The organism is Alteromonas sp. 07-89-2 (genome assembly GCF_013113925.1).
Taxonomy (GTDB): Bacteria; Pseudomonadota; Gammaproteobacteria; order Enterobacterales; family Alteromonadaceae; genus Alteromonas; species Alteromonas macleodii.
Window position 1 is genome coordinate 57,672 of record NZ_VTYM01000006.1, and the last position, 57,671, is coordinate 115,342.

General features: G+C 46.8%; 60 protein-coding genes and 1 pseudogene (2 of these 61 cut by a window edge). 23 read left to right on the forward strand and 38 right to left on the reverse strand.

All coding sequences use genetic code 11. The features are described from left to right. Together F0261_RS06125 and F0261_RS06130 are read left to right on the forward strand one after the other, a co-directional pair. Nucleotides 1-786 carry the 3' end of an MFS transporter gene (locus tag F0261_RS06125; protein ID WP_171337471.1) on the forward strand. The gene continues 822 nt to the left of window position 1, outside the view, so only the last 786 of its 1,608 coding nucleotides appear in the window; the start codon falls outside the window, past its left edge; it ends in the stop codon at nt 784-786. Between the two features lie 45 nt (nt 787-831). Next, nucleotides 832-1,833, forward strand: a complete 1,002-nt coding sequence (locus tag F0261_RS06130; protein WP_171337472.1) for a LacI family DNA-binding transcriptional regulator — start codon at nt 832-834, stop codon at nt 1,831-1,833. A 139-nt stretch (nt 1,834-1,972) separates the two neighbouring features. Here the strand turns inward: F0261_RS06130 and F0261_RS06135 are convergent, their stop codons facing one another. After that, a complete protein-coding gene (locus tag F0261_RS06135; RefSeq protein WP_171337473.1) occupies nt 1,973-3,142 on the reverse strand; it encodes a DUF1624 domain-containing protein in 1,170 nt (389 codons plus the stop codon). A gap of 201 nt (nt 3,143-3,343) precedes the next feature. Between F0261_RS06135 and F0261_RS06140 the strand changes: the two genes are divergently transcribed. Further along, the gene (locus F0261_RS06140) at nt 3,344-3,811 is read left to right on the forward strand and encodes a nuclear transport factor 2 family protein (RefSeq protein ID WP_014951441.1); all 468 of its coding nucleotides are present in this window, start codon (nt 3,344-3,346) and stop codon (nt 3,809-3,811) included. Nucleotides 3,812-3,863: 52 nt separating this feature from the next. Here the strand turns inward: F0261_RS06140 and F0261_RS06145 are convergent, their stop codons facing one another. The 3 genes from F0261_RS06145 to F0261_RS06155 form a co-directional block, all read right to left on the reverse strand. Next, nucleotides 3,864-4,505: an OmpA family protein gene (locus F0261_RS06145; protein WP_171337474.1), complete on the reverse strand. Its 642-nt coding sequence runs from the start codon at nt 4,503-4,505 to the stop codon at nt 3,864-3,866. A 350-nt stretch (nt 4,506-4,855) separates the two neighbouring features. Continuing rightward, nucleotides 4,856-6,055, reverse strand: a complete 1,200-nt coding sequence (locus tag F0261_RS06150) for an HD-GYP domain-containing protein (RefSeq protein ID WP_171337475.1) — start codon at nt 6,053-6,055, stop codon at nt 4,856-4,858. A gap of 67 nt (nt 6,056-6,122) precedes the next feature. Continuing rightward, a complete protein-coding gene (locus tag F0261_RS06155) occupies nt 6,123-6,461 on the reverse strand; it encodes an MGMT family protein (RefSeq protein ID WP_171337476.1) in 339 nt (112 codons plus the stop codon). Between the two features lie 79 nt (nt 6,462-6,540). Between F0261_RS06155 and F0261_RS06160 the strand changes: the two genes are divergently transcribed. Next, nucleotides 6,541-7,122, forward strand: a complete 582-nt coding sequence (locus tag F0261_RS06160) for a tRNA-uridine aminocarboxypropyltransferase (protein ID WP_171337477.1) — start codon at nt 6,541-6,543, stop codon at nt 7,120-7,122. Between the two features lie 23 nt (nt 7,123-7,145). Here F0261_RS06160 and F0261_RS06165 read toward each other — a convergent pair whose 3' ends face one another. From F0261_RS06165 to mioC, 18 genes are all read right to left on the reverse strand, one after another. Next, nucleotides 7,146-7,745 carry a glutathione S-transferase family protein gene (locus tag F0261_RS06165; protein WP_039228873.1) on the reverse strand — a complete coding sequence of 200 codons (600 nt, stop codon included), beginning with the start codon at nt 7,743-7,745 and terminating at the stop codon, nt 7,146-7,148. A gap of 163 nt (nt 7,746-7,908) precedes the next feature. Further along, nucleotides 7,909-8,895 (reverse strand): hypothetical protein, encoded by a 987-nt coding sequence (locus F0261_RS06170; RefSeq protein WP_171337478.1) that lies wholly within the window; start codon nt 8,893-8,895, stop codon nt 7,909-7,911. Between the two features lie 199 nt (nt 8,896-9,094). After that, complete coding sequence (locus F0261_RS06175) at nt 9,095-9,508, reverse strand: F0F1 ATP synthase subunit epsilon (RefSeq protein WP_171337479.1); 414 nt, start codon at nt 9,506-9,508, stop codon at nt 9,095-9,097. Between the two features lie 60 nt (nt 9,509-9,568). Then, nucleotides 9,569-10,954 (reverse strand): F0F1 ATP synthase subunit beta, encoded by a 1,386-nt coding sequence (atpD, locus tag F0261_RS06180; RefSeq protein WP_014951449.1) that lies wholly within the window; start codon nt 10,952-10,954, stop codon nt 9,569-9,571. Between the two features lie 33 nt (nt 10,955-10,987). Continuing rightward, complete coding sequence (atpG, locus tag F0261_RS06185) at nt 10,988-11,848, reverse strand: F0F1 ATP synthase subunit gamma (protein WP_171337480.1); 861 nt, start codon at nt 11,846-11,848, stop codon at nt 10,988-10,990. A gap of 58 nt (nt 11,849-11,906) precedes the next feature. Further along, complete coding sequence (gene atpA / locus F0261_RS06190) at nt 11,907-13,448, reverse strand: F0F1 ATP synthase subunit alpha (RefSeq protein ID WP_014951450.1); 1,542 nt, start codon at nt 13,446-13,448, stop codon at nt 11,907-11,909. 13 nt (nt 13,449-13,461) lie between these two features. Then, nucleotides 13,462-13,995 carry a F0F1 ATP synthase subunit delta gene (atpH, locus tag F0261_RS06195; RefSeq protein ID WP_015000145.1) on the reverse strand — a complete coding sequence of 178 codons (534 nt, stop codon included), beginning with the start codon at nt 13,993-13,995 and terminating at the stop codon, nt 13,462-13,464. 14 nt (nt 13,996-14,009) lie between these two features. Continuing rightward, nucleotides 14,010-14,480, reverse strand: a complete 471-nt coding sequence (gene atpF / locus F0261_RS06200; protein WP_075177147.1) for a F0F1 ATP synthase subunit B — start codon at nt 14,478-14,480, stop codon at nt 14,010-14,012. A 37-nt stretch (nt 14,481-14,517) separates the two neighbouring features. Continuing rightward, entirely contained in the window at nt 14,518-14,748 is a 231-nt protein-coding gene (gene atpE, locus F0261_RS06205) for a F0F1 ATP synthase subunit C (protein WP_075177146.1), read from the reverse strand. A 99-nt stretch (nt 14,749-14,847) separates the two neighbouring features. Continuing rightward, nucleotides 14,848-15,681, reverse strand: a complete 834-nt coding sequence (gene atpB, locus F0261_RS06210; protein WP_075177145.1) for a F0F1 ATP synthase subunit A — start codon at nt 15,679-15,681, stop codon at nt 14,848-14,850. 101 nt (nt 15,682-15,782) lie between these two features. Then, nucleotides 15,783-16,169, reverse strand: a complete 387-nt coding sequence (locus F0261_RS06215) for an ATP synthase subunit I (RefSeq protein WP_075177315.1) — start codon at nt 16,167-16,169, stop codon at nt 15,783-15,785. A 206-nt stretch (nt 16,170-16,375) separates the two neighbouring features. After that, nucleotides 16,376-17,254, reverse strand: coding sequence for a ParB/RepB/Spo0J family partition protein (locus tag F0261_RS06220; RefSeq protein WP_015000147.1), 879 nt, complete (start codon nt 17,252-17,254; stop codon nt 16,376-16,378). 45 nt (nt 17,255-17,299) lie between these two features. Further along, on the reverse strand, nt 17,300-18,094 hold the full coding sequence (locus tag F0261_RS06225) for a ParA family protein (protein ID WP_014951455.1): 795 nt from the start codon (nt 18,092-18,094) through the stop codon (nt 17,300-17,302). Between the two features lie 35 nt (nt 18,095-18,129). Further along, on the reverse strand, nt 18,130-18,765 hold the full coding sequence (gene rsmG, locus F0261_RS06230; protein ID WP_171337481.1) for a 16S rRNA (guanine(527)-N(7))-methyltransferase RsmG: 636 nt from the start codon (nt 18,763-18,765) through the stop codon (nt 18,130-18,132). 318 nt (nt 18,766-19,083) lie between these two features. Then, the gene (gene mnmG / locus F0261_RS06235; protein ID WP_039228881.1) at nt 19,084-20,985 is read right to left on the reverse strand and encodes a tRNA uridine-5-carboxymethylaminomethyl(34) synthesis enzyme MnmG; all 1,902 of its coding nucleotides are present in this window, start codon (nt 20,983-20,985) and stop codon (nt 19,084-19,086) included. A gap of 895 nt (nt 20,986-21,880) precedes the next feature. Continuing rightward, the gene (locus F0261_RS06240) at nt 21,881-22,708 is read right to left on the reverse strand and encodes an ATP-binding protein (RefSeq protein WP_171337482.1); all 828 of its coding nucleotides are present in this window, start codon (nt 22,706-22,708) and stop codon (nt 21,881-21,883) included. A 6-nt stretch (nt 22,709-22,714) separates the two neighbouring features. Next, the gene (locus tag F0261_RS06245; RefSeq protein WP_039234413.1) at nt 22,715-23,383 is read right to left on the reverse strand and encodes a DnaT-like ssDNA-binding domain-containing protein; all 669 of its coding nucleotides are present in this window, start codon (nt 23,381-23,383) and stop codon (nt 22,715-22,717) included. Between the two features lie 27 nt (nt 23,384-23,410). Next, entirely contained in the window at nt 23,411-23,848 is a 438-nt protein-coding gene (mioC, locus tag F0261_RS06250; protein WP_171337483.1) for an FMN-binding protein MioC, read from the reverse strand. 471 nt (nt 23,849-24,319) lie between these two features. On the opposite strand from mioC, the pseudogene F0261_RS20195 reads away from it, so the two are divergent. The 5 genes and pseudogenes from F0261_RS20195 to F0261_RS06270 all read left to right on the forward strand — a co-directional run. After that, nucleotides 24,320-24,874 (forward strand): annotated as a pseudogene (locus F0261_RS20195) (N-6 DNA methylase); the annotation flags it as partial. A 63-nt stretch (nt 24,875-24,937) separates the two neighbouring features. Beyond that, nucleotides 24,938-25,906, forward strand: coding sequence for a hypothetical protein (locus tag F0261_RS19885; RefSeq protein WP_253819212.1), 969 nt, complete (start codon nt 24,938-24,940; stop codon nt 25,904-25,906). Next, nucleotides 25,903-26,826 (forward strand): XamI family restriction endonuclease, encoded by a 924-nt coding sequence (locus tag F0261_RS06260; RefSeq protein WP_171337485.1) that lies wholly within the window; start codon nt 25,903-25,905, stop codon nt 26,824-26,826. Before F0261_RS19885 ends, F0261_RS06260 begins: the two co-directional genes overlap by 4 nt. A 170-nt stretch (nt 26,827-26,996) precedes the next feature. After that, nucleotides 26,997-28,160: a hypothetical protein gene (locus F0261_RS06265; RefSeq protein ID WP_253819214.1), complete on the forward strand. Its 1,164-nt coding sequence runs from the start codon at nt 26,997-26,999 to the stop codon at nt 28,158-28,160. A gap of 10 nt (nt 28,161-28,170) precedes the next feature. Then, on the forward strand, nt 28,171-28,557 hold the full coding sequence (locus F0261_RS06270; protein WP_018982183.1) for a hypothetical protein: 387 nt from the start codon (nt 28,171-28,173) through the stop codon (nt 28,555-28,557). A gap of 50 nt (nt 28,558-28,607) precedes the next feature. Here F0261_RS06270 and F0261_RS06275 read toward each other — a convergent pair whose 3' ends face one another. From F0261_RS06275 to F0261_RS06305, 7 genes are all read right to left on the reverse strand, one after another. Beyond that, nucleotides 28,608-29,441, reverse strand: a complete 834-nt coding sequence (locus F0261_RS06275; RefSeq protein WP_171337487.1) for a hypothetical protein — start codon at nt 29,439-29,441, stop codon at nt 28,608-28,610. Nucleotides 29,442-29,454: 13 nt separating this feature from the next. After that, nucleotides 29,455-29,679 carry a hypothetical protein gene (locus F0261_RS06280; RefSeq protein ID WP_171337488.1) on the reverse strand — a complete coding sequence of 75 codons (225 nt, stop codon included), beginning with the start codon at nt 29,677-29,679 and terminating at the stop codon, nt 29,455-29,457. 139 nt (nt 29,680-29,818) lie between these two features. Then, nucleotides 29,819-31,246, reverse strand: coding sequence for a hypothetical protein (locus tag F0261_RS06285; RefSeq protein WP_171337489.1), 1,428 nt, complete (start codon nt 31,244-31,246; stop codon nt 29,819-29,821). A 200-nt stretch (nt 31,247-31,446) separates the two neighbouring features. Then, nucleotides 31,447-34,551, reverse strand: coding sequence for a MobF family relaxase (gene mobF / locus F0261_RS06290; protein ID WP_171337490.1), 3,105 nt, complete (start codon nt 34,549-34,551; stop codon nt 31,447-31,449). Next, entirely contained in the window at nt 34,548-36,557 is a 2,010-nt protein-coding gene (locus F0261_RS06295) for a type IV secretion system DNA-binding domain-containing protein (protein WP_253819216.1), read from the reverse strand. The genes mobF and F0261_RS06295 overlap by 4 nt, the downstream gene beginning before the upstream one ends. Then, nucleotides 36,499-36,855 (reverse strand): hypothetical protein, encoded by a 357-nt coding sequence (locus F0261_RS06300; RefSeq protein WP_171337491.1) that lies wholly within the window; start codon nt 36,853-36,855, stop codon nt 36,499-36,501. Before F0261_RS06300 ends, F0261_RS06295 begins: the two co-directional genes overlap by 59 nt. 430 nt (nt 36,856-37,285) lie before the next feature. Then, entirely contained in the window at nt 37,286-37,798 is a 513-nt protein-coding gene (locus F0261_RS06305; RefSeq protein ID WP_171337492.1) for a hypothetical protein, read from the reverse strand. Between the two features lie 199 nt (nt 37,799-37,997). Between F0261_RS06305 and F0261_RS06310 the strand changes: the two genes are divergently transcribed. The 6 genes from F0261_RS06310 (at nt 37,998) to F0261_RS19890 (ending at nt 41,471) form a co-directional block, all read left to right on the forward strand. Then, nucleotides 37,998-38,318 (forward strand): hypothetical protein, encoded by a 321-nt coding sequence (locus F0261_RS06310; RefSeq protein ID WP_171337493.1) that lies wholly within the window; start codon nt 37,998-38,000, stop codon nt 38,316-38,318. A 158-nt stretch (nt 38,319-38,476) separates the two neighbouring features. Beyond that, nucleotides 38,477-38,827 carry a hypothetical protein gene (locus F0261_RS06315; RefSeq protein WP_171337494.1) on the forward strand — a complete coding sequence of 117 codons (351 nt, stop codon included), beginning with the start codon at nt 38,477-38,479 and terminating at the stop codon, nt 38,825-38,827. 320 nt (nt 38,828-39,147) lie between these two features. Beyond that, nucleotides 39,148-39,282 carry a hypothetical protein gene (locus F0261_RS20080; RefSeq protein WP_018982171.1) on the forward strand — a complete coding sequence of 45 codons (135 nt, stop codon included), beginning with the start codon at nt 39,148-39,150 and terminating at the stop codon, nt 39,280-39,282. Between the two features lie 317 nt (nt 39,283-39,599). Beyond that, complete coding sequence (locus F0261_RS06320; protein ID WP_171337495.1) at nt 39,600-39,857, forward strand: hypothetical protein; 258 nt, start codon at nt 39,600-39,602, stop codon at nt 39,855-39,857. Then, the gene (locus F0261_RS06325; RefSeq protein ID WP_171337496.1) at nt 39,854-40,720 is read left to right on the forward strand and encodes a helicase RepA family protein; all 867 of its coding nucleotides are present in this window, start codon (nt 39,854-39,856) and stop codon (nt 40,718-40,720) included. Before F0261_RS06320 ends, F0261_RS06325 begins: the two co-directional genes overlap by 4 nt. A gap of 541 nt (nt 40,721-41,261) precedes the next feature. After that, nucleotides 41,262-41,471, forward strand: coding sequence for a hypothetical protein (locus tag F0261_RS19890; RefSeq protein ID WP_253819218.1), 210 nt, complete (start codon nt 41,262-41,264; stop codon nt 41,469-41,471). A 314-nt stretch (nt 41,472-41,785) separates the two neighbouring features. On the opposite strand, the gene F0261_RS06335 is transcribed toward F0261_RS19890, so the two are convergent. Further along, nucleotides 41,786-42,190: a hypothetical protein gene (locus tag F0261_RS06335; protein WP_171337498.1), complete on the reverse strand. Its 405-nt coding sequence runs from the start codon at nt 42,188-42,190 to the stop codon at nt 41,786-41,788. A 475-nt stretch (nt 42,191-42,665) separates the two neighbouring features. Here F0261_RS06335 and F0261_RS06340 point away from each other — a divergent pair, with 475 nt between their 5' ends. The 4 genes from F0261_RS06340 (at nt 42,666) to F0261_RS20200 (ending at nt 46,886) form a co-directional block, all read left to right on the forward strand. Then, complete coding sequence (locus tag F0261_RS06340; RefSeq protein ID WP_171337499.1) at nt 42,666-43,112, forward strand: hypothetical protein; 447 nt, start codon at nt 42,666-42,668, stop codon at nt 43,110-43,112. A gap of 276 nt (nt 43,113-43,388) precedes the next feature. After that, on the forward strand, nt 43,389-44,000 hold the full coding sequence (locus tag F0261_RS06345) for a hypothetical protein (protein ID WP_171337500.1): 612 nt from the start codon (nt 43,389-43,391) through the stop codon (nt 43,998-44,000). A gap of 406 nt (nt 44,001-44,406) precedes the next feature. Beyond that, nucleotides 44,407-46,533, forward strand: a complete 2,127-nt coding sequence (locus tag F0261_RS06350) for a hypothetical protein (RefSeq protein WP_367613856.1) — start codon at nt 44,407-44,409, stop codon at nt 46,531-46,533. A gap of 125 nt (nt 46,534-46,658) precedes the next feature. Beyond that, complete coding sequence (locus F0261_RS20200) at nt 46,659-46,886, forward strand: YgiT-type zinc finger protein (RefSeq protein WP_171337501.1); 228 nt, start codon at nt 46,659-46,661, stop codon at nt 46,884-46,886. A gap of 385 nt (nt 46,887-47,271) precedes the next feature. Here the strand turns inward: F0261_RS20200 and F0261_RS20085 are convergent, their stop codons facing one another. Next, on the reverse strand, nt 47,272-47,406 hold the full coding sequence (locus tag F0261_RS20085) for a hypothetical protein (protein WP_301338797.1): 135 nt from the start codon (nt 47,404-47,406) through the stop codon (nt 47,272-47,274). 155 nt (nt 47,407-47,561) lie between these two features. Here F0261_RS20085 and F0261_RS06360 point away from each other — a divergent pair, with 155 nt between their 5' ends. Next, entirely contained in the window at nt 47,562-47,933 is a 372-nt protein-coding gene (locus F0261_RS06360) for a helix-turn-helix domain-containing protein (RefSeq protein WP_253819221.1), read from the forward strand. Here the strand turns inward: F0261_RS06360 and F0261_RS06365 are convergent. The 7 genes from F0261_RS06365 to rpmH form a co-directional block, all read right to left on the reverse strand. Next, nucleotides 47,923-49,143, reverse strand: coding sequence for a site-specific integrase (locus F0261_RS06365; RefSeq protein ID WP_171337502.1), 1,221 nt, complete (start codon nt 49,141-49,143; stop codon nt 47,923-47,925). The two genes, F0261_RS06360 and F0261_RS06365, sit on opposite strands and share 11 nt — an antisense overlap. 204 nt (nt 49,144-49,347) lie before the next feature. Then, nucleotides 49,348-50,736: a tRNA uridine-5-carboxymethylaminomethyl(34) synthesis GTPase MnmE gene (gene mnmE / locus F0261_RS06370; RefSeq protein WP_071816526.1), complete on the reverse strand. Its 1,389-nt coding sequence runs from the start codon at nt 50,734-50,736 to the stop codon at nt 49,348-49,350. A gap of 2 nt (nt 50,737-50,738) precedes the next feature. Beyond that, nucleotides 50,739-51,221, reverse strand: a complete 483-nt coding sequence (locus F0261_RS06375; RefSeq protein ID WP_014977844.1) for a YajQ family cyclic di-GMP-binding protein — start codon at nt 51,219-51,221, stop codon at nt 50,739-50,741. A gap of 64 nt (nt 51,222-51,285) precedes the next feature. Continuing rightward, nucleotides 51,286-52,944 carry a membrane protein insertase YidC gene (gene yidC, locus F0261_RS06380; RefSeq protein ID WP_171337503.1) on the reverse strand — a complete coding sequence of 553 codons (1,659 nt, stop codon included), beginning with the start codon at nt 52,942-52,944 and terminating at the stop codon, nt 51,286-51,288. A gap of 10 nt (nt 52,945-52,954) precedes the next feature. Beyond that, nucleotides 52,955-53,203: a membrane protein insertion efficiency factor YidD gene (yidD, locus tag F0261_RS06385; protein ID WP_081765860.1), complete on the reverse strand. Its 249-nt coding sequence runs from the start codon at nt 53,201-53,203 to the stop codon at nt 52,955-52,957. Beyond that, nucleotides 53,188-53,547, reverse strand: coding sequence for a ribonuclease P protein component (gene rnpA / locus F0261_RS06390; RefSeq protein WP_015000154.1), 360 nt, complete (start codon nt 53,545-53,547; stop codon nt 53,188-53,190). Before rnpA ends, yidD begins: the two co-directional genes overlap by 16 nt. Nucleotides 53,548-53,562: 15 nt before the next feature. Further along, complete coding sequence (gene rpmH, locus F0261_RS06395; RefSeq protein WP_014290886.1) at nt 53,563-53,697, reverse strand: 50S ribosomal protein L34; 135 nt, start codon at nt 53,695-53,697, stop codon at nt 53,563-53,565. A gap of 626 nt (nt 53,698-54,323) precedes the next feature. Between rpmH and dnaA the strand changes: the two genes are divergently transcribed. From dnaA to recF, 3 genes are all read left to right on the forward strand, one after another. Then, the gene (gene dnaA / locus F0261_RS06400) at nt 54,324-55,979 is read left to right on the forward strand and encodes a chromosomal replication initiator protein DnaA (RefSeq protein ID WP_171337504.1); all 1,656 of its coding nucleotides are present in this window, start codon (nt 54,324-54,326) and stop codon (nt 55,977-55,979) included. 32 nt (nt 55,980-56,011) lie between these two features. After that, the gene (dnaN, locus tag F0261_RS06405) at nt 56,012-57,112 is read left to right on the forward strand and encodes a DNA polymerase III subunit beta (RefSeq protein ID WP_012516526.1); all 1,101 of its coding nucleotides are present in this window, start codon (nt 56,012-56,014) and stop codon (nt 57,110-57,112) included. Nucleotides 57,113-57,237: 125 nt separating this feature from the next. After that, nucleotides 57,238-57,671 carry the beginning of a DNA replication/repair protein RecF gene (gene recF / locus F0261_RS06410; RefSeq protein ID WP_171337505.1) on the forward strand. Its footprint extends 655 nt past the window's final position, so the window shows 434 of its 1,089 coding nt (coding positions 1-434); its start codon is at nt 57,238-57,240; its stop codon lies beyond the right edge, outside the window.

The following is a 57,671-nucleotide window of genomic DNA, read 5'->3' on the forward strand; positions in this document are numbered from 1 at the left end:
ATTACTGTTATAGCGCTTACTACTATTGCAATTAAACGGTTAACTCGCCGACCGGAAGCCGAGAACACCCGTTCTCAGCAGGATATTATCGACCTGCTTTCCAATAAACCCTGGCTAATTCTGTTAGGAATGGGTTTTCTAACCATGATGTTTAATGGCATCAAATATGGCGTTATTGCCTACTATTTCAAATATTACATGGGCAATGAGCTACTCACAGGCTACTTTTTCATTTCACTGCTGATGGTGTCGATTTTCGGCGCATTAGCAACGTCCAAGTTAGCCGCCATGTTTGGTCGCAAGAAGCTCTTTATTATCGCGCTGTTAGCAAGTAGCGTATTGACCTCTGGCATTTATTTTGTTCCTCAGAAAAGCGTGAGCGCCATATTCATTCTAGGTTGCAGTGCAGAGTTTTTTGCAGCCATATTGCCTACCTTATTTTTCTCTATGCTAGGAGACTCGGCAGACTACAGCGAATATAAGACAGGTCGAAGAGCCACCGGACTTGTCTACTCTGCAGGCTCTTTTGTTCAAAAAACAGGGGGAGGCTTCGCAGGGGCGCTCGTCTTGTTGGTATTAGGAAGCTATGGCTATAACGGTCTTGATATCAATACAATTAATCAAACGCTTCCAGGTATGAAGTCTTTAATGAGTTGGATACCGGCGCTATTTGGCTTTGCTGGCGCGGCGTTAATCTGTCTGTACCCATTAAATGACGAAAAACAAAAAGAAGTTACACAAGCTTTACTCTCTCGACGTAGCGAACAACCGCCGATATCGGCATAATACAGTCAGTTAGAGTGATTGTTTTAGAGAACGAGGTCTTATCACGTGCCCACCATTTATCAAGTTGCCGAGCGTGCAGGTGTTTCTTTATCTACGGTATCCCGCGTATTAAATGGTAAGGCTTCGGTAAACAAAGTACTGAAAGAACGCGTAGAGAAAGCGGTTAAAGAGCTAAATTACCGTCCAAACTCTGTCGCTCGTTCATTGGCAAATAACCGCACTGACAGCGTCGGGGTACTTGTACCTGAACTCAACGCCCCGTTTTTTGGCGATCTGATGCAGGCAGTAGAGTCAACGCTGCGCGCTGCAGATAAACATGTCATTATTTCGGTAGGACGAAATTGCCTAGAAACAGAGAAAGATGCGGTAGAGTTTCTTATTAGCCGTAACTGCGATGCACTCATCATGCATGCAGAAGCATTATCCGATGAGTATTTATTGGAGTTAAACCAGTCGAAACTTCCCGTTGCTTTGGTTAACAGACAGGTGGAAGGGCTACCTGAGGCATGCACTAGCCTCGATAATGAAAAGGGTGGATATCTGGCTACCCGCCACTTACTCGAGCTAGGCCATAAAGACATTGCATATATTTCTGGACCGACTGACAAGTGTGACGCGAGCTTGCGCTTGGAAGGACATAAGCGCGCCTTATCTGAAGCAGGGTTGCCCATAAAACCACAGTTGATATTTAACGGCGACTATTCTGAAGAAGACGGGAAGATTGGCTTGTTAGAACTGATGGCGCGCGATGTGCCTTTCACGGCTTTAGTGTGCGCCAACGATTGGATGGCATCGGGTGCGATAAGCTGCGCGAGAGATTTAGGCATGAGCCTTCCCCACGACTTGTCTGTGGTCGGTTTCGATGACGTGGTATTTGCTCACCATGTTTTTCCTCGTCTTACCACGGTCAGTAACCCAATTGCGGAAATGGCTGAAATGTCAGCCAAGTACATACTTAATAAAGTATATGGTCAGACTAATAACGTTCAGCTGTATTTCGAACCTTCCTTAGTTGTTCGGGAGTCTACGGTAAAACATGAAGGATGAAGCCAAGTTCGTAAGTCGTAAACCGACTTTCATCTAAACTCTTAATTAAAACTTTCAATTAAGTGCCTTTCGCTCCAATAGTGCACTTTGCTATCCACCTTAATGATGGTACACCCCATAATAGACGCGAAGGCCTGTCTTATAAGTATTTAAGCCAAGGGGCGTGGTGCTTCGATTTATAGGCGCTAAACCATTTAACAGGGAAATAAAGCACTAAACCAAGGCCAGCAGCTATTAACCATATTTGATAAATATGGTCTACACCCACGTATTTTCCTTTATTCGCCCCCCAAATAAAGAATGCAATACCGTACATCACCAGCAATACGTACAAATGCAGGATGTAGAAAAACATCGGGACCGAGCCAAAGGTATCAAGAAACGCAAACTGCGTACCCTTAACGCGCTCGAAAGCAAACAACAATAGAAACATGCCGGCCAGCGTAAAGAGCAAAAATGCTAAAGACGGGGGGTATTTGGTTAAATTAAGTAATGACATCAACGTAGCGATGGCACTTTGTTGTAGCTCCCAAGGCAAGGTCTCACCGTAAATATTTAAACCGCGAAGTAGGAAAAATAGGCTGAGCGACACAGTAAATAAACCAAGTAACCACCGACCGCGTCGCGCTTTATCAAGCTGTTGACTGTAAAGGGGCCCACATGCATAACCGAGCAGTATTACCCCTATCCAAGGAAGCACGGGATAACTCACTTTAATGTTTAGGGCGGCTGACTGAAGTATATATCCTCTATCGTGCAGCATTGTCCAAAGCGTATAGCCTGTTTCATGTGGAACATAGCTAATTGACGTTAGTGCATTATGTCCAAAGACAATTAGGAGGCCTAAAATGAGCAACAGAGTTCTTGGAAGATAACTTAATATTGCCAGAGCAATCATACTGATACCTATGGCCCACATCACCTGAAGATAAAGCGTTTGGAAACTCGCCCCCCAGCTAAACGTAATAAAGGTGACCTCCAAGAACAAAATAAACAATCCACGCTTAATTAAGAACTCTCTGACATTGCGTGTCGGCTTGGCTTTATTCGCTGAGTCCATTGGATTGGCATAGAGCCATGCAGACAGCCCCGTCAAAAACACGAATGTGGGTGCACAGTAATGGGCGGCTAACCGTGTGAAAAATAGAGAAGGTGACGTGGTATCGATATCCATAGGATCAGATACCTGCAAATGCAGAAAAAAGCGCTCTCGCACGTGATCGATAAGCATAATCAGCATGACCAAGCCACGCATCATATCGATGCTTCGAATACGGTTTCGTTGAATACTAGAAGACATTTTAGCCATTACATCAAGGAGGAAATATTTGCTATCAACACAACTTCGTTCAGAATTTAGCGGTAGTTTTAGCCACTTACAGCATCGATAGTTAAACGATTAACCCAATGCTATAACATTGCAGTAAACAGTGGCAATTATTTGCTTCGAATATACTAATGATGCGTTCAACAGCATAATAAGAAATACTAGAAGAAAAACGGAGTCACTATGAAATATCTATTGTTGGGTCTGGTCATGCTTGCTGTTGCGACGACGGCCGTTGCGAACAACGACCGCGACGCAGTGAATCAGACACTTAATGCTCTACATCACAATGCGTCTATTGCAGACTTTGAGCAGTATTTTGGTTTGTATCACGACAGCGCGATCTTTATTGGCACCGACGCATCTGAGGTATGGACCAAAGAAGCGTTTAAGGCGTATGCCAAACCTCACTTTGACAAGGGCAGAGGATGGACATACCACCCGCGAGACAGGCATATCTATTTTTCCCCTAATCACGATGTAGCTTGGTTCGATGAGCTGCTCGATAATGAAAGCCTGGGAGAAACACGAGGCACGGGTGTCTTAATAAAAGAGGGAGCGAAGTGGAAAGTAACCCAATACCATTTAACGATCCCTATCCCCAACGCGCTTGCAGATAGCGTTGCTAATCAAATTAAAACCATGCGATAAAAAAAGCCCCGACGTAACGGGGCCTTTGTTTCTCTTTAGGTCTTAACTACCTTTAGGTATTAGACTGTGTGAGTGGTTGAATTTCCATCTCTACTCGACGGTTCATCGAGCGGTTTGCTGCACTATTGTTAGGTACTTTAGGTGCGTATTCGCCCATACCTACCGTCGTGATACGCGTCGGGTTAACAGAATAGTTAATTAGTAAATTCTTAACCGCTCCTGCACGACGCTCAGATAAAGACTGGTTGTACTGCTCAGAGCCAGTGTCATCCGTATGACCTTTGATCATAAGAACGGTTTTTTCGTAGTTGTTTACGACTTTGGCAACATCTTGAAGAACCGGATTGAAGTTAGGGCTAATGCTAGAACTGTCAGTAGCAAAGGTAATGTCGCCCGGCATGATCAATCGCAGATTATCGCCTTCGCGCACAACTTGAACGCCAGTATCAGAAAGCTCATTTCGAAGATCTTCTTCCTGTTTGTCCATGTAGTTACCTATCGCACCACCTGCGATTGCACCTACCGCAGCGCCCCACGCATAACGACTTTTATCGTTATCACCTGTCGCTTTACCCAGCAATGCGCCTACTACCGCACCAATAGCGGCACCTTTTTGCGTATTATTCGGATCGGTTGCGCAACCTGCTACCGTTAGTGACGCGGCAATCAAACTTACAGCAAGAGTCTTTTTCATAACTTCCTCTTATTTCAATTAAGAGCTTAATATTGATGAGTTTCATTTATCCATTGCCACTCTCAATAAGCTCAGTGTTAGTTTTGCATTAAACAACTACATTGATAGCAATTAGCGTTCCACTGGCAAATATTCTGTATGTAAGCAATAACAAGTATCTGAGCGCCACGAGTTCGCTTCCTGCTTAACTTTTCCTAAAGATCAGCACTTAAAGGCACTACAGCACTTCATGTTTAGAGGATTGTAGGACATCAAACCTGAACGTTAGCTAAATGAACGTTGGAATAAAGAAGAAAAAATGCGTTGGTACACAGTGTAAATACTACACTGTGTTGCTAAAAAGTAACATTTTAGCCTATTGAAACTGAACGCTCAAAAAATGCGTTCACATCAATCTTATAGTCAGACGCTATGACGGCCTTGTTGATACTGATTGTTTTATCCGATGATAGGTCAACATCTTTCGGCGTTAGATAGTGGTTACTGCGAACCGAATAAAAAACCTTTACGAGTGGCGTAAGCGGGGAGTCTCTCTGTTCAAGCACCATCGCTAATTTATCATTTGATAATAGAACTAGGCTCCCTACGGGATAAACGCCCAGACACTTTATAAACTGTTGAACAAGCGACTGGTCAAGACGCGTTGGCGCATCACTCATCAAAATAGAGAATGCCTTTTGGCTAGACATACCGGCCTTATACACCCGGTCCGCGGTGAGTGCATCGTACATATCGGCAATGGCAAGCATTCGGCCCGCTTGGCTAATATCCTCACCTTTGGTCCCAGCAGGGTAGCCTAAGCCATCCAATCGCTCATGATGCTCACTAATCGCTTGAATCAGTGGCTGCGCAATTTCCGTACTTTTTAAATAGTCGACCCCGTGCTTTACATGACCTTTCATGATCTCCATTTCGCTGTCTGTAAGGCGGCCTGGCTTATGAAGAATTTCATCTGGAATTTTGATTTTGCCCAAGTCGTGTAGAAAGCCAGCATAGGAGAGGTCTTGCACCTCTTCTTCAGACATCCCTAAATACTTGCCAAAATTGGCGAGTAAAATAGCGACGTTCAGAGAATGCTCTAGTAAATAGTCGTCTTTTTCTCGAATTTTAGTTAGACAAAGCAACGCATCGGGGTTTCTATCTACCGACTCGACTAACTTATTTGAAAATGCTTTGGGAATACTCGCATCAAAAGGCGTCTCTTTTTGTACATTGGCAAGTAACAGCTTTTGAATTGCCTTTCCTTGCTCGTGAAGCTTTGCGGCTTTTACCAGCTCATTTTCGAGTGATACTTTTTTTGATTTTACCGGCTGATCAGAAGGCGAGTTTTGGTGCTTTTCCACAGTGGCCGATGAGCTAGGTCGCTCAACGTCAAACGCCTTATCTGTATCAATGGCGAGGGTTTTCACACCTCGCTTTTTAAGTGTTTCAACCACATCACCAGACGTAACGCGTCCTTGGCTCGTAACCGTCAACGCACCTTTTTGCTCTAAAATTTGATGAACAAACATGCCTGGCACTAACTGATCAATAGTAATCTTTTTTATCATCTTATATGCACTGCACTATATTAATCGCCATATATTTGCTAACTGCTCTCATATAAAAAGTGAAAGCTCAGTACTCTAACTCTACTAGTATAGTGTGTAAATCTGGCTTCCAACCAAACTTCGTCATATTCACTCGGTAGTTTTTAACGACCACACCTTCCTCTGCTAATCGCTCTCGCTGCTCATCCGCTTTATCAGAGCCAACAGGAAAAGCGATTTTACCGTCAGCGCGTAGTACGCGATGCCAGTGGCAGTCAGCATTTATCTCTCTTAAACACTTTCCCATCATTCTAGCTCTGCCGGGTAAGCCACACAGGTCGGCGAGCAAGGCGTAACTTATTACTTGTCCCTCAGGCACTAAAGAAAGCGTTTTCTCTACTCGAGATTGTACTGCTTCATTCGGCATGTTGTATATTATCCTATCTATTAAGTTACTTAGTTAATAAGTGCGATAAACGTTCAAAAGAGAATAAAGAAATTCAGTTATGCGCCTTTATTGTGAACACTGTGGATATCCTCAAAAAACCTGTATTTGCTCTCACATTAACACAGTAGATACATCGTTAGAGATTGTGATAATTCAACACGAAAAAGAAGCACTTCACGCCAAGAATACGGCGCGCTTAGTTTCATTGTGTATTCCTTCGACGCGAATCATACTTGCTAATGATGTCGTCGCTATGCAATCCCTATCCGAACACTGCTCACGTCGACATTCAGTGCTTGTTTACCCAAGTGAATGCAGTACACCGATAGAAAATGTCGATGCCGTTGCACGTTCTGAGATCACAACGCTAATTCTAATAGATGGAAGTTGGAAACAAGCATTTGGTCTAGTTAAACAGAACCCATGGTTAACAAAGTTACCAGCGTTTCACTTCATTTCTGCACCCACTTCTAACTATGCTATTCGTCATACAACATTAAGCAATGCACTTTCTACGCTAGAAGCAACAGCTTATGCACTACAGTGCTTAGATCAAATCGACGTTTCTGGGCTTTACAGAGCACAGAGAGCCTTACAAGATAAGTGGCAAGGCCCTATGTCACATAGAAGGCATTTGTAGCGTAGAACTTAGTTTAGCGCACGTTACGCGTTCATGGGAATGAAGCCCTTTTGATCTTTGACTAAACTTATCCAATTTCGAATGGCAGGATAGGCGGAAAGGTCAAACCCGCCCTCGTGGGCAACGTGGGTATAGGCAAACAATGAAATATCCGCAAGAGTTAACGTGTCACCTAGCAAAAACGGCGTAGTTTTAAGTTGATGCTCCATGACAGCTAGTGCGCGATATCCACCCGCTTGTTTAGATTCGTACTCCGCTTTCCTGTCCTCGGGTAGCCCTAAATAAACATTGATGTAACGAGCAACGGCGATATAAGGCTCGTGACTATATTGTTCGAAAAACTGCCACTGTAAAAGTTGCGAAAAACTATAGGGAGAAGAGGGGATTAAAGGAGTGTTAGATGCTAGATAGTGCATGATGGCATTGGATTCTGACAACACCCTGCCGTCGTCTAGTTCAAGCAACGGAATTTTCCCATTAGGGGTCTTTTCTAGGAAAGAAGGAGCGCGTGTTTCTCCTTTCATAATGTCCACATCAATCCATTCGCAGGTTTTACCTAACAAAGAAAGAAGCAGTTGGAGCTTGTAACAGTTTCCTGAACGCGTGTCGCCGTATATTCGCACAATGATATCTCTATGACCTAAGAAGATTTACCATAACAACGCAATGTGAATACGACAATTATTAATAGCTGTTAGAGTGCGAGAAGGGATTAAGCGAGCCTTGTCTAGATACCACATAGACCGCTGCGAAAAGATAAGGCTAAGAACAACAGACCCGAATAGACTAATGATAGCGAGGGAGTTGAATTAACCACTCAACAATGAACAACAGAACCCAAGAAATCGGTATTAACGCAATACACGCAGCCACTCTAGCCTTATCTCTTGGGGCAAAAACCCGCGCCCCCATTTTTAAGACTCGTTCTTTTTCGCTTTCTAGTTGCTCAATTGACGCAGCTGTAGAGAATTCTTCGTGCTTTGCACATCGTTTAATACCGTCTTCTATGTTTTCCTCTAGGTGCAGAACAGCAGCTTTCTGCTCTTTCTCAAGCATACTTCTAAGCTTTATTACCGGCCAAAATAGATAAACGCTCACTATCCCCGTGAAGAACGTCACTACTAGTACATCAATGGAAGGAATGTCTTTTTTCAACCAAAAGATAGGAAAGATGGCCAGTGCCCCCATCGCAAATATGCTGTTAGTTGTTCCTAATTTTAAAATCGTCATGATGGACTTAAGTCGGTCAATATTTCCACCGGCTTGGGGCAAAACTTTAGAAGTTAGGTACTTAATGTTGGAGGAGATCTGAAACAAAAATAAAATGGCCAAGAACCAAAAGGGGACGGCTGTGGCCGTTAAGAATAAAACGTGTATTTCTTGTTTTACCGTGATCAATCCTTCGAATATGCAGTACACAATCGTGATCATAATAGAAATGATGATTGCATTGAAAATATGGTGTCTAAATTCAATGGCGAGTTCTCGCCTATGCGCCGAAAACTGACTAAGCTGATTGGTTTTTACAAGCAAAGAAATAAGGGTGCTAGCCACGTTTTGATGCATTAAACGAAGCGCAAACCAAAAGTATCCTGTAATAAGCGACATACCAATAGCAGAGTTGAAGTCGCGCTGTGCACGTACATTTCCCACTTCAGGCCAATCTAACGCACCCGTAAAATAATGCACTGAAAGTAAAATCAGTGTTGTTAGCAGAGGAAAAAATCCAATAGAGGCACCTTTGTGCATGTTGGAATACGGGTTAAGCTTCATTTCTATAATTCGTTACAGGCAAAGGTGGCACTAGAATTAGCGCCTATTACGTTTTAATTTAAATCGGTTAAAACGCTCTAACGATAAGCTTTGTGTAGTGCGATAGCAATAAAAATAAACGTAAGAGAATGTGAACGACCACTTTTCGTTCGGCAATAAAAAACCCGCCATTTGGCGGGTTTTTTCAAAGCTGTGCTTTTTACTTGCGTAACTTCTGAATAAGACGAAGTTGAGCAATAGCTTCTGCAAGCTCGTGAGCTGCTTCAGCGTAGTTAAAGTCAGCGCCTGGGTTGGCGATGTGCTCTTCTGCACGTCGTTTGGCTTCTTCTGCTGCCTGCTCGTCAAGATCTTCAGCTCGAACCGCGGTATCAGCCAGTACGGTAACATTGCCAGGTTGTACTTCTAGTACACCACCAGCAACATAGATTACTTCTTCTTCACCGTGCTGTTTAACCAAACGCACCATACCAGGTTTAATAGCAGAGATAAGTGGCGCGTGCCTTGGGTGAATACCCAGCTCACCTTCGCTACCTGTCACCTGAATCGCTTCAACGCGACCTGAGAAAATCGCTTTCTCCGCGCTTACTACGTCCAAATGTACTGTCATTGCCATGTGAACCTCCTGATTAGGTACGTTAGCATGATGCTAGGCTAGCAACTGCTAGCCCTGTCATTATGCTTTCTTGGCTTTCTCTAGCGCTTCTTCGATAGAACCAACCATGTAGAAGGCCTGCTCTGGAAGGTGATCGTACTCACCGTCTAGAATGCCTTTGAAGCCACTGATTGTGTCTTTTAGCGATACATATTTACCAGGTGCACCAGTAAATACTTCTGCTACGAAGAACGGCTGAGATAGGAAACGCTGAATCTTACGAGCACGTGATACCACTTGCTTGTCTTCTTCAGATAGTTCGTCCATACCTAGGATCGCGATGATGTCTTTCAGCTCTTTATAGCGCTGAAGAACAGTCTGTACGCCACGTGCTACGTCATAGTGCTCTTGACCAATTACTAGAGGGTCTAGCTGACGAGACGTTGAATCTAGTGGGTCTACCGCAGGGTAGATACCAAGAGACGCGATATCACGAGAAAGTACTACCGTTGCATCCAAGTGAGCAAAGGTTGTCGCTGGAGATGGGTCAGTCAAGTCATCCGCAGGTACGTATACCGCTTGGATTGAAGTGATTGAACCTGTCTTCGTTGACGTAATACGTTCCTGAAGTACACCCATCTCTTCTGCTAGAGTAGGCTGGTAACCTACCGCGGATGGCATACGACCTAGAAGTGCTGATACTTCAGTACCTGCTAGGGTATAACGATAGATGTTATCTACGAAGAATAGAACGTCACGGCCTTCGTCACGGAACTTCTCAGCCATAGTTAGACCGGTTAGTGCAACACGTAGACGGTTACCCGGTGGCTCGTTCATCTGACCGTATACAAGCGATACCTTATCAAGTACGTTTGATTCGTTCATTTCGTGATAGAAGTCGTTACCCTCACGCGTACGCTCACCAACACCAGCGAATACTGAGAAACCGCTGTGCTCGATTGCGATGTTACGGATAAGTTCCATCATGTTTACGGTTTTACCTACACCCGCACCACCGAATAGACCAACTTTACCACCCTTAGCGAATGGACAAACCAAGTCGATTACTTTGATACCAGTTTCTAGTAGTTCTACCGAGCTAGACTGATCTTCGTAGCTAGGTGCTTCACGGTGAATAGACATACGCTCTTCTTCACCAATTGGGCCTGCTTCGTCGATTGGGTTACCCAATACGTCCATGATACGACCAAGTGTCTTCGTACCAACTGGAACCATGATTGGGTTACCGGTATTTTCTACTGCAAGACCACGTTTTAGTCCGTCAGTAGTACCTAGTGCGATGCCACGAACAACACCACCACCTAATTGCTGTTGCACTTCCAGGGTTAGACCTGACAAGTCACCTTCGGTAACTCGTAGTGCGTCATAAACTCTTGGTACCGCATCTTGTGGAAATTCAATATCCACAACGGCGCCAATGATTTGGACGACCTTACCTTGACTCATAATTTGTCCTCGTTATCTCTTTTAAACCTTTGCCTACACCGCTGCGGCACCGCTCACAATCTCACTGATTTCTTGTGTGATTGCAGCCTGACGCGCTTTGTTATATACCAGTTGTAACTCATCAATGAGGTTACCGGCGTTGTCGGTTGCTGCCTTCATGGCAACCATTCGCGCAGCTTGTTCTGACGCCGCGTTTTCTACAACACCCTGATACACCTGAGACTCAATGTAACGAACCATTAGTGCTTCCAAAATTTCTTTTGGATCTGGCTCGTAGATGTAGTCCCAACGATGTTGATATTCTTCGTCTTCTGACTTTGGCAAAGGCAATAACTGATTGATCACAGGTTTCTGTGTCATGGTGTTAACGAAGTCATTGAATACCAAGAATACTCGGTCAATTTTTCCTTCGTCGTACGCTTTAAGCATAACGCGTACAACACCCACTACATCGCTCACAGACGGTTTGTCACCTAAACCAGATTCAGCAGCAAGCAACTTGCCACCAAAGCGGTTGAAGAAACTGCACGCCTTAGAACCTAATGCAGCGAAATCCACTTCTACACCCTGTTCACGCCATTTTTTGACGTCTTGAGTGACGAGCTTAAATTCATTGGTGTTCAAGCCACCACATAAGCCTCGGTCAGTGGAAATCACAATGTAACCGACGCGCTTGACTTCACGCTCTTCCAAATAAGGATGGCGATATTCAAGGTTACCGTTTGCAATGTGACCAATCACTTTAAGCATATTTTGTGCATATGGACGGCCAGAAGCCATGCGTTCCTGCGCCTTTTTCATTTTAGACGCAGCAACCATTTCCATCGCACTGGTAATCTTCTGAGTATTTTTGATACTCCCAATCTTACCTTTTATTTCTTTACCGCTGGCCATGACTATCTCTCCGATTACTCAACGAATTGCGCTGGTGGTTAAACACCAGCACCATTGATTACCAAGTTTGTGTCGCTTTAAAGTTTGTTAAAGCGTCGTTCAACTTAGAGGCAATCTCGTCGTTGTAGTTACCTGATTCGTTGATAGTCTTCATAAGGTCAGCGTGTTCGCTGTTCATGTAAGAGTGAAGAGCGGCTTCAAAATCTAGGATTTTGTTAAGCTCGATACCCTTAAGGAAACCTTTTTCTACCGCGAACAGAGATACACCCATATCAGCAATTGAAAGTGGTGCGTACTGCTTCTGCTTCATTAGCTCAGTTACGCGCTCACCGTGCTCAAGTTGCTCACGAGTTGCGTCATCAAGGTCAGAAGCAAACTGCGAGAACGCCGCAAGTTCACGATACTGAGCTAGGGCTAGACGGATACCGCCACCCAACTTCTTGATGATTTTAGTCTGTGCAGCACCACCAACACGAGATACCGAGATACCAGCGTTAACCGCTGGACGGATACCTGCGTTAAACAAGTCAGTTTCTAGGAAGATCTGACCGTCGGTAATTGAGATTACGTTAGTTGGTACGAATGCAGATACGTCACCAGCTTGCGTTTCGATAATTGGAAGCGCAGTTAGTGAACCTGTCTTACCTTTCACTTCGCCGTTTGTGTAACGCTCAACGTATTGTTCGTTTACACGTGCAGCACGTTCTAGTAGACGTGAGTGAAGGTAGAATACGTCACCTGGGTAAGCTTCACGGCCTGGTGGACGCTTAAGTAGTAATGAGATTTGACGGTAAGCAACAGCTTGCTTAGACAAATCATCATATACGATTAGCGCGTCTTCACCGCGGTCACGGAAGAATTCACCCATAGTACAACCAGAGTAAGGCGCTAGGTATTGAAGCGCAGCAGACTCAGATGCAGATGCTGCAACCACGATAGTGTGGTCAAGTGCACCGTGCTCTTCTAGTTTACGTACTACGTTAGCGATAGTAGATGCTTTCTGACCAACCGCTACGTACACACATTTAATGCCTGTACCTTTTTGGTTGATGATAGCGTCAACAGCCATTGCTGTTTTACCACACTGACGGTCACCGATGATAAGCTCACGCTGACCACGACCTACTGGGATCATGGCATCAACTGACTTATAACCAGTTTGTACTGGCTGGTCTACCGATTGACGCTCGATTACGCCAGGTGCAATTTTTTCAACTGGTTCGAAACCAGCTGCATCGATTGCGCCTTTACCATCGATAGGCTCACCTAGTGTGTTTACAACACGACCTAGTAGTGCGTTACCTACTGGTACTTCAAGAATACGACCAGTAGATTGTACTTTATCGCCTTCTTTAAGGTCCGCATAAGGACCCATAACAACTGCACCTACAGAGTCTCGCTCAAGGTTTAGTGCAATTGCGTAACGGCTTCCAGGAAGCTCGATCATTTCACCTTGCATTACATCGGCAAGGCCATGAATGCGGATAATACCGTCTGTTACTGCGACGATAGTACCTTCATTACGTGCTTCACTGCTTACATTGAACTGTTCAATTCTTTTCTTGATCAGTTCAGCAATTTCAGTGGAATTAAGTTGCATGCTCTTATCCCCGTTATGCTTGCAACGCGTCTGCTAGACGGTTCAATTTCGACTTTACGGAACCATCAATAACTGTATCGCCGGCATTAATAACCATTCCAGCGATCAGGGCAGGGTCCACGTTACAATTAAGCTTCACTTTACGTGCCAAACGTTTTTCCAAAGATGCAACCAACTCATTTTGTTGTGCATCGGTCAGCGTAGTTGCTGAGGTTACGTCCACTTCTATTTCTTTGTCGTAATCTGCTTTAAATGCATCAAACAAAGTAGAAATTTCAGGCAACGCGGCTAAACGTTTATTTTCAGCCAAAACCTTTACTAGGTTTTGGCCGTGTTCGTCGAGTTGCTCACCACAAACATTGTTAAAAATGTCGGCAAGCGTGTCAGCGGCAACCGCACCAGACAAAAGCTGGTGCATGTCATCGTTCGCTGCTACAGCGCCTGCAAAGGCTAGCATTTCTTGCCATTTTGCAACGGCGTCTTTCTCGACAGCAAAATCGAAAGCAGCTTTAGCATAAGGACGAGCAACGGTTGTCAATTCAGACATGGCTCATCTCCCTATTAAAGCTCAGCGACAAGTTTTTCAACAATGTCGTTTTGCGCGTTTGCATCGATTTCACGTTGTAAGATTTGCTGTGCGCCAGCTACTGCAAGTGCAGAAACCTGCTTACGCAAATCTTCTTTGGCACGATTGCGTTCAGCTTCAATTTCGGCATAACCAGAAGCGATAATCTTCTCGCGTTCCGCATGGCCTTTTTGCGTTTCTTCGTCAACCAATTGGTTGGCGCGCTTTTTGGCCTGCTCGATAATTTCAGCTGCTTGCGCTTTCGCATCTTTAAGCTGCTCTGTTGCTTTCGCTTGAGCTAGCTCTAGGTCTTTCTCTGCACGTTCAGAAGCTTCAAGCCCATCGGCAATTTTCTTCTGACGTTCTTCAATCGCTGCCATTAGTGGAGGCCATACATATTTCATGCAGAACACCACGAACACAGCGAAAGCGATTAATTGACCAATAAAAGTGGCGTTAATATTCACTATCGCCTCTCCTCATAAAAGTTCGCTAGAGTATGAATTAAAGTAGGTACTGAGGTGGAGCGAACAATAGGAATAGTGCGATACCAACACCGATCATCGCGATGGCGTCGATAAGACCCGCTACGATGAACATTTTAACTTGTAGTTGTGGTGCAAGTTCTGGTTGACGAGCAGCAGACTCTAGGAATTTACCACCTAGAAGACCGAAGCCGATAGCGGTACCAAGAGCACCCATACCAATTAGGATAGCAACTGCGATTGCAAGCATGTTTAAATCTCCGATTTAAAGTTTAGTTAAGGTTAATGTTTAAAATAAAACTCGGTTAAAAACGGTACCGGCAAACCTATTCCCGGTACCCGTTAATTCTTAGTGGTCTTCTGCCGCTAGGCTTAAGTACACGATGGTTAGCATCATGAAAATAAACGCCTGAAGCGGAAGTACCAGAATATGGAACACAGCCCACATGAAGTGCAGTGGAAGCTGGAAATAACCAATTGTAGCAATCAAAATGAAGATTAGCTCACTGGCATACAAGTTACCGAACAAACGCAGCGCTAGTGAAAGCGGACGCGCAAGCAAAGTAACGGTTTCAAGAATAAAGTTCACCGGAATGAAAAGCGGGTGACCAAAAGGCTGCATAGTAAGCTCTTTAGTAAAGCCACCAATGCCTTTCATCTTGATTGAATAGTAAAGAATTAGGATGAATACACCCGCCGCTAGTGCAAACGTAAGGTTAAGGTCAGTAGTTGGAACTGCCTTCATGTATACGTCGTGTGGATCCATACCAAACGCTGAAGAACCAATTAGGCCTGCGATAGTAGGCAGCACGTCAACAGGGATAAGGTCCATAAGGTTCATTAGCAATACCCATACAAAGATAGTCAGTGCTAATGGCGCAATAAGTGCGCTCTTACCGTGGAAAGTGCTCTTCACGTTATCATCGACAAACTCAACGATTAGCTCAACGAATGCCTGCATTTTGCCAGGTACGCCGGTTGTCGCTTTTGAAGCAACGCTTCTAAAGATGATTAGGAAAAGAAGACCAAGACCGATAGACCATGCCAGTGTATCAACATGCCATGCCCAAAAACCAGCGTCAGAACACGCTTTATTAAAAGCTATTCCGTTGTCAGTTGAGCACATGGTGGCATTGGTCAAGTGGTGCTTGATGTATTCTGAGGTAGTGTATTCAGATGCCATTGTTTAACCCAAGTTGTAAAGTGTAAAAATTTGGTGACTGGTTCTTTTGTCTCAATCGGTCGATTACGTTGTTTTCGTTATCGCAACGCCATGCGTTGTCTTTATTCTTTCGTACCGTAGTGAAACATGGCTAGCGCATGGCTAGCGGTTGTAATCACGAACGCTGCAAAAATCTCAAGCGGCGTAGCATTTAAGCCTTTAAACGCAATTACAAATAAAATGATTGTCAGTGCCAGCTTCATTTTTGAGCCTTGGCTAAAACTTCGTGCAACAAGGTCGTTTTTACTGGCGCCTGCATAGCGAAATGCAAAGCCAGCAAACACTATTGTAGGCAGTATACTTATTAAGGCACCTGCCGCTGCCGACATGGCGGAATGACTTCCTCCTGCGGCGCCTGCGAAAGCGGTAACGACTAGGGCTGTAATAGCCTGAAAAAGTAGCCCTTTCTTGGCGAGGTCTAACCCGCGTTTTGCTAACTTGTTCGTCACTTTTACTCGCAGCTTGTTCACGTCTTACAAAAAGCGTCAGAAGTATACTGTTTTACCGACAATTTTCAACAGTACAACGCTTTTTGAAAGTTATTCTGAAAATTTTCTATTGCTATAACCGGAAAGGAGAGTGTCCGGTGTTTACACCGAACAGCGTATCAATTGCGGGTTGGCAAAGGGAGTTTCTCTACTAATTTTATTTTAAACTATTGAATTTTAGAGATAATTCCATCTAATTGTTCAAGGTCGCTAAAGCTAATCGTCAGCTTGCCTTTGCCTTTCGCATTGTGGTCAATACTCACAGGAGTGCCTAAATTTTCTGAAAGTCGTGTCATAAGGTTTTGCACATCGGGATCAACTTTCTTCTCAGGCTTAGGTTTAGCTGGCTCCAAAAGCTTTTTAACAAGCTTTTCTGTATCGCGCACGGTAAGACCTTTGCCCGATACTACTTGCGCCGTTTCCGACTGGGTTTCACCTTCTAGCGCTAACAGCGCTCTAGCGTGACCCATTTCAATATCGCCATGCTCGACTAACAGTTTCACGTCGTCGTTCAAATTATTCAGGCGAAGTAAGTTTGTCACTGTGGTGCGTGATTTGCCCACCGCTTCGGCCACTTCTTGATGGGTAAGCGCGAACTCATTCATTAAACGGTCGAGGGCTTGCGCCTCTTCCATGGCATTTAAATCTTCACGCTGGATATTTTCGATAAGCGCAATGGCCACTGCCGCTTCGTCAGGCACGTTCTTAACCAAACAAGGCACTTCGTCTAGCTGTGCCAGTTGTGAAGCTCGCCAGCGACGTTCACCAGCAATGATTTCATAGCGGTGCTCGTCGACTTTTCTCACTACGATAGGCTGAATGATACCTTGCGCGCGAATGGACGATGCCAATTCTTCTAATGCCTCAGGTGACATGTCTTTTCGAGGCTGATACTTGCCCGGCACTAAGTATTCAATAGGGAGCTTGCTTAACTCACCGTTGGTTGAATTTACCTCGGCGGCATCTTGTTCTTTTTGAGCAGATGATTGGCTGGTTGCGAGTAGCGCATCTAAACCGCGGCCAAGGCCTCTTTTACGTGCTGACATAGTGTCCTCTATGGCATGTGCTGATAGTGTTCAGCTTATTGTCGTTTAACTTGCTTTTGCCTGTGCAGGCGTTGTTTTGTCCCTACGACGCAGTATTTCACCCGCCAGTGCCAGGTAGGCTTTAGCGCCTGTCGATGACTTATCATAGTACATCGCTGGCGTACCGAAGCTTGGTGCTTCAGCTAGACGAACATTGCGCGGAATAACCGTGCGATAAACCTGTTCACCAAAATGGCGCTTCAACTGTTCTGAAACGTCGTTAGCAAGGCGATTGCGCGGGTCGTACATAGTACGCAATACGCCTTCAATCTTCAATTCTGGATTCACCACGGACGCCAACTTTTGAATGGTATCCATCAGGGCAGTAAGGCCTTCTAGCGCATAATATTCGCACTGCATAGGCACCATTACCGAATCGGCAGCCGCCAGGGCGTTCACCGTTAACTGGTTTAGCGAAGGCGGGCAGTCGATAAAGACAAAATCGTAGTAATCCATAACGGGCTTCAGCGCGTTGCGAAGCCTTACTTCACGGGCAAACATTTCCATCAGCTTAATTTCTGCCGCGGTTACGTCACCGTTCGCCGCGATGAGGTCATACTTGCCGCTTGTCGCTTTAACGATAACATCGTTAATTGGCTTTTCTTCAATCAACAATTCAAATGCCGTAGATTCAACGTCGTATTTATCAACGCCGCTCCCCATGGTCGCATTACCTTGTGGATCGAGATCAATCAGCAACACCTTACGTTTGGTTGCTGCCATTGACGCTGCCACGTTAACTGCAGTGGTTGTCTTTCCAACACCACCTTTTTGATTCGCGATCGCGATTACCTTAGCCACGTTTGATCCTGTTCTCGTCTATTTCTATTTTTCGGCTATTTCTTTTTTAGCCAAACCAGATGTCGTTCGCCTACCAAATTTGGCACAGTGAGGTTTTCCGTTTTGCTCACATGGAAGTGATCACTCACTTCGTCTATCTCATCTTGTGGAAACTGACCTTTAAGCGCCAAAAATTGACCTTCTGAATCTACCAGATGCTGACACCAGTGCAACATATCTTTTAGCGAAGCGAAAGCTCGGCTTAGCACAATATCGTAAGGCGAATCGCCATTGTGCTCTTCAACACGGCTTTGCACAGGAGTAACGTTTGTTAATCCAAGCGTGTGCACACATTGGGTCATAAACCGTACACGCTTGCCTAATGAGTCAAGCAATGTGAATGATTTATCTGGAAACACGATTGCCAACGGCATACCTGGAAGGCCAGGGCCCGTTCCGACATCAATGATATTGTTACCATCAAGAAAGGGCACAATCGCCAGCGAATCTAGAATGTGTTTCACCATCATTTGCTTGGGATCGCGCACAGAAGTCAGGTTGTACGCCTTATTCCATTTGTCCATAAGCAGCACATAGTCAACTAACTGCTGCTGTTGCTTATCACTTAAATCTAGTGAAAGGGCATCGAGTCCAGACACCAAAATGGTGTGCAATTCTTGCTGTATCGTCATCGAAAAATCTGTCTGTTCGCGTTAATGTTTTTTGCTCTACACAGTCCATACCATAAACACGCGTGGCGAATCGTTATTTGCCGCTCATTTACAGCCGTTTGTTATTGCAGCTCTTCATGCTCGATACAAGTGCGCTTGAAAAAGGCACGTGGGTTAATCAAAGCCGCACAACGAATGTAAATTGGTGCAATGGGACAGTGTGAAAAGCGCCGAGTTTTTCTAGTTTTCGCATAGTTTAGGCAATTATGATTATCATAATACGCGAATAAATAGGAAAAACTAAGCGCTGCGCGTAATGTGTTGAGTTAAGCGCGTGTTTTACGCACTGATTTTCTCTTGCTTGCGCAACATGCCGTGTTTTTTAAGGTAAACCAGCAGTAAAGAGATGGCCGCTGGGGTAATGCCCGAAATACGCGATGCTTTACCGATAGTTTCCGGTCTGGCTTCGGTTAACTTGGCTACAACCTCGTTCGACAAGCCGGAAATCTTGCTGAAGTCCATATCAACCGGCAACAGGGTGTTTTCGTGTCGCTGCGTTTTCGCGATTTCATCCATTTGACGGGCAATGTAGCCGGCGTACTTAATTTGAATTTCAACTTGCTCTGCTGCAATCGGATCTTCAAGACCTGGGCCAACACTTTCAATTTCCATTAACTGACCGTAAGTCATTTCAGGTCGACGGATCAGCTCTTCAAGAGAATGCTCACGACTCACAGGATTTTTCAGCATGGTATTGAGTTCCGGCGTTGCCGCGTGATCAGGGTGGATCCACTGACCGCGTAGACGCTGCAGCTCACTTTCTACCGCTTCCATCTTGTCGTTAAATTTCGCCCAGCGCGCATCATCAACAAGACCAATCTCTCGGCCCATCGCGGTTAAACGGCTATCGGCATTGTCTTCACGAAGCAGTAGTCTGTATTCAGCACGGCTAGTGAACATGCGGTACGGCTCTTTCGTACCCATGGTGGCTAAGTCGTCGATAAGTACGCCCATGTATGCTTGATCGCGGCGTAAAATCATCGGGTCTTTTTCTTGAACTTGTAGCGCTGCGTTTGCGCCTGCTACTAACCCTTGCGCACCCGCTTCTTCATAGCCAGTGGTACCGTTAATTTGGCCAGCAAAGAACAAACCTCGAATAAACTTCGTTTCCAGTGTTTGTTTCAGATCGCGTGGATCAAAGAAATCGTATTCAATCGCATAACCCGGGCGAACAATGTGCGCATTTTCAAAACCTTTGATCGAGCGGACAAGGTTCATCTGTACGTCAAATGGCAAACTGGTTGAAATACCATTTGGATAAACTTCAATGCTGTTTAAACCTTCTGGCTCAACAAAAATTTGATGCGATGTCTTGTCTGCAAAACGGGTGATCTTATCTTCGATACTTGGGCAATAGCGCGGTCCGATACCTTCGATAACCCCTGTAAACATGGGTGAGCGATCTAATCCCCCGCGAATGATATCGTGGGTTTTTTCGTTAGTGTGGGTGATATAGCACGGGATCTGGGTAGGGTGCATGGTTCTATCACCCATGAACGAAAATACCGGCGTAGGATTGTCACCAGGTTGAGGCTGCATTACAGAAAAATCTAACGAGCGAGCATCAAGTCTTGCTGGTGTTCCAGTTTTTAAACGGTCAACACGAAACGGAAGGGCACGTAGTCTATCTGCAAGTGCGATAGACGGTGGATCGCCGGCACGACCGCCGCGATAGTTTTCAAGGCCAATGTGAATGGTTCCGCCAAGGAAAGTACCCACTGTCAGTACCACTGACTTGGCTTTAAACTTCAGGCCCATTTGCGTAACAACACCGCATACCTGATCGTTTTCAACAATCAGATCGTCAACGCTCTGTTGGAACAAGGTTAGGTTTTCTTGATTTTCAACAATGTCGCGAATAGCGTTTTTGTAAAGCGTACGGTCCGCTTGCGCACGCGTTGCACGAACAGCTGGGCCTTTAGAAGAATTCAATGTTCTAAACTGAATACCACCTTTGTCGATAGCCAGTGCCATTGCACCACCTAACGCATCGATCTCTTTTACAAGATGGCCTTTACCGATCCCACCAATTGCAGGGTTACACGACATCTGGCCTATCGTCTCAATATTATGAGTGAGCAACAGCGTATTTGCACCCATGCGAGCAGCTGCAAGTGCCGCTTCTGTACCTGCATGTCCACCACCTACGACGATGACATCAAATGCTTCAGCATAAAACATGGTTAAACCTCACTATTAACTTACGATAAGCCGATTAAAAACTAATTTTTTTCACGCAGAGACTGCTGAAAAAAGGGCGCGTATTTTATCTGACTTATTGGATAAAGAAAATGATTAAATTTTCCTCAAAACCTGTTTTTGAAAAGGTGTGATCGAATTATAAGATCTTAAGATCTCTTTTAGATCTGTTTATTTTTACTTTTATTAGGATCATCAAGATCTGTGGGTAACCGATCAAAGCACATAAAGATCATCAAGTTACGCGATCAATAACATTGGGAAACCCCGATCCATAACCCTACCTCAAACTTGTGTATAAATGGCCTTTTTATCCACACCCCGAATCGTTTAAAAAGTTATTCTTTTTTCGATCAAAGCTTATGCACAGTGGTTTGTAGGATCCTATCCACAGGGGTGATCAAGATGTGATCCAATTGGGGATAAAATGTTTGCTATTTATGTATCGCGATCAAAAGATCGTGTAGATACGTGTGTTATAGCGTGATCACATTGTGGAGGAGATCTTTTCCAAAAGCTGTGATTAGATCGCGTGATCGCATTTTTCAACACCTTCAAAAAAAGTGCACGTTTTTAAGAACGACAAGATTATTTTTTCAAAACAGCCCATTTTTCAGGAGAAAAACATAGGAGATGACCAAAATTCAGTCACTTTTACAAGGAAGAAGTCGGTCTGTAAGAATGGTTATTTGTTTAAATGAAGGAGATCGTTGAGTGTATCTATGAATTAAAACCGTATTGTTTTGGTAAAAGCGTGATCAATAGGCTAAGTGATTCGCTATTACCTGGCACAACAGGAATATGCAATAAGGTTTAATGAAGGAAAAGACCTAGCAGAGTAAGGGCTAGGTTTCGAGAGAGAGGAAACCAGGTGCTATTAGCGCACCTGGTTGGGTTGATAGCGTGGCTGTGAAACAGAGCCTTCCATGTCTTCTTGTTCAATGGTTAAGCCTTCTCGGCGGCTTGGGCCTTGGAACCTAACCTTATAAGTATCGTATTCTTTAATCGACTCAAAACAATAGGGGCCAAGGGCATTTTCAAGTTCGGCTAAATTGTGATTGGTGATCAAAATACAGTTTTTCTTGTTTACTAAGCGCTGTCTTAGCAGGTTACCAAACCAGCTCTGCGCATTTTTCTTTAACACGCTTTCGTTTACACACACCTCATCAAGAATAAGCAGATCAACATCTAGCAGTTCCTGATTGATCTCCCTGAAGCGCTGTCCCGCGTTGTCTGAAGCCCCAAAATCAAACGAGAAATTGCGCATTTCAAGCAGTGTAGACAGTTGACGATAAAGCACTGAAATTTCGTACTGCTCTATAAGTTGATGGGCAATAGCACCGGCAATATGTGATTTACCACGACCGTAATCGCCGTAAAACAGCATCATATGCGAGCCGCTTTGACGCCATGCAGGGTCGTCATGGGCTGCAATAAAAGACTGAGCTATCGATACGGCTTCAATCACATCGTCACTGTCTTCAACTAAGTTGGCGAAGGTCCATTTGGGATTCAGATCAGAACGGCCATGAATAGCCTCTACACGCGCTTTTTTACTACGCTGCTGTAGTTGTGATACTTCTTCGTTCGCTTTCGCCTCGTACTGCTTACGCAGCGTTTTATAGTCGATGTATTCACGATTGGGATCGACGTCTTTGTTGAGCGCTCTCGCTAAATTAGCAATTTTGTCGGTTATACGATCCATAACGAATTAACTCTTCTTAGTTGCGGCATACTTTTCCACCAGCTTTCTAGCATTATCATCTGCTTCTATGCCGGCTGCAACTTTCACTTGTTGCGTTCCCACCACCTTTGTTGGGGCGTAGCCTGAAGCGAGACGCTTGCGCTTGATATTGTTGGCAAACTTTTGTGTCCATTGGAATTCGCTAAACACTGAACTTGGTCTTCCTAACCAATAGGCAATGAATTCACCCACCTCGTTGTCATCAAATGTTTTATCGATAATACCAAGTAGCGAGGCCATTTCTTCAAACAACGCTTTATTGGGCGTCCAATTAGGGGTCATGGCGCTATGACGGGCATGTAGTTGGTCGAAGTCCGATTGTGGCTCGCTTAGAAGCGGAAGAAGTAGGGTTTTCCCGTTGATTGTGTGCTCAAGATCAAGTTCAAGGGGCAGGGCAACCAAACCCACTTGTTCAAGCTGCTTAACCAAGCTATTGATTTGACGACCGCGTTGATAAGGTTCGTCTTTGCTGTCGCCGTTTAGCAAATTTAATAATTGCTTATAATCAATAGGGGCGGACGATGTCGTTGCCGCATTTGCACCTGTTCGAAGGCCAAGTAAATACAGTACCCGGCAATCGTTAGAAAGGGGAGATTGCAACGCCGCCAGTTCAGCTTGGGTAAGGTTGCTGTTCATCGCATTGGTTCCACGTAAAAACGCTTGTTAAGCATTGGCCAGCTTTTCGTCAAACCATTCTACGGCGGCCTCTTCAGGGATAGGGTGTTCCAGCACATCGATGTATAGCGCGTCGGTAATTAACGTGCCACCTGCGTTTTTAATATACTTTTCCATTTCTTTTGCGCCGAAACAAAAGGTGTCGTAACTGGTGTCACCTAGCCCAATAACGTAGGCATTTACTGCGCTTAAATCCGCGCCCTCTAGCTGTTTTGCGAACGGCTGGATGTTGTCAGGTAATTCGCCAGCACCGTGTGTTGATGTACACACGATCCACGTTGATTCTGTTTTAATCTCATCTAAATTTGGTTCAGCGTGAATAGTGTGGGTGTGCCCGCTCGCATCAAGTTTTTCCGCAATGGCATCTGCCACGTATTCTGCGGCGCCTAACATGGTGCCAACGATGATTTCAAAATGCTTGCTCATTATTAGGTTGCTTCTCTATTTACGATTGTCGTCTCAACGTAAGTACGGCTTATCCGTTACGTTATTCACCATCTTACTTGTAACTTTATTGGTTGCGCTACTTACCAATACAGAATGTGAAGTTTCTAGTATTTTCAATATGTTACGGTTTATAGGGAGTAAATATGGATCAAGAATGACCAAGGAACCTCGTAACCTACTGATTTAGCGTTTCCTTAACTTTACCTTGATCCCACGACTCACCCAACAGAAATATTTACTTGACATTTTTTGTCGACTAGTCGACTCTTATGTTATGGATACTACAAATAAATCAAAAAGTAAGCGCCCTGGGCGTCGGATCATCGGTATTAGCCTTTCACCTGAGATGGCGTGTGAGGTTAAAGCCGAAGCCGGTCGCCGGGGAATTTCTCTGCGAAAACTCTTCGAGGAGCTGTGGGAGTTGTATAAGCAGCAACCCCGAAAGGAACCATGAGAAACATTACTAATGAGCGTGAGCTGATTGGCCTAGCTTTGGCTCTTATAGGTTCGACAACCAAGTTGTCGTCCGAAGAGAGGGAAACACGAAAGGGCATCAGGCCAACAAAAAGCGAGCGCCTTATTGAGGCTACTCGAACAGCTATCCAAGCGGGCGACGATCCGCTGGGCCAAGCTTTTGCGGAAATAAGGCCGTCTGAAATCCGCCGGGAGAAAGGCGCGACGTATACCCCTGCCCCTATTATTTCCTCAATGACAACATGGGCCGCTGCTGAAGGAGCCCCTGCTAGGGTAGTGGATGCCGGGGCTGGTTCGGGGCGCTTTCTCATCGCAGCGGCGCGACTCTTTCCAAAAGCCAAGCTTATCGGGATTGAGTTTGATCCTCTGGCTGCAATGTTGCTTCGAGCAAACCTAACTGTATTGGGCCTTGCGAAGCGGGCAACAATTATAGTTGGTGACTATCGTCAGGCCGAACTTCCACGGATCAAAGGAAAAACGCTGTTTATCGGGAACCCACCCTATGTCCGCCATCATCTGATAAATGAAGCTGACAAAAAGTGGTTCGCTGATGCAGCAGCTTCTTTTGGGGTTCGAGCAAGCAAGTTGGCTGGTTTGCACATACATTTCTTTGTTCGCACTATGCAACTTGCTCGCCCAGGAGATTTTGGAGTCTTCATCACGTCGGCAGAGTGGCTTGACGTCAATTACGGTGCCACCTTACGTCAACTTCTAGCGGATGGGCTAGGTGGAGTCGCACTGCATGTGCTTGAACCGTCAGTTATGCCTTTCGCTGATGCCACTACCACCGGAGCTATAACCTGTTTCCGGGTAGGAGAAAGGCCAGACAATCTCTGTGTTCGGTCAGTTGAATCTCTTGACCGACTGAATGGTCTTTCGACTGGAACAATGGTCTCGTGGGATACCGTTTCAAACGCTAAGCGTTGGTCCACTATTGTAAAACCTGGCCCAGCAGTGCCTCCTGGATACATTGAGCTAGGTGAAATCTGCCGTGTGCACCGTGGACAGGTAACTGGTAGCAATAGTGTGTGGATAGCTGGAGAACATACAAAGGGCTTACCGGAGGGGGTTCTAACTCCAACTGTCACAAAAGCCCGCGATTTGCTTTCTGCTGGAGAGAGATTGTCCGATCACCAGCAACTGCGTCGAGTGGTTGATTTGCCTACCGATCTTGAACAGTTAGATGATGCTGCCTTATCGGAAGTAAAGAAGTTTCTTAGGTGGGCAAAACAGCAGGGGGCTGACCAATCATATATCGCGAGGCATCGACGCGCTTGGTGGTCAGTAGGACTCAAAGACCCAGCTCCTCTACTTTGTACTTATATGGCAAGAAGACCTCCTGCCTTTGTAAGGAATCTATGCGACGCACGCCATATTAATATAGCACATGGCCTATATCCTCGTGAGACGATGGATGATATAACACTTGACGCCTTGGCCGCTTGGCTCCGCGACAATGTTGGAGTGGAGAGTGGACGCACATACGCAGGCGGCCTTACTAAATTTGAACCTAAAGAAATAGAAAGAATTTGGGTCCCACGCCCAGATCAACTAGTTGTATGAAAAAACCACCGTATTGGACTACAGAACAATTAACTGATTGTGCAACTGCTGCTCGTTCAGCTTTTCGCGATGAAAGACTAAGCGAGCCGTTGGAGCGCTGGAAAAAGACTTTCGACGAGTATAGAGCACAATTTCACAGGCTGTTTGACGAGTTTGACATTGCGAGCCCAGAGAACCTATCCCCCGAAGATGTTGCTGGGATCTTCCAGGAGCAACTTGGTGATGCTCTTCGATATCTTGCTGGGCCGCCAATTTCTGCCGACGATCTCAAAGTATTGGCGGACGCATCACTAGGCCCAAGTGTTTTAGCGAACAATCCTGATCAGGCGCAGCGTCTTCTCGACACCATTTTGATTGCTATTGATCCAAGAAGATTTCCTTGGGTAGCTCAGGAACGCGCTCCAACCGAAGAGGAAAAGTCCGCCGCAATCCTCGCCTCGGCGGCACTCATCACTGCCCAAAGAGTTTCAACTGATCGTCGAAATGAAGGAAAAGACCAACAGGAAAATGCTGTAAAGGATTACTTGGTGAGCCTCGGTTTTGAGGAAGTTCCTGTTCGTCATATTCATACACTCACTGACGCTCCAGATATAGGCCAGTTTTGTAGTGAAGCTATGGTTGGCAGTAGAAAGGCCGACGTCCCAGTAAGACTATATGATGGCCGCTTGATGCCAATTGAATGCAAGGTTTCAAACAGCTCTACTAACAGTGTAAAGCGTATCAATAACGATGCGGCGGTAAAAGCTGGTATTTGGCATAGAGAATTTGGAACTAACCAAGTCGTACCTACGGCTGTACTCACTGGGGTGTTTAAAGTCCATAACCTAGAGCAGGCGCAATCTGGTGGTTTAACGCTTTTCTGGGCTCATGAGCTAGGAGAATTGGGTAAATTTATTAATAGCACCAGATCAAAAAAATAAGCTTCTTCGCTGTAAATTAACCTACCTATCTTCCCTTCGACTCATGTGGTTTTACTCGAACCACGTGAGTGATTTTTCCCTTTGCGCCCAAAACGGGCAAGAACACATCCGCCGATCTGATTCGTTCCGCGAGAAAATATCGAGGAACTGTTCAGCTATTGGAGGTGTGTATGAATGTAAGAACTCGGTCCATTGGGGTGCTCATTGGCATAGTTGCCCTGGTGGTCGGCAATCAAGCCGTCGCTCAGCAAAGCGCAAGCGTGAGCGAGAAATCCGCCCGGGAAAACCGCTCTCAGCTCGAAAAATCCATCAACGAAGAAAACTCTAAAGAGATCCAGCGACAGAACGGCCAAGAAGAGCGTACCGGTCAGGAATCTCGAACGACAGAAACGGATTCCCAAAGAGATGCCACGGAACTATCTAACCGCAAGCAGGCGCAAGATACCGACCGGTTGTCGGTAAAGACAGCGCCACTCGCACTTATGAATGAGCTATTTGCCTATGTTGAGCAGGGCCGCTCAACGTATGGACCTACCGCGTCTGCCATTAAGAGCTGTTCTCTTGTTACAAAGCCCCGCGCGCCTCAGTTTCCCCGTAGGGAGCCGAAACCGGTTTTAACCAGTGCTCAAGCTTGTATGGCCTGGAACAAAGAAAAAACGCTTGGTCAGTGTCAGCTTGAGGTAGAACAAGCTGCCTACAACTGGGCAACTACCGGCATGCCCTCGACGATGCGTATCCCAGCACAGTACCTCCTCGATGATGGGGCTTGCTGGGCATTATATGGCTTGGTCGCTGAGGCAACTATGGATGAGCTCGCCTCGGGGCAGTCCATTCCTATAGGACAGAGCGTGAAAGTTGGACTTGCGCAGGCTATGAGCCATCAACTAGGTCGCGAAGACCTCCCTGAAGCAGCTCGAAAGATAGCCAAGAGGCAGTTTGGAGAGAATTGTGTTGTCCCTACCAGCAGGGGCTATCGCTACGAGGGAAAGTATGACTGGAGCTGTGGAGCGTTCAGTGTGGACCCTAAGAGCTTAACCGCGTCGGTTGGCGAATTAACGGTTTACGGTCGGGGCAATTCTATTTTCGGTCAAACATGGGATCTAGAAACATCACGGTCACAAGATGTGCTCTATTCACGATCCCGCTCAATTACTGATAGCTCTGAGCAGTCCGCATCCGACGCACAGTACGCAAGCCTAGATAACCGCCAGAGTCAGTCTAAAAACCTTTCCATGCGCATTTCTGAACGCCTTCAAACAGAACGTGCGGCCAACGTAACGAACTCGGCTGAAACCGGCTTCTCTGTTTCTCAACCAGGTATTAAAAATAACTAAGGATACAACTATGAAATCTATACTCTACGGCATCGCTATTTCTATGCCACTTACAGCAATAATTGTGTATTTTGCTTTATCTGGACGGCAAGAGGTCGTGGTTCAACAGAAAGCCCACGAGGTGCAACAGCAGATCCAGTCTGAAGAATTCAGACGCGATTTCGCGCAAGCGTGGCATGATTTCGACAATCCGCCAACCGCTGAAGAGCAAGCAGCGCAAGAGAAGACCTTTGCTGCTCGGCAAGCTGAAAGAGAAGCTCGAATTTCGCGCTTGGAACAGCAGCGAGAAGCACTTTCTGGTGATATGGATTTGATGTTTGAGCAGCTCGATAGCGACATGGAGGACATGCGAGCCGCCTTGCGTGAGGCTGAAGTCAATCCTCCTAAATCCAACTAATCATAAAAAAGCCCCGGATGTACCGGGGCTCTGTGATACCAGCCTGACTGCTACAAGCTCAACCCTTTGTCCCGGTCACGTTCTTTCTGGTGACCAATAGTCGCATCTTGGGCTTTTTCTGCGAGTTTTGCTCGCTCCTTCTCCCGACCCTCTGCCTGAGATACTACCTTCCGATGCTCTGGGCTTGGTTCGTAGTGCATGAACTGCTTTCGGGCGCTTTGAGTTAGCTTGTTATGGGTCTGCACAATGAGCTTGTCTGCCTTTTGCTCCTGCCCGCTTTTCCAAAGTTCACGAGCCTGAGATATGGCATGTGACATTACCTGGTTCCGCTCCGCTGTAGCATCCTTAATATGACTATGAGCAAGCTGCTTTTCTGCGGCTTTGCTAATTTTCGCGAGCTCACCTTTGATTTCGGAGACTAGCTCGCTCTTCAGGTCAGTTTTTTGCTCCTTGTCAGGGCTTATAAAAGCTTTCTCGACTAGCTTTGCGGCCATCCAAACGAGACCTACAGCAGCCTCTGTGAAAATGTCATTCTGTAGGTATCCTCGTTGATGGTTGTTCAGCATTTCGCTGACCCAATTTTCCTTCTCTGGTCGCTGAAATCCAGCAGATTCGAGCCGATGAACCAATTCCGCAGTTTTCTCAATGGCCTCTATTTGCTCTCTCGGTAGAGCGGACTCCTCCCTGAGCTTGCTAATATCGAGAGACGATTGCTTCAGCGTTGGTTCGGTCTGACTATTCGTAAATTGCTTTATATTGGCTTGATCCAGAGAAGACTCTGCTGCCTTGTTTATCTCAGACAAAAACTTATGTGGGTCGGAATGATCTGACTTAGATAACGAGTCCAAAATACTCGCTACTCTCGCTTTATCTTTAGTATCCATAGTTTATTCCTTATCAATGTCGGTGGGTTACTGTCAGGATGCCGTTCTCTAACTTGGCACTGACATAGTTATCCGGATGAAGGATATGTTCGAGATGCGCTAGCGTTTCCCGCATTTTTTTTTCATGCTGATCAATAGTTTTCCGAGCGGACGCTAGCTGTTTTTGTAGCATCCGGTCGGCGCTTTCCGCATCGGTATTATTAGAGTGGCGAGGAAGTAAATGTTTTAAGATTCCCATGGTGAAACTCCTTGCTTAGTTTCTTTTGTACACAATCATGCAAGAGACATTATTTCGCGTTTTCTACTTGAAGCAGCGGTCGCTAATTGCCCGTTTGGGGCGCAAAGTTAAAAAAGGGGCCAACAGGCCCCGAGGTGAACTAAAAGGAAGTAACTTTATGTATTCCTCTCTCCATAGAAGAACGAGGAAACACCGAAGGACATTTTGATACATCTGGTGCGTACGAGCTGGCAGTGAGGTCACGGGAGCATGTGAAAGCGTCCGCTCGGCCTGCGGCGCGCATCAACTCAGCCCTGTTGCCGAAGGCATTTGACAGGTCTTCGAGGGTACTGCAAGCAGGGTATAACCAAGTCACTAGGTTGGAATTCTTCGCCGCATAGGTTGTACAAGTCTCACGTTCGTGAACAGTTGACCGTGAACTCATGCCGCTGTCCCGCTTAAGATCCCGACGACGCGTATAAAATTTCTGGTCTTTATGATTCGGTCCAGGGTAAGCCCAGCTCGGAACGGCGTATCCGTTCGAGACTGGAGAGTATTCTTCCATGTACTGTCGAAGCAGCTTGGATTCACTCGCAACTAATTCAGCTACCTTTTCCCAGTTGTAGTCGGACCACGTGAGGCAATGCCAACCTCCGTCTGTCGGGCGAGGCTCAAAGCCCAGGGCTACCGCGATTTCATCCACTGGCACGGGTTCATTGTTCCGAGATCCGGAGCCGAAAGGTGAGCACATGCCGCCCAAGTGCCACGGAAGGATTCCCTCAGAACGTCCGACGAAGGCCGGCAAAGGCGCAGTGGGAGTGCGCCATTCACCGTCATCTGATAGTGTCCAAAGCGCTTTGGTGACCTCATTAATCGAGCCAACCTGCTGTTGCATGGCTTTGGTGGTCATTTCCAACGCTCTATGTGCACCTGCACGATCAATAGCCGCCGCGAATAAGGAGCCCTTTACATCGGCAAAGTGTACGTTTAGAACATAGTGAGCATGGTCTGTTGGTGTCCCGATGGTGCATTTACTACCATATTCTCGAAGTGCTCTCTGACGATGCTGTTCGAGAACTTCGTCATTTTCTCGCGCAATTTGCCACTCCACAAAGTCATCGAGGTCCATCTTTTTGCCCGCTTCCAGTTCGGCTCTCTGCCATTCCCCTTTCTGTAGATCCGGGGTACTGGCATAGGTAACTCGCCGCTTAACCTCTTCATCAGCATACTGGGAGTAGGTCAGAATATTGTCTGCCTCTCCAAAGCATTCAGGGTTACGGATTTTTCCTTCAAGTTCAGCCCGACGATCGAACATCTCTTCTGTCCAGGCGTCAAATGCCTGCCACTCTGCGCCAAAGGCAGACAGCATGACTGCGGCAGAACGCATCGCTGCCGGTGAGCCAAAATCACTTTCCACAAAGCCGACTGAGTGCAGAGTCGTTAGCGCTCCTCCAGTGTCTATTGCAGCAACTTGTGTTTCAGGTTGAGTGGCATCACCGGTTAGGCCAGTGACAGGGTTGGACAGAGACGCGCAACCGCCTAGAAGGGCGACGCACACAGCCGTCGTAAATGGTTTGAGTATTTTCATGGGTTATCCTCCGTTTTGATATAACAGAGGTATTGTCCCGTAGACAGAGCAGAAACCTCGCCTGCGCTTTTGCCCGTTTGGGGCGCGTAGGGGAATTGACGGTGAAAACTTTCACATGTGAAAGAAATGGTATTTCCGATTACCGTAATTATGATAATTACAGTTATGATTTATACCGCCGTCCGTGGCAGTTATCGTTGTCAGCGAGACAGTTCTATCCCTTCACGGTCGCGCCCTTGATCGTGCTGGGGAGATTCCTGCCGCTTTTGCTGTTCCCTCTGAGTCATAACAGGATCCCAGAGTTTATCCATCAGATGATCTAGCGGGGCAAGGTCCCTGAACCGGCTTTCTTTGGCCGCCTGCTTCTGGCCTGTGCGTTGCTCTACGGCCTTGATAAGACCCTCTCGGGAATCCGTATAGAGGTAAACTCCATTCTTTGCCCGTGAAATCTGGACATAGAACTGTTCGGTATTCAGCAGTGCCTTTCTGTCGGTCTCCGCGTGCACAAAGACGTTCTGAGCTGTTTTACCCTGGGCGGCATGTACGGTCATGGCATACCCATGATCCCAGTGGGAGTTTCCCAGCTTCGACATGTCGAACTCGGCAGTTTTTCCATTGGCAAGACGGAAGGTAGCGGTCGTCCCCTCAATTTTCTCTACAGTAGCCCAGTCGTTGTTCAGCCTGCCAGAAGGCTTATCATTGTCGCGCCAGACAATCTTTTCACCAACTGCCAGGCCGCTTTCGGCCAGGCTGAAGATCTGGACATTCTTGGCAGAATAACGCTCTGGAGAGAAACGTATTAAATCTGCCTGCTCAACCGAACCGTGCAGTTTTAGCAGGACATCCTGACCCTCACGCCCAACAACCTCGTAGTATGCTCCCTGCTTGATGCCTTCTCTCTTGAAGCTGCGGGCAAATCGGACGATCCGGCCATCTTGATATGTCCTAGTCAGTCGCCGCTCGGCTTCAGTTGAATCGACGGAAGACAACCGCTGAACCCGAATTTCGTCGCTAAGGGTGCCTTCTTCCTTCAAAGCACTGCGAATAAGATCATTGGTACGGCTCCTACCTTCCCGGCTGGGCTCTAGAATGATGCTTTTGGCTCGCTCGTCTGGCGCGAGAGCCATGTAGTCCTTCACAAGCTCTTCCCTACGCAATTCACCGCTTTTTTCATGGTCGATTTTTCCATTCCCTTTCTGGGCGACCATCTCCTTGATCACACTACCGCTTTCTTGGATTCGGTCGAGTGCCTGTTTCGCCTTCTTCATCAAAGAGAGATAAACCGCATCCCTAGTTCCTCGGTTAGTCTGCCTAACGATTTCTTCTAGATGGTAGGTTTCCATCCCGTGATTCTGAAGCTGTCTGAAGCCAGCTCCAGCCTCTACAGAAGCTAACTGGCGAACATCACCAGTCAGCACAACACGAGCCCCCGATTGGCCCGCACGTTGCAGGAGGTCTCGCATTAGTTTGGTGCCGACCATGCTGGACTCATCCACAACCCAAAGTTGAGGCATTTTCTCCAACATTTTTCCAAGCTCTTTACGTTCTGCCTGTAGCTCCGCTTTTTCATATCGGAATTCATCGAGCCGTTTCTGGTAGAGGGGGGAGTTATCAGGAATCCGAACTCCCGTTTTTTCGTCCGTGCCTGGATTGGCGAGAGCTTTTTCGAGTTGGTCCAGTCGCTTGTCGATTTTGTCGATCTGGGAACGGGTTTTTCGTTCTTGAACCCACTCGTTCCGGCTCTGTGCTAGAAAGGATTGAATGGTTCCAGACTGAATTCCAGCACCATCAGTCAGGCTCTGCCCAGCAGAGTTCGTGGGAGTAAGCCCCCTCACCTCATATCCCATCTCCCTTGCTGTCTCAGCTACCGTTCGTAGGACCGAGGTGGTTTTAGCAGTACCGGCGAAGCCCTGAACACCAATAATCCGGTTTTTTGAGGTGAGAATTCCCTCGGTAGCACGCTTCTGGTCAGAGTTCCACTCGTAACCGGCGGCATTGGCCTTCTCCTCTGCCTTGGCGATGGCCCCTGTCGCTCTGTCCTTACTGCAAAGAGACCCGGCGCGATTTCTGCCGATGTACTCCTCCTTCAGCATTTCGTCTTCGATTACGATGGCCGCTTTCGAGGTGTAACCTCGGACATCTATCTCCTGCTGACTCACCTTGTCGTAGATGCGGACGGACTTTTCTTGAAGCAATCCATCATTCGCCGCTGCTTCGATGGCGTTCTGGACATCAGTAAGAACAACCCGAGATCCAGCGTAACGGCTGGCTTCTTTAAGAAGCTCGTGACGAGACCAAGAGGTGTCACGTTCACCAAGGTGTTCGGCAGCCCACATTACTGCCTCATTGGCTAGCTGAACCCGCTCCAAAAGAGCTTCTGTCTTCTTTTCAACCGTCGGTTGATTTACCGTCGATTGAGCAATGACTTCCTTCAGTTCATTAAGTCTGTCTCCTCCGATTTCGTTATGCCATCGTTCAAGAAGCTCGCCGCGCTCAGCGTGGACCTTCCTATCCCGTGTATCGAGGGTGGCTGTTTCTTTCTCGGCGGCAGTCGCTGTGTCTCTAGTTTTTCCAAGCCCCTCTAAGGCACCCTCAATTGCTTGGCTTCGTTTAGAGTATTGATCGATAAGCTCTTCAGGAACTCCCCGAATCTCCCAACTCCCATCTTTACCATGCTCAATTTCATAGCCCAGAGGAGTCGTCCTTACAGCCAAGTTTTGCCGATAAACGAGACCCAGATGCTTCTGGTCGATGAAAAGTGGCTTGTTCTCGATAGATCTCCATTGTCCGTCTGCTCGTTGGGTCGCATTCATAACCACAGAGTGGGTGTGCAGAAACGGATCAAGAGCGCGGCTAGTTGTATGCTTGAAAGTGGCAGCTACCATCGAAGCAGTTTTCTCGTAATCAACTGTGTTCTCAGCTCGGTTACGGTTCCTGGTTACAATGTACTCTTGCTCTATATAACGAAGCGTAGCCTTCACCGCCTCATCGTGGGCTTCCAGTAGCCGCTGGTCACCTGCGACCTCGGCCAGAATTGAAACGCTCTTTGGTGCTGAGAAAGTTAAGTCAATTCCTGGTTGATGCTTCCATTCGCCGTCTCTGACAGTTCCAAGTCTCTGCCCGTCCGGGAGCTGGCCTTCCAGGAGAGCTTTGAAGGTTTCTCGGTCCACGTCTCCTGACAATCCAAGCGTTTCCGCTCCGTCGCCAAACCATTCAGATGGTGACAAACCATCAACGTAATAATCGTCTTTTTCAAAGTAATGGCCTGCCTGAGAGGCACTTTTTATAGCTTTTGGTGACATCATGATTTTTTATCTCCTAACAAATCCGAAAACACGTGATCAACCTCCATACCGGCGGTATCCAGCGCGGATTGGGCTTCGGACACGCTTTTGATCTCGTGTGGCTCATTGGCGGATGGCTGATTCTGTATGCCTTTAGGGCTTTCCAACTCCACAGCCTCCGCTGCATCGGCCCTCGAAGCCCTAGCCGCATTGAGCAGGCGCATCCCTACCGTTTCGTTCTCATCGCCCAGGACAAAGCCCTCTGCAATCTTCGGAAACCTGATGAAAGGCACGTCAATACGCGCTTTGGCCTCTACGCCCCAGATCTTTGCGTAACAGGACAGGTCCGGCAGATCCATGATCTCGCTAGGTAGCACAATTTTTCGGTTCTGGCGTTTGGAGGAGACTCTTACGCCGTCACGGATGTCGTCAGCGGAGTAGTTTAAATCTTCGTCAATTTCCTCTCGCTCGGCTTCGCCAAGTACCTTGGAGACCCATTCAGCGGTATCTGCGTTGTTTAGACGGAAGTGGAGCTGGGTAGAGCACAGACCAAGAATGGTTCTGGACGTATTCTTCCCAAACTCCTCTTCGAGCTGATTGATTTCCTGAATACCTAAGACAACCGCTGCCCCAAATCCACGCCCCTCAGCCATAAGCATTGAGAGAGCCGGAATTCTCTTCAAAGAAGGCAATTCATCCACAATGAGCCAGAGGGTTCGGTCGTTATTAACTCCACGAGCCATCAGCCCCTTAGCCACTGACTGAATCCACGTCGAAATCAGAGGCTTCTGAATCTCAATGTCCGATTCTCGTACCGGCAGGAATAGCCATGAATCATCAGCACCTTGTTCGTCGCCTTGAGCAATCCAATCTCGGATTGAGAAAAATCCACGGGAGTCCGACTCTTTCAGTAACCGGAGTGGCAAGACCCCATTTACGAGAGTTGACCGAATACTCGCCAATGTTTTTTCATTGCCTTTAGAAAAGTGGGTTTCAGCCGGTGTCCCCGCGACTAATTCGGTTAACAATTCCAGGTCACTCCATGCCGTAGCCTGCAAAAGCGTGGATAGAGAGCGGAAGCCATCCAGATAGAGTTTCTGTAATGCTGCTGAAAACACATGACGAGGGGAATCTCTGAAAAATGGGTCTCCACCGTTGGACTTGTTCTCTGGGATAAGAGTTTCTGCGATCCAGTCAGCGTCAAAAGGAGAGACCATTTCTTCCCACGGCGTCCATTGGTGCGACCGACTGTCGGACGGGTTAAGGATATGGTCAACTCCGTCTCGGTAGAACATTTCAACGAACTCGCCTTTCTTATCGTAAATCACAGCCCTGTCACCACGAGCACGAATTGCCTTGAGCAAATGAGTTAAAGCTGTCGATTTACCCGCCCCGGTCGTACCACTGATAAGAGTGTGCTTTTTTGAAAAGCCGACAGGTAACGGTAAATCGCCGATAGTTATACCGGAGGGGCCATGTTTGTCGATAACCTCTTTCTTTAATTCTTCAGCTGATACCAATTTTGCTCCGCGAATGTATTTATCAACCTTAATATCCTTTCCTCGTTTCGCAGCCTTGAAAGCGAAAACACCTCCTAACGGGGTATATAGAATAAAGACTGCAAGGAAAGACCATCCAAATTGCCCAATAACCTGGCTAGCAGATCCCTTAAAGAATTGTTCTTCCGTTATAACTTTGAGCGGGAGAGTGCTATTGCCTTCTATTGGAACACACTCGCTTATGGTTATTGATGAAAATGGCTGTATAAGACCCTTCAAGTGCGCCCAGCAATATGTAATAGCATTACTCAAGACACACTTATCAAGAGATACCCATATGTATAAACATGAAACTACAGTAGCTATGATAAGCCCAAGTAGAACCAACCAGGCGAAGCTGAAGAAAAACATTTGTTGACCGTGGAGCCATGTGTCGGCTCCACGAATAAAATCACCCACTTTTCCTTTTCTAATCTCCGGCATTATCATCTCCTCCATTAAAATGCTGACGAAGCTTTTTAGTTCCATGCGAAATAGCTTGTTTCGCTTCAGCCATCTCGTCGGGGGAGCACGTCTTTTTCAGCAAATAATCGACTGTTGCAACATTGATCGAAATCAGGTTAACCAACTGCTCATAGATGCTTTTCTGGTCCCCTTTAACAAGACGAATTTCGTTTAAAACTGAGTCGTCGTTTATGGCCTGCTCGATTAGGGAAACTGCCGTTTTACTGATGGTCTGGCCCGACTCTTGGGCCAGCTCCTTCAGCAAAAGGTGAACAGCTCGGCTGGGATAGATCTGAATTCGATAAGCCTTAGAAACTCCCATTAGTGTCCCTCCTGCACCCTGTTTCTGTGTTCCTGACTCCCTTGTAACTCCGAACGCTTGGAGGTGCAGGGAGTCCCCTCAGACGGTGCGACAGCGCCGGATGAGACAGCCCACTCGCGGTGAGTGGGGTGTGGAGAAAAATCAGGACGAAGGCCTGATTTTATGACCCCGTGCTGGGGTCCCCGAGCAGCTAGGCTTGGGGTGGTGTTTGGAGGGAAGTCTGCAAGTCTCTGGAACTGCTCCGCGAGCTTTTTGATGGCATATTCGCGTCGCTTTTCTCCCAAGATTGCGAGCCGAAATACGATAGTTTGAATTGCCTGTTCAGCACTCAAAGTATCTGCCGCCTCTTCCAGAATTCTCAGGTATGTGCTGCCGCAACAATGGAAGCATGTGTGTGGGCTATCAAGGCTGAAAATATTGCGACGCTTCATTACTCAGCCTCCCGTTCTTTGCTATTCGTTTGAAAGTCGATAATCTGTACTTGTTCGCAGCCTGGAAAGGAATCGCGAGCAATCTCTTCCCATGATTGCGCTTCAGCGGCATTCATAGGTGGGTTTTCACCAATAGCCACGCGGCATTTGGTTTCACTCTGGGTTCGCTCGAATCCTAGTGTTGGATCCTGGTCTCTCAACGAAGCTGAACCAGATGTAAAACTAAAAGCTGAGCAGTTATCCAATACCTTATGCCGGTATATCACCTCATCTAATGTTGCTAGTGCTTCCTGAAGGCTGGGGTTTTCTTTAGCATCAAACTCTGCGAGACAATGTGTCTTCCCATCAGAAGTTATGTTTTTATAGAAAAAATATCCGTCATGTGTATAAGCGCTGACGGTTTCGCCATTATCAAAATGGGTCGTGTATTCAGGTAATGGTGGAAATAAAGAGCAGCCCGTTAACGACGCCCCGATTACAGCCATACCAATAACAAATACTTGCTTGTTCATATGTCATATCTCCTCTTAGTTGATGACTGAGGTAGGCTCGCACGGGACTCCCAGAATCGACCCACGTAGAATTGCCCGTTTTGGGTGCATAGCAAAAAAAGATAAATTTCTTATCAGAAAGACTTGAAGATAGGCACTATATGCCTATAATTAAGATGAGGGCCGGGCATTCTGCCAAGGCCAAAACCAGAGGAATCTGATGATGAATACAGCAACTAACCTAAACGCTGATAACTTTGTTTTCGCGATGATCTGCGACGTTCTTGCCGATCTGAAGGTAGCTGACCCGCTATCTACCGCTATGGGTTGGGAGGAGTATCAGACCAGAGAGGGAGACATCTACCTTGCTCCCGAGGGGTTCGCTCCTGTCATGGTTTACCGCACTTCCGAGCACCACTGGGAGATCGCACGGGGCGACCAGCTCGGCCTTGAGGTCACCAAGGAGGCTGTTCGAAGAGCAATTCATGGCTTCGGTCTAAGCGAACTAAGACCGTTACTGGAACGGCTCCAGCAGGCGTAACAAATTCATTCGCCCCGGCCTACCGGGGCCTTCCTATTTGAGGTGAAGTTGCTCCAAAAGGACTCTCAAGAGACCTTGCAGCACTACCCTCCCTCATCCTGGAAAGTCTTGAGCCCCAAAGGGCCTCATAAAAGACCCAAGTACACAAAGGAAGAAAAATGTCACAACAAAACAAAATAGAGGTTCGCCCAGAAACATTACGTCCATTTCCTGAGTGGGAGCCACCTTCGCCAGATGAAATAAGACAAGTTTTCGTCCTGGCAGGTGAGCGACGTGGTTTAAAGAAACTAACTGGAGCACAGGTAGCGGATCTGGTTGGCGCTTCATCTACCGGTGCTGGGGTCGGCAAAGGCTCTCGCACTGTGAGGAAGTGGGTCGGTGGTGAGTCTCGGATTCCCTACGGTGCGTGGGCAATATTGTGCCACGAAGCAGGTTTTGGACTGATTTGGCGCTCAGAGGGTCTCGAAAAAGACCCGAGCGGTTCAGGTTCTGGTAATCCGGAGATATAGGGTCTCATAAAAGTCTTTTGTGAGGCCTGATCCTTTACCCCTGATTATATCTGACCCTACCCAAGTGGATTTGAGTCCCGAAAAAGTCCTTTGCGAGACCTTCAATGGAACGCCGAAAGGAAGACGCGGGTAGTTCGGGTCTTGCAAGAGACCTTTGAGAAGCCCTGTTCGGCGTGAAACGATTATTTTTACTCTGCACCCCAAATGGGCAATTAGCGACTCGTGCTTAGGAAGAAAAATACGGCAAAATGGGTTCAATAATATTGATAAATAGGTATTAAGTGCCTATAATTAAATTGAGAGCAACAGGAGAGTTAGATATGACCGAGCAATTTGAAATGAAGATCATCGGTGTATTTGCAGGACTGGCGATTCTGGAGGCGGTCGGTATCGATCTGCTGGGATTTGCACACAAAATACTTGGTGCGCTGATTGTTTCAGGTTTCGCTGGCTAACATAGTCAGGCACAACGAATAAGTGGGTAGCTGGCCCCTGAAAAGAAGCAGCGAGTAAAAGCAACCTCGGGTTCACTAACTTGCAAGGTGAATGGGCCGGAGGCATCTCCTTGGGGAGAATTTTTGGGAAAGCGGAGCATTGTCCACCGCGAGTCTGCACATCTCATCAAGTGCAGGCGGCCTTTCGGGTCTTTATCTGGCCTGTCTGGTTAATGCGTCTCGCCATTAACCCCCGTCGTATCAGGCACGGGCGGGGCCGAGAGCTGTTTTCAGCCGCGAGCGCAGTGCCTCAACAATGTCAAAAGTTGAGGTTTTTCATGAAAATACAAAGCAACCCCCATTCTCTTCGTGTCCGGCAGTTTGTGGCGTCGGAACTTTTCTCTCTCATGCTAGATGTTACAGCGGCATACGATAGCCCAGGTTACCGGTCGTACTGTGTCCTCGTACTAGCTCGCCATGCTCGACTCTCCACATGTCAGGCGCTACTCATCGTAGATCGCGAAATCCAACGCCGTAAGTCAGCGTCTGCTCGCTCATGGACAGTTTTCTCAGCGTCTGTAGGTGGTGCGGCATGATCGACATTCGTTCAGCTTTTGAATGTGAACCTGCACCTATCGACTATGTATTGCCTGGTATGGTGGCAGGAAGCGTGGGAGCTATCGTTAGCCCAGGTGGAGCTGGAAAGTCGATGGCCGCTCTACAAATAGGTGCAACGTTGGCCGGTGGTCCCGATTTGCTAAACTTGAGCGACATGCGTTCGGGGCGAGTGCTATACCTGCCAGCGGAAGATCCGATTTGTACTATTGAGCACAGGCTGCACTACTTGGGCAAACATCTTGCTCCCAATGAACGGGAGTTGGTTGCTCAGAATCTTCTAATCGAGCCGCTTGTTGGCCGCGAACCGAATGTGATGGATAGCCGTTGGTCAGATGCGCTGGTCCGAGCTGCTGACGGCACGAGACTATTAATCCTAGATACACTTCGCCGATTTCACTCATACGACGAAAATGATTCTGGCGCAATGGCGGCAGTGGTCGGTCGTTTAGAGAGTATTGCCCAAGCGACCGGATGTAGCATCCTGTTTCTTCACCACACCAACAAAGGAGCCGCATTTCTTGGGGCTGGTGACATGCAACAGGCTAGTCGCGGATCCTCAGTTCTGACAGATAACATCCGGTGGCAGGCATACCTATCATCTATGACTTCCAATGAGGCTGAAAAATGGGGCGTAGATGAGGCAATGCGGAGCCACTTTGTGCGACTGGGTGTATCAAAGGTCAATTATGGACCCCCTCTCCCTGAAAGATGGCTGCGACGCCATGAAGGAGGGGTTCTCAGTCCCGCAGTCTTAGAAAAGCAGGAACCAAAGCGCAAACAGTATGTAAAGCAAGCAACTAAAGCGGAAGCAGCAATAGGGGGTGACGATGACAACTGGTAATAAAGTCACTCCTACCAGCACAGCTTTACAAGCTAGAGTTGTATTGTATCAGCCGACTCAGCGGCCCCGCGAGAGACAAGGCGACTGGGTGGAAACCAAATTCGGTCGTTGCCGTGTAGCAGGCAGGCTGGGGCAGCGACACGCAGACGTTGTTGAGGCTCTCATGTATGTTTCCGAACGCAAGCGCGAAGTATCGGATGGAGGTATTGAGCTGTTGGTTGATCCCGCTAAGGTGCGGCGGACGCTATCTGACCACAATTACAGCCTGAGCCGCATTCAGGCCTTACTTCGGGATCTGAGAAGCGCAACCGTTGAAATAATTACGCCGGAGCTGGAGGGGTCTGGCGACCGGATTATTGGAGGGTTGATTGATCATGTGATCCCGTCTCCTAAGACTCGGCATAACCCGCTCACAGGGGGCCAACGTAACCTATGGCGGGTGAGGCTAGGAATAGCTCTGGTAATGTTGCTGGAACGCGATCTCAACCTTTACTACTCACCAGAACCGATTGCCCGGCTTCAGCATGGCGTGAGCCAGGCAGTGGCCCGGCATGTACTTACCCATCAGCACGACCCTAGTGGTGGTTGGCACACCGACACCCTGCTTCGTGCCGTGTATGGTCAGGACATTACCAGCATGGCTCTTCGCAATGGGCGACGGAGACTGAAGGAGGATGCCGAAGGTCTAATGAAGGTAGGAATTGAGCTATGCGAAACGGCAAAGCGAGTAATACGTGCCACAGCGGCCTGATTGGATTTTAGTGTCGGGAAAAACGTGCCACACCGGCCTTATAGCGTGCCACAACGGCCCGACAGTGTGCCACAGTGGCCCGAATGTGTGCTACAGCGGCTCGGGTTTAGCAAGTTATTCAGTATATTCAGGATGTTCAGGGCGGCACAGCCGCCCGCCTTTAGAGCGTGCGGCTAACCGCCAAATTCTCCGGCCCTTCGGGCCTGCGCGGGCTTCGCCCTTACCATACTGGCCAGTGAAAGGAGGCCGTTAGGCCGACTCCTGCATGGTAGAAGCAGTGTCCAAGTGGGCAAGACTTTCACATGTGAAAGTCTTTACTCACTGTCCATGATGTCAGCCAACCATTCAAACTCGCGGCAACACACTGTTCGAATATTTCCAGCAATAGCGTCGTCGCCGTGCCTGTGGCTAGAGATACACAGGTAATAATTTTGATCACGGTGCTTGGCGTATACGATCCACTCTCCAGTTAGCCGCCCCTCATCACTGCGTTTCTGGAAAGGCTTTTCTACTAATGCACTTACCAAGTCGCTGATCATTTCCGGGGTAACCCTGTCTCCTTTACTGGGATGGAATGCCGTCTCAACAGCCTGACGAACACCACGTCGTCCAAGTTCATTGGACAGATTATGTGCTACGGTTGAAGGAAGCGATGCAAAGAAGTGTTTGTGCCACAAGCCCCTGAGTGGTTTACGTTTATATGGAGTCTCCGGTTTCATGTACGATTGGCTGCCTTGTTCCAGGGATTTAATCTCTTGGGTCACCAGATCGGGAGGAATTCCTTGGTGCTTCTCCATCGAGTAAAGGTTGAGGAGAAATAGATGGCTATAGCGCCCAGGTATCAACCGATCAATGCCGTATAACTCTGCGAAGCCGTTGAGTTGGTCTGCTGTTACGGTCTCGGCATGGTCCCCGAGATGAACTTGGAATTCAGTTTTTGGATAGTTACCGGCCATTAATAAAGTTCTTCCTCTGAGTTATATACAGAACGTTAGCATGTGGTTGAGAGGCTATAAACTTTCACATGTGAAAGATTTTGTTGCCACGTCACAACAATAGGCTACCCGTCTCGGTCACCGTTTTTGGGTACGCATCAAAATATATTGCTGTTGCGCCCTAAATGGGAAATTTCACACCCGTCATTTTCATTCATGCTGTTGGACAATTCACCTGTACTAACTACAGGAGAAACTCATGTCCTCAATGTTCGACAAATTCCCACTGGATCAAGAAATCCCCGGATTCTTTAATGGCTTCGACTCTCGTCGTGAGATGGAAGAGGCGAATCGTGAAGCTACAGATCGACTTTTAGAAGAGATGTCCCGACAGGACAAAGCAAGAAAGCAGCGTGTGCAAGCTGGGCTACCAGCTCTTCAGCGCCTTCTGGAGGTCGCACCCGGGCACCACGGACAGGCCAAGCATATCAGGCGTTTTCTTTTATCTCTCTACAATGGTTTCGAGTGGCCGCTCGACATGCGTCGTTTGCGTGGTCTGGACACTGATTTACAACAAGCGGTTTTAGCTGTCATTGAGTTAGATTGGTGTGGCAGAGAAATTCACTCATATATTGATGATGGGGATGAGCTATTTCAGCGATTCTGGGAGCTGGAATCACCCATCATGGAAGAGCAAGACAACTAATCGCAAATTATAGCTACAGCTAATAACGGGGGCGCTGCCCCCTTTTTTAATGCCTGAAATTTAGAACTCGAATCGGAATTACCGTAATTACGATAATTATCATAATCGATACATAAAGGTCGTTTTCCGACTTTCACATGTGAAATTTTTCACCTCCTCTTTTAAAAGAAAATCGCTTGTCCGCCCAAAATGGACAAATAGCGACCCGTGCCTCTGACACTATCTACGAAATAATTGCTCCTGCGTTAAACACCGTAATTAACAGGAGAAAATTACATGAAAACCAAAACTATTCCTTTTGCTATGGCCTCTGTTATTGCTCTGGTCGGAACGTCCGGGGCGGTTATGGCTGAAACTGGGTCTGCTACCGCAGAAGTAACCGCCATGCCTCCGGCTTTGAGTATCCAAGAAATTCAGCCTTATCAAATGCAGATTGAGCGTGCTCCAGGTGCAACCATGCCCACCGGCTCCATCAACCTCAAACAATGGTCCTCGAATGGCATTCTCAAAGACCCCGCAGAGAGTGTGATTCCTGGCTGTTTGCAGGTTGCTGGGGATGTAGACAAAGCAGTCTCAATCACAATGACCGGGTTCAGTGTTCTGACTGCACCAGGTGGAGCAGAAATTACCTTTATGGGAGGTGCAAGCGAGCCGAAATTTGAGGTCGCAACATCGACGGTTGACTGCTCTGATGCTGTGGCTGGTTCGTTTACTCCGACGACTCTCGCTGGTACTCCCATCGCCAGTTCAACGAGTGCAACAGGAGAGCTGTATCTGGCGTGGCGCTATCAGGAACCGACGAATGCTGCCGCTGGTTATATGAGCATGAGCGCGTGGGAGGAAGGCGCATTCACTGGGACCGTCGATATCACTGTTGATTATCAGTGATTCCGACAGATAAGGGCTGGCCGAAGCCAGCCCTATTTGTTGTTTGGAGGTTCCTTATGAAAATTTTCATATCATTTTTTGTTGCCTTGACACTGGCAGCTTCCGCCCACGCAGTTCAGTTGCGACAGCACGAGATTCTGATTTCGTCCAGCTCTACGGTCGAGATCCCCCTTACCAACAATCAAGAAAATCCAATACTAGTCCGTGTCACGCCCCCTGACGGAGTTCAGGCTTTTCCACGACGTATTCGACTTTTTCCCGGCGAACGCCAGGTCATCAAAGCCCGGATGATAGGAAACTTATCGGAAAACAGCAGGATGGCGTTTAGCTACGCGGTCGAGCGCCGTCAAGAGCGCGGCTCCCATGCTCGGATTACGCTGAGGATTCCGATTAGGGAGGTGCGATAGTGATTTTCCTCCGACGACTTTCACATGTGAAAGTTTTAGCGCTTGCCGGGGCATTGGTTACTTCTTCTCCTGCCGCAGTAGCGGACGATTATTTGATGGATTTCATAGTGAACGGCCAAGTGAAAGGGGAGTTTCTGGTTTCACGTGATGGTGACGTAGCGACTGCTGAAGTGGCTTTGTGGCGGGCGGTAGGTGTGAATGCCGAGACGGCACTACCACTTGAGCGATTGAACGGACTGGGGAGGGTCAAAACTGTTTGGTCTACACAAAAGATATACCTCTACCCACACCGATTATCAAAGAAGCTTGAACGCCCGGAGCCTGAAGCGTTCATAGAGCCAGAGATTTCGTCACTCGACGTGAAATCTCTCGACTACAACCTGACGCATCACAGCGAGGCTGAGCAGCCACTAGCCGGTTCAGTCATTGGAACTGGCCGCGTTGGAGATTTCGACCTAGACGTTCGTGCCGGGATCGGAGGGCATGAGTCGTATTTTTCATCTCAGTGGCATAATGAAGACAGTCCCTACGTCAAAGATGTTGAGCTGGGACGCGTGCAGCGGCACGGCTTCGATGGTATCTCCGTTACCAACGAGACCTATCTGGCTTCTGGCTCTTTTGCTACTGACCAGGTAGAGCTGTACTGGCCCACAGGCACCCGCGTTGATGTTTATCGTGACGGGGCGTATATCGAATCACTGGTTCTGGAGAGCGATCCGTTTCCATATGAAATCGAGTTGGACTATAGCAACAACCGGTACGAATTCCGCGCTGTGTTGCCGGATGGTCGTACCGATACCCGAACGGTAGAGAGAGCTATTTCCGGTCGGCTGGCTCCTGTGGGGCAGTTAAACTATCGGTTAGCTGCTGGTAGGTCGCCGGAGTCCGGAGAGTCTCTGGCAGCGGGTTATTTATCTTATGGCCTGACGAACGAGCTTTCTCTATTCGCTGGTCAGGACCACCAGGAGCGCGGCTACCTCTCGGCTCTGTATGTACGAGACAGTTTCTCTTTTGAACCAAGCTGGTTCGGAGGCAGCGGCTATACCGTCAACGGTTCTTGGCAGAGCGATGATTTTTCAGTGTTTGGCCGCGTTAGTGACCTGGATGACTACAATCAACAATCTGTGAGTCTTTCATACCGCTCTCTTTTCCGGCCTTCGCTTCAGTATTCCTCTCGCTCGCACGATGGTTATGAAGTACAAGAAATATCGCTACGCACCTACCACAGTGCTTACCTGCGACAGCTTCGTTCATCAGTGTCGTTCTCACCGTACCTCTCCATGCGCGAACGTAACGGCGTTGATACCGAAGTTGTCGGAGGTCGGCTACTGGCGAATATACCCCATGGATGGCAGGCTGTGGCGTCCTATGAGCGCGAGAGTTACGATTCCACGCTGGATAGCATGCAGCGCTTTCAAGGGGAAATATCCAAGCGGTTTGGTCTGGGAAGGCTGACCTACCGTCATACTGCCATAGACTATGGCCGAGGCTGGGCGACACAGCAACAAAGTATTCGAGCAGACATATGGAATTGGAAGTTCGCCGCTCTGACGGCTGCTGTAAATCGCTCGTCTACTGGCGAGAAGAGCTTTGCGTTTTCGATCAGCGGATCTTTTGGACGCTCTGGATTTACTCGAATTCCCCAGCGGAATCAGGCCACACTAGAGTTGACTACTTGTCGTGATGAGAACGCAGATGGTATTTGCCAATCTGATGAGCCAGAGGTTACTGGTATCACAGCTCGGGTAGGCGAACGAAGTGTAGTCACACCTGCAATTGTGGATTCACTAACACCCTATCGTCGATACGATGTCGAGGTTTCCGGCGATTTTGGGCTGTCTCCTCGGTATAGGGCGGTTGAGTCTGGTCGATTAGTTCGGGGGGGTGTCAACCGCCTGCGACTTCCGTTGTCCGAAATTCGTGAAGTGGAAGGCCAATTAGAGAATGATGGTATTCGCGTCGCATTGATAGACAAATCCACTGGAAATGTTCTGAGCGAACAAACTACCAACTTTGGTGGCTGGTATCTGTTCTACGCGCCTGAACACAAAGAAGTTGAGGTTGTCCGGGCTGATGATATAAATCTTTCACATGTGAAAGAAAATGAATCTGGAGCAAAGTCATGATAGCTGCACTTACTGGATACAGCCTGTTCATTATAGGTGTACTGGCAATTTGTGGTGCCGCGTATTTTTGGTCAGAGCCTCTTGAGAAGTGGTTCCGCAAAACGTTCAAACAGTTGAGATGAATTATGAACGAAGAACAATCGCCAGTATGCCCTAACTGCAAGTCTGACAACCTTTCATTTGAAACGAAACATGTCCAGTACAAGGGGATAGAAGTTCAATGCGTGAAAGGGTGGCACTGCCTCTGCGGAAATGTAGTGCTGGATGCCGATGAAGCAGCCCGGGTGAAAAATGAGTACAAGGATTGCAAAGCATGCTGGAACGCTGTTGATCGGATTTCTACAGGAAGATAAATATGTTGGTTACAGTGCCCAATCCCGACGACTTGCTCGATCTACAGCTCTTTTCTCTGGAAAGTCTCCGTGCGGAGCACGGCAAAGAGGTTGTGATGCACCTCCGAAGGCTGGCGATACGCAAGATCTTCAAAGGACTCAGGCCAGAGGAGGAGGGCTTTCGGTCGGTCCAAGGCCCCATGGTCAAGCCTGGTGCTGAGATAGAACTTCCCGCTAATGGAATCATTGTTGGACTCGACTATCTCCGTGCCAACTATGATCAGCGAGCTGCTCCAGCGATGAAAGTTCCGTCATTCCAGGTTGAGCTTACTGCTTGGACTATCGTGAGGGGGCTACTGCTTCCCGCCTACAAGTCCGCAAGTATTGAACAGATGAGGAGCTGGCTTCAGGCATCGTCCTGATCCTCATCATGTTTCTCGGCGCACGCTATCTCTTTGAGCATCCTTTCAGCTTTGACCTGCGCAGCCTCAACGATTTCGGGTTTTTCAGTTTCCAGAATTTCTTCTAATGTCCTCGCCATTTCATTACTCCCAATGTATCTGCGAATGCTACACAAAATTATTGTAGCATCTGGCTCTTTGCGCCCAAAACGGACAGAAACGCATGGGGGCTATCCAGGTCTGATACTGCATCATAAACCCATCAGAACGAAATCAACGCAGTGTGGGTAGAACGATGTCCGAAGCAGAACAACTTTCCTTCGTCATGAGCGAACTGGCTGAGATAAAGCAGTTGCTGGCTCAGTTCGTTGATAATGCAGTCAATGAAAACGAGAGGCCAGCTTTACCGTTGCCCGATAAAGAGTATCTGACAGTTGATGAAGCCGCAGCTTTAATTGGGGCAAGACGAAGTTACATTTATCGTCTTACCCATGAAAAACGCATTTCGTTCACAAAGCCTGGTGGAAACCGCGTGTTGATCAAGCGCTCAGACCTTCTCGCTTGGGTAGAAGGTAACCGTGTGAAGTCCCAGGGGGAGATCAACGATGAAATATCAAACTTTATGACAAACTCCCGGCGTCGTGGCCGCCAAACCACTAGACGGTAGTTCCGATGGTCGATTGCCCGCACCGAGGGCAAACGTCACCGTCATGTTCGCGTTCCGAGAAGATGTCTGGAAAGCTCCTCATGGCAATCACTCGGCGGCTTTCGAGAATGTCTGCATAAATTTCGGTAGTTCTGAGTTCGCTATGGCCTAGTAGCCTGGACAGTGAATATATGTCCACCCCTCGATTGAGTTGTGCTACGGCAAATGTATGTCTCCCAGCGTGGAACGTAACGTGTTTTGTTATCCCAGCTCTCATTGCCCATTGCAACAGCGCCACGTTGAAGTAGCTATTGTATTTGAGGCCGGTAAATACACGATCTTCCGGTTTCTCCCTCTTCTCTACATCCAATAACCTAACGGCTGAGTCCGGGAGGTCCAGATACACAAGGGAATTCCCTCCATTTTTGAGCTTTTGTTGGTCAAAAATAACTCGATAGTGCCCAGGCTCAAACTCCTCGATTTCGCTCCACGTAAGTTTGTTGATGTCGCTCCATCGGAGGCCGGTAGTACAACTGAACAAAAAAGCACGTTTCAAAACATCATAACGACATTCTGCCTTTGTCATGGCACGAACCTCATCCAACGTTAGGTAGGTTCGCTTGGTGTTCTCAGCTTTGACGCTTTTTACCCGTTGAACCGGGTTGTCCCTGATCATGCCCTCTCGAAATGCTTCATTCAGAGCAGCCCGGATCTTATTGAAGTAGCTCGATGCCGTATTCTTGGCGAGCCGGGATTTCGATTTGGTGAGCTTTTCCTCCAGTAAGTACTTCCGGAACCCTTCTAGGAACGGCTTATCAATCTCCTCAAAGGTGAGTTCAGCTCTGCCGTGGTAGTTTCTAAGGTGCTTACCTGCCGAGATCCAGATTGAGTAATTAGACGCGCTTCCGGATTCTTTGGTCGAGGCTAATTGGTCATAGTAGTCAAAGAAGCTTGAGGCCAGCTTCACGCGGTCTTCAAGCTGGAATTTATTGGAAAGCGATTCAACGAGGCGTGCAGATTTTGCAGCTTCGGCCTGGCGCATCATTTCCTTGTTGTGTTGCCGCTCAGCCTGTGTCTTAGGGTTGTGATACACGTACAGCCTAAGAGGCTCGTAATCCCGCTTAGGTCTCTTCTTGCCATCCTTTCCTTCGACCACACCGTAGTAGTACACCAGGCGAAGCTCCTGAAGCCCCTTCGAGTTGGGGTTTCGCTTGTTAACAGATACTTTCATTTTTTGACCCGATCTTGATCCCATTGCTCCAGAATTCTAACCTTGGAGCAAATAGGGATCAATTTATAGTGAAACGGAGCAAACTAGAAGAAAACGCGGTAAAAGCATCTCTGGGGTAATATCAAATATAATCGTTATAAAACAATAAGTTAGTTTGATATGTTTTGATGGGTTTCACCGGGCTTTACCACTTAAGAATAAGGCTCATTTCCCAATACAGAACGATGAAAAAATCTTACCAAGTAGATCGTCTGACGTGAATTCACCGGTTATCTCACATAGTGCCTGGTGAGCCAAGCGCAATTCTTCAGCAAGCAACTCACCCGCCATAGCATCATGCAGTTGTTGTTCGCCAGTGCTTACATAACTGTAGGCTTGGTCGAGTGCATCTATGTGTCGTCTGCGCGCAATAAATTGACCTTCAGTTGTAGTATCGAAGCCCATGGTTTTGGCCAGATGTGCTTTTAGCGTGTCGACGCCGCTACCTTCTTTGGCTGATAGATTGATAACTGAGATATCACCTTGCTCGGTGGCAACTGTGCTTTGTCCAATATCTAAGGTACTAAGGTCGGCCTTGTTGCGAACTACGGTAACGGGGATGCCTTGTGGCAATCGGGCCATAAATTCTGGCCATATTTCATAAGGGTCGATAACAGCAGTTGCGGTAGAGTCTACAACGAATAATACGTGGTCAGCTTCATTGATAGCTTGCCACGCCCGCTCAATACCAATTTGTTCCACTTTATCTGGGCTTTCTCGAAGTCCTGCTGTGTCGATAATGTGCACCGGCATACCATCAATGTGAATATGCTCTTTAAGCACATCTCGCGTGGTACCGGCTATATCGGTAACAATGGCGCTATCTCGTCCTGCCAGGGCGTTTAATAAGCTCGATTTACCGGCGTTAGGGCGCCCCGCAATCACCACCTGCATACCTTCGCGCAATAAGGTGCCTTGTTTAGCCTGTTCGCGCACTTTGGTTAAGCTTTGCATAATTGCGCTTAAGTCACCTGATACTTTCCCGTCAGATAAGAAATCAATTTCTTCTTCAGGAAAATCGATGGCCGCCTCTACGTACATACGAAGGTGCACGATTTGGTCTGATAGCGTTTGAATTTGTGTAGAAAACTCACCCTGTAGCGAGCGCAGCGCACTTTTTGCTGCCTGTTTAGAACTTGCATCAATCAAGTCGGCAATCGCCTCTGCTTGCGCAAGGTCTAATTTATCATTTAAAAAGGCTTGTTCACTGAATTCACCTGGATTGGCAAGCCGGGCATGGCCCGTTGCAAGCACGGCATCAATCAGCATGTCCATGACAACTTGACCGCCATGGCCTTGCAGTTCAAGTACATCTTCACCGGTAAATGAGTTAGGCCCTTTAAAAAACAGTGCTATGCCCTGGTCTATTACGCTGTTGTTAGCATCAACAAACGGCGTATAGGTCGCAAGACGTGGTGTTAGTGCGCTTGGTACTAACGCCTCTGCGATGGCTTTAGCCTTAGGACCTGAAACACGTACAATACCTACGCCGCCACGACCGGGCGCTGTCGCTTGTGCGGTAATAGTGTCGGTAGAAAGGGTGAGTGATTCCATAATTAGTCGCGGAAGTTCTTAAATTGGAAAGGTTGGCCTAAGTTAGACTCTTTAACCAGCGAAATAACTTGCTGCAAATCATCACGCTTTTTACCTGTTACGCGAAGTTCTTCGCCTTGAATAGCCGTTTGCACTTTGATTTTGGCGTCTTTCACCAGCTTCACAATCTTCTTCGCCATCGGCTGCTCAATACCTTCTTTAAAGGTAATGGTCTGACGGTAAGTTCTACCGTGTGCATCGTAGGGTTTAACATCCATAGATGAAGTGTCTACGTTACGTTTAGACATCGCCGTTCTAAACATGCTTTCCATTTGCTGAAGTTGGAATTCAGCTTCAGCTTTCATGACCACGGTTTTATCTTTGTACTCAAAGCTCGCGTCAATACCGCGAAAGTCGAAACGCGTTGATAGCTCACGGCTTGCGTTTTCAGTGGCGTTGCGTACTTCTTCCATGTTGATTTCAGAAACAATATCAAATGATGGCACAGGTTATTCCTCTTAAGACAAAACAGCCCGCATAGGCGGGCTGTATAATTCATTGATCAGCGTGTTATTTACTGCTGATGCCCCGCTTCTCCATTGAAGCATAAATCATTTTGGCTTGAACCAAGGTAATCACGTTACTGACTAGCCAGTATAGTACCAGACCTGCAGGGAACCACAGGAAGAATACACTCATTGCTACCGGCATCCACTGCATGATTTTCTGCTGCATTGGATCAGTAATGGTGGTTGGCTGAAGTTTTTGCAATAGGTACATACTTGCGCCAGTTAGAATTGGCAGCACAAAGTATGGGTCTTTTGTAGAAAGGTCAGTGATCCAAAGCACAAAGTCTGCATGACGTAGTTCAACACTTTCCATCAGTACCCAGTAAAGCGCAAGAAAGATAGGCATTTGCAGAAGAAGAGGTAAGCAACCGCCCATTGGGTTTACTTTCTCTTTGCGGTAAAGCTCCATCATAGCTTGAGACATTTTTTGTCTGTCGTCGCCAAAACGGTCTTTTAGCTGCTGCATCTTAGGTGCTAAGTTGCGCATACGTGCCATTGACTCGTATTGCTTCTTAGTTAGCCAGTACATCGCGCCTTTTACTACAATAGTGATAAGGATAATTGCCACACCCCAGTTATTAACTAGGCTATGAAGGAAGGTAAGAAGGGCGAACAGCGGCTGTGAAATCCAGAAAAGAATACCGTAATCAACGGTTAGGTCTAATCCGCGCGCAATCTTCGCTAGGCTTTCTTGATCTTTAGGGCCCATATAAAGGGTAGATGCAAGGGTTTTGGTTTCACCAGGCGCTACGCTTTCAGACGGAGACAATACACCAATTACTGCATACTGATTTTTCAGGTTACGAGAATAAAGCGTGTTAGTTTGCTCTTGTGAAGGTACCCATGCTGATACAAAGTAATGTTCAAGCATGCCAACCCAACCCGCTTTCGTGGTTTCGCGTAGGTTGTCATCTTCAATCTCGTCAAACGAGTACTTCTGGTAGCGGTCATCTTCTGTTGAATATGCAGCACCACGGTACGTTGGCATAAACATGTTGCTGTCGTCTTCAAACTCCATCACTTGTTTAAGCTGTGCATACGGCTGAACCGTTGCTGCGCTGCCAGTACCATTTTCCACGCTATAGCTTACGTTTACGTCGTACTGACCTTTAGTGAAAGTGAAAGTTTTGGTAACTGACAAGCCTTGGTTGTTTTTCCATGTAAGAGGAATAACAAGGGTGTCGCCAGTCATTTCATAATAGTCACTTTGCGCATTATACACCGGGCGGCCACTGCTGCTTGCATCAGGCCCTTGAGCACCGATTAGGCCACTTTGCGCTACATAAAGACCGTTGCCAGAGCGAAGTAGGCTGTAAGGAATATCCGAACCTTGCTCTACCGGAAACTTAAGTAAGTCTGCTGATACTACATCGCCGCCTAGCAAATCGATGCGTAAATCAAGCGTATCGGTTTTTACTTCAATAATGCGGTTTGAACTTTGCGCCGCTGCGATAGGTTGTGCAGCAGGAACGCTATCACTACTAGGTACATCTTCGCTGCCATTTTCATTAAATGACGGTACGCCTTGTGATGTCTCTTGCGTTTGTTGTTGCTCAACAGGCACAACTGGCTGTGGCCCATAATCTTTTTGCCATGATTGCCAAAGCAAAAAGCTAACTAGCGCAAGGCCAATTATCAGAAAACTACGTTGCGATTCCATAGAGGTCTCTTTATTTTGAGTGTTTATCTTGTTGTTTTTCCGGCACTGGATCATATCCGCCGGCATGCAAAGGGTGGCATTTTAATATGCGTTTAATAGATAACCAACCGCCTTTTACTAATCCGTGCGTTTTTAATGCGTCTATAGCATACCAAGAACAAGAAGGATGGAAACGACATCGTTGCCCTAACATAGGGGAAATGAACCATTGATAAAATTTTATCAATGCCAAAGGCACTACAATTAAGAGTTGCCGCAACGCTTGTTTAATTTTTTCCATAGCTTGTCCAATGTAGCGAAAACTTCTTGGTTGCTAAGGTTGTCAGCGCCAGACTTGCCAATAACGATAATATCGACATTGGGTAAGTTGTGCTGTTTATGCCTAAAACTTTCTCTGACTAATCGCTTCAAACGATTTCTATCGTGAGCTTTACGGATACGTTTTTTCGCGAGCGTAATGCCTAAACGAGGAGTTGAAAGTGTATTTTTTCTGGCTAGAACAGTAAAAGAGGGAGATACAGCTGGGGTTGCGTTATCAAACACATAGGTAAAGTGGGTGGGAGTTAACAGACGTAACTCCCTAGAAAAATTATTCTCGCCCACTTTGGCGTCTTTCAATTAAGCTGAAAGACGAGCGCGGCCTTTTGCACGGCGAGCTGCTAGTACTTTACGACCATTTTTAGTCGCCATACGAGCACGAAAACCGTGAGAACGCTTGCGCTTTAGATTGCTCGGTTGAAATGTTCTTTTCATGACCAAAGTCTCACTTATATTTAGTTAAACATAGGCGTTTTTGGTAACACATTATGCTGTTGCCAGAACAATGTGGTGTTTTCACCAGAAAAGCCCATCGAAAAAGGACGCTGAATTCTAGAGATCTCGGGGCGTGCTGTCAATGCATATTCTCGCTTTTCGGATGAATAAGTGAACAATTTTTGCATTTTCTAATCGATAGCTTAATCGATGACGCAGTTTTCGTACAAATCGTCTGTGAATAACGCATAAAATTTGGTTAGGTTATCCACAGTGCGTTGTGAAAAACACAGAGATAGATATAAAAAGCAAGGTGATCTAACGGTTTTTTAGCACAAATTTAGAATGAATTTTTCTCGTTATAGTTTGATTTGATCTAAAAGAAAAAATCTTATTTATCAGTTGCTTGTTATTTTGATCGAAAAGATCGATCGGGATCGCCATTTACATTGTGTTGATAACGTAAGATAATCCACAGCGATTAAAACGATAACTTAATTTCTCGCTGCTACCCAACACTTCCAACGCTATTTTCTTCTAATGGCGCTTTTTAGTGCCTGCTTTCTTTATGATTGGCTTTTCAGGAGTTGGTTTTTCTAGCGAGTCACGGGAGCTAACTACGTACCATGTCCTTGTGGAACCAATGCCTTGAAAGATTGCGTCAAGAATTACCAACGCAGCAGTTTAGTATGTGGATACGACCGCTTGTTTGTGAAGAACAACAAGGCGTGGTTGCACTCTATGCTCCCAATCGTTTTGTACTTGATTGGGTAAGAGACAAGTACCTGAATAACATTACTGCACTACTAAAAGAGTTTGCCGGAAGTGACGCTCCACAATTGCGTTTAGAAGTGATGAATCGTCACAGCGTAAGCCGTAGTCAGCCTGCAAGTACCAGCGGATCTTCGTCTGCTCCACATACGCCTAGTAATCAACCAAGTAAGCCTAGTGCACCTGCGGGCGGTCAAGGGTATCAGAACTATAATACTAGTAATCAGCCTGTTCACAGCGGCAGTAATGGGCAGCACACATCGTCTTATTCACCAATGTCGAATAGCGGTATGCCATCATCGGCAAGCCAAGCGGGTGATCAAGGACAAAACAATGCGTTTTCAAAATCACCTTCATACACACAGGGTATGGATCTAAATGATCGCGGTGCGCAAAACCACGACCGTAATGGATATAATGCGTACGCAGATCAAGCGCCTAGATCGTCTACACCGCCGAAAGTGATCCCGATCCCTGAGGCGATGAAGCATAAAAGTAATATTAATCCGACTTATCAATTCGACAACTTTGTCGAAGGTAAATCTAACCAGCTAGCACGTGCGGCTGCAACTCAAGTCGCAAATAACCCAGGCGGTTCTTACAACCCACTGTTTATTTACGGTGGTACGGGCTTAGGTAAAACTCACTTATTACATGCAGTGGGTAATGGCATCGTAGCTAATAACGGTGACGCTAAAATTGTGTATATGCATTCAGAGCGTTTCGTGCAGGATATGGTTAAGGCACTACAAAATAACGCTATAGAGGACTTTAAGCGCTTCTATCGCAGCGTTGATGCGTTACTTATCGATGATATTCAATTCTTTGCTAATAAAGAGCGTTCACAAGAAGAGTTCTTCCACACGTTCAATGCGCTTCTTGAAGGTAACCAACAAATCATACTTACTTCTGATAGATATCCTAAAGAGATTGATGGGGTAGAGGATCGATTGAAATCGCGCTTCGGTTGGGGTTTAACTATTGCTATAGAGCCACCAGAGCTTGAAACCCGAGTGGCTATTTTGATGCGCAAAGCGGCAGAGAACCGGATTCACTTACCTAATGAAGTGGCGTTCTTTATAGCTAAGCGATTGCGTTCAAACGTACGTGAGCTCGAGGGTGCACTTAACCGTGTTATTGCTAACGCAAACTTTACCGGTCGCCCTATCACTATTGATTTCGTTCGCGAAGCGCTTCGAGACCTTCTCGCACTTCAAGAAAAATTGGTAACCGTTGATAATATTCAGAAAACCGTCGCAGATTATTATAAGATAAAAGTAGCTGATATTTTGTCTAAACGACGTAGTCGTAGTGTGGCGCGTCCTCGCCAAGTCGCGATGGCGCTGGCCAAAGAACTTACCAACCACAGTTTACCTGAACTAGGAAACGCGTTTGGTGGACGAGACCACACTACGGTTTTACACGCTTGTAGAAAAATAGAGCAGCTAAGAGAAGAAAGTCATGATATAAAAGAGGACTATAAGAACCTCATTAGGACTTTGTCTTCCTAACACCACGACCTTAGAGGCGAGATAGCACTGCGATGAAATTTACTATAAGCCGCGAACAATTTTTACAACCCCTACAGTTGGTATCTGGTGCTGTAGAGCGTAGACACACACTGCCAATTCTTTCCAATGTTCTCATCAAAGTAAGTGAGGACGCACTTTGGCTTACTGGTACAGATTTAGAGGTAGAACTAATTTCTAGCGTGAAATTAGAAGGTGAATTCACGGAAGGTGAAATTACTGTTCCTGCTAAAAAGCTGTTTGATATTATTCGCGGTATTTCTGAAGGAACAGATATTCATTTCTCGTTAGACGGCAGCAAAGCACTTATTCGTGCCGGTCGAGGTCGTTATACGCTTTCTACTTTATCTGCCAACGACTACCCAAATTTAGAAGACTGGGAAGGTGAAGTTGAGTTTGAATTATCGTGCAGTGATCTAAAACGTCTTATCGATGCAACGAGCTTTTCAATGGCTCAACAAGACGTACGTTATTACTTAAATGGTATGTCCCTTGAAACGGAAGAGAATATCATTCGTACCGTTGCAACAGACGGTCACCGTCTTGCTCTTTGTCGCCTAAACTACGAGACCGCTTTGCCATCTCGTCAGGTGATTATTCCACGTAAAGGCGTGTTAGAAATTTCTCGTCTTATTAGCGAAGATGATAAATCTCTTAAGGTGCAAATAGGCGCCAACCATCTTCGAATTTTCTCAAACGATTTCATTTTCACTTCGAAATTAGTTGATGGCAGATTTCCTGATTATCGCCGTGTTTTACCTCAAAATGGCGACAAGGAAATTATTGCGAGCAAAGCCGTATTAAAAGAAGCATTTTCACGTGCGGCCATTCTATCTAACGAAAAGTTTAGAGGCGTACGATTAAACTTGTCTTCTGGTGAGCTTAAGATAACGGCTAATAACCCAGAGCAAGAAGAAGCGGAAGAAATCGTTGATGTTCAATATCAAGGTGACGATTTAGAAATTGGCTTTAACGTTGCCTATTTAATTGACGTATTGAATGCGCTTGGATCTGATGGTGTTAAAGTGAGCCTATCAGACTCAAACGCAAGTGCGCTAATCGAAGATGATGCTGATGACGCCGCGTTATACGTTATTATGCCAATGCGACTGTAGTCACTACTACATTAAGTGTTTGCAGCGTTTCGCATATTCCACGTTATTTTGTTATTTAAATTATCAATTCAAGAAGCGATGAGTGTTGATACTCCTCGCTTCTTTTCTTTCATCAGTGTGACCTCATGAAACTGGACCGCGTCCAGATTACACAGTTTCGTAATCTTACTTCCGTATCACTTTCTCCTTCACCAGCGTTGACTATCATTAAAGGCGTGAATGGGAGTGGGAAATCCTCGTTAATCGAAGCACTTTATTACCTAGGCTTTGGACGTTCTTTTAGAACAAATAAACACGGTTCGGTTATTCAAAATGAGAAGGACAGCTTCAGTGTTTTCGCGTCATGCAAAACTGAAGAAGGGGATGAATTAAAGCTAGGTTTTCAACGAAGTAGAAATGAGACATTCACCTGTAGTATTAACGGTGAACATTCAAATAAGTTATCAGATTTAGTTAGCTTGGTACCACTTCAACTTTTTACTCCGCAGAGTACTGATCTAATAATTGGTTCGCCTTCCGAGCGTCGACGTTTTTGTGATTGGGGATTGTTTCACGTGGA

Coding starts and splice junctions, on each gene's coding strand:
- atpG (WP_171337480.1), bottom strand. CDS start 11,848: ATGGCCAGCGGTAAAGAAATAAAAGGTAAGATTGGGAGTATCAAAAAT.
- atpH (WP_015000145.1), bottom strand. CDS start 13,995: ATGTCTGAATTGACAACCGTTGCTCGTCCTTATGCTAAAGCTGCTTTC.
- F0261_RS06155 (WP_171337476.1), bottom strand. CDS start 6,461: ATGCCGAATGAAGCAGTACAATCTCGAGTAGAGAAAACGCTTTCTTTA.
- F0261_RS20080 (WP_018982171.1), top strand. CDS start 39,148: ATGACCGAGCAATTTGAAATGAAGATCATCGGTGTATTTGCAGGACTG.
- F0261_RS06315 (WP_171337494.1), top strand. CDS start 38,477: ATGTCACAACAAAACAAAATAGAGGTTCGCCCAGAAACATTACGTCCA.
- F0261_RS06245 (WP_039234413.1), bottom strand. CDS start 23,383: ATGAACAGCAACCTTACCCAAGCTGAACTGGCGGCGTTGCAATCTCCC.
- F0261_RS06170 (WP_171337478.1), bottom strand. CDS start 8,895: ATGAAGCTTAACCCGTATTCCAACATGCACAAAGGTGCCTCTATTGGA.
- F0261_RS06150 (WP_171337475.1), bottom strand. CDS start 6,055: ATGATAAAAAAGATTACTATTGATCAGTTAGTGCCAGGCATGTTTGTT.
- F0261_RS06310 (WP_171337493.1), top strand. CDS start 37,998: ATGATGAATACAGCAACTAACCTAAACGCTGATAACTTTGTTTTCGCG.
- F0261_RS06280 (WP_171337488.1), bottom strand. CDS start 29,679: ATGGGAATCTTAAAACATTTACTTCCTCGCCACTCTAATAATACCGAT.
- F0261_RS06335 (WP_171337498.1), bottom strand. CDS start 42,190: ATGAAACCGGAGACTCCATATAAACGTAAACCACTCAGGGGCTTGTGG.
- atpD (WP_014951449.1), bottom strand. CDS start 10,954: ATGAGTCAAGGTAAGGTCGTCCAAATCATTGGCGCCGTTGTGGATATT.
- atpE (WP_075177146.1), bottom strand. CDS start 14,748: ATGCTTGCAATCGCAGTTGCTATCCTAATTGGTATGGGTGCTCTTGGT.
- dnaN (WP_012516526.1), top strand. CDS start 56,012: ATGAAATTTACTATAAGCCGCGAACAATTTTTACAACCCCTACAGTTG.
- F0261_RS06285 (WP_171337489.1), bottom strand. CDS start 31,246: ATGAAAATACTCAAACCATTTACGACGGCTGTGTGCGTCGCCCTTCTA.
- F0261_RS06295 (WP_253819216.1), bottom strand. CDS start 36,557: ATGGAACTAAAAAGCTTCGTCAGCATTTTAATGGAGGAGATGATAATG.
- F0261_RS06360 (WP_253819221.1), top strand. CDS start 47,562: ATGTCCGAAGCAGAACAACTTTCCTTCGTCATGAGCGAACTGGCTGAG.
- F0261_RS06275 (WP_171337487.1), bottom strand. CDS start 29,441: ATGGATACTAAAGATAAAGCGAGAGTAGCGAGTATTTTGGACTCGTTA.
- F0261_RS06340 (WP_171337499.1), top strand. CDS start 42,666: ATGTCCTCAATGTTCGACAAATTCCCACTGGATCAAGAAATCCCCGGA.
- mnmE (WP_071816526.1), bottom strand. CDS start 50,736: ATGGAATCACTCACCCTTTCTACCGACACTATTACCGCACAAGCGACA.
- F0261_RS06300 (WP_171337491.1), bottom strand. CDS start 36,855: ATGGGAGTTTCTAAGGCTTATCGAATTCAGATCTATCCCAGCCGAGCT.
- dnaA (WP_171337504.1), top strand. CDS start 54,324: ATGTCCTTGTGGAACCAATGCCTTGAAAGATTGCGTCAAGAATTACCA.
- F0261_RS06260 (WP_171337485.1), top strand. CDS start 25,903: ATGAAAAAACCACCGTATTGGACTACAGAACAATTAACTGATTGTGCA.
- rpmH (WP_014290886.1), bottom strand. CDS start 53,697: ATGAAAAGAACATTTCAACCGAGCAATCTAAAGCGCAAGCGTTCTCAC.
- F0261_RS06175 (WP_171337479.1), bottom strand. CDS start 9,508: ATGGCAATGACAGTACATTTGGACGTAGTAAGCGCGGAGAAAGCGATT.
- F0261_RS06265 (WP_253819214.1), top strand. CDS start 26,997: ATGAATGTAAGAACTCGGTCCATTGGGGTGCTCATTGGCATAGTTGCC.
- F0261_RS06140 (WP_014951441.1), top strand. CDS start 3,344: ATGAAATATCTATTGTTGGGTCTGGTCATGCTTGCTGTTGCGACGACG.
- yidC (WP_171337503.1), bottom strand. CDS start 52,944: ATGGAATCGCAACGTAGTTTTCTGATAATTGGCCTTGCGCTAGTTAGC.
- F0261_RS06270 (WP_018982183.1), top strand. CDS start 28,171: ATGAAATCTATACTCTACGGCATCGCTATTTCTATGCCACTTACAGCA.
- F0261_RS06325 (WP_171337496.1), top strand. CDS start 39,854: ATGATCGACATTCGTTCAGCTTTTGAATGTGAACCTGCACCTATCGAC.
- F0261_RS06345 (WP_171337500.1), top strand. CDS start 43,389: ATGAAAACCAAAACTATTCCTTTTGCTATGGCCTCTGTTATTGCTCTG.
- F0261_RS06220 (WP_015000147.1), bottom strand. CDS start 17,254: ATGTCAGCACGTAAAAGAGGCCTTGGCCGCGGTTTAGATGCGCTACTC.
- mobF (WP_171337490.1), bottom strand. CDS start 34,551: ATGATGTCACCAAAAGCTATAAAAAGTGCCTCTCAGGCAGGCCATTAC.
- F0261_RS20085 (WP_301338797.1), bottom strand. CDS start 47,406: ATGGCGAGGACATTAGAAGAAATTCTGGAAACTGAAAAACCCGAAATC.
- F0261_RS06320 (WP_171337495.1), top strand. CDS start 39,600: ATGAAAATACAAAGCAACCCCCATTCTCTTCGTGTCCGGCAGTTTGTG.
- F0261_RS20200 (WP_171337501.1), top strand. CDS start 46,659: ATGAACGAAGAACAATCGCCAGTATGCCCTAACTGCAAGTCTGACAAC.
- atpB (WP_075177145.1), bottom strand. CDS start 15,681: ATGGCATCTGAATACACTACCTCAGAATACATCAAGCACCACTTGACC.
- mnmG (WP_039228881.1), bottom strand. CDS start 20,985: ATGTTTTATGCTGAAGCATTTGATGTCATCGTCGTAGGTGGTGGACAT.
- F0261_RS06160 (WP_171337477.1), top strand. CDS start 6,541: ATGCGCCTTTATTGTGAACACTGTGGATATCCTCAAAAAACCTGTATT.
- rsmG (WP_171337481.1), bottom strand. CDS start 18,765: ATGACGATACAGCAAGAATTGCACACCATTTTGGTGTCTGGACTCGAT.
- F0261_RS06305 (WP_171337492.1), bottom strand. CDS start 37,798: ATGAACAAGCAAGTATTTGTTATTGGTATGGCTGTAATCGGGGCGTCG.
- F0261_RS06240 (WP_171337482.1), bottom strand. CDS start 22,708: ATGGATCGTATAACCGACAAAATTGCTAATTTAGCGAGAGCGCTCAAC.
- atpA (WP_014951450.1), bottom strand. CDS start 13,448: ATGCAACTTAATTCCACTGAAATTGCTGAACTGATCAAGAAAAGAATT.
- F0261_RS06145 (WP_171337474.1), bottom strand. CDS start 4,505: ATGAAAAAGACTCTTGCTGTAAGTTTGATTGCCGCGTCACTAACGGTA.
- mioC (WP_171337483.1), bottom strand. CDS start 23,848: ATGAGCAAGCATTTTGAAATCATCGTTGGCACCATGTTAGGCGCCGCA.
- F0261_RS06365 (WP_171337502.1), bottom strand. CDS start 49,143: ATGAAAGTATCTGTTAACAAGCGAAACCCCAACTCGAAGGGGCTTCAG.
- F0261_RS06135 (WP_171337473.1), bottom strand. CDS start 3,142: ATGGCTAAAATGTCTTCTAGTATTCAACGAAACCGTATTCGAAGCATC.